This window comes from Methylobacterium currus (genome assembly GCF_003058325.1).
GTDB classification, from domain to species: Bacteria; Pseudomonadota; Alphaproteobacteria; order Rhizobiales; family Beijerinckiaceae; genus Methylobacterium; species Methylobacterium currus.
This window is the reverse complement of record NZ_CP028843.1, coordinates 4,705,001-4,762,671: the sequence shown is the minus strand read 5'-3', so window position 1 is coordinate 4,762,671 and position 57,671 is coordinate 4,705,001. Positions and strand designations below refer to the sequence as shown.

Below are 57,671 nucleotides of genomic sequence, written 5' to 3'. Positions count from 1 at the left end.
TTCCACGACGATCAGTCTCGCATCCGTACTGCTCATGCCCCCGAGAACATGCTGACGGTCCGCCACATCGCGGTGAACGTCGCAGCCCGCAAAAAGGGCAAGGATTCCATGCGCCTCGCCCTCAAAACCGCAGGCTGGGACGACGACTACCTCGTCAGGCTCGTCGCACCATGACCCTTCACCCGATTGCCCTGACCATGTGAGGGGCTGTTTGCGACCCTTCCCGGGCTCACGGAAGGTGCGCTTACCGGCAATCTGATCGGCCTAGGGCCTGTTGTCGCTTGAACTCTCTGCGAGGATGAGCGTTTCCCCGCTTTGAGCGAGGAGACACGATGCTGACGGACGCTCAGTGGGCCGAACTGGAACCGCTGGTGGAAGCCTGCCGGCCCAAAGGCAAGACGCCGCCCCAAGAGCTGCGCCGCACGATCTCAGCCATCCTCTGGCGGCATCACAACGGCGCCTCTTGGAGGGCCATTCCAGCCGAGTTGGGTCCCTGGTGGCAGGCCGCCCAGATCTTCATCCGCTGGGCGCGCGCCGGCGTCTGGGAGCGGCTGCTCGACCTCGTGCAGAGCCGCGGCGTCGCGCTGGGCATGGTGTTTCTCGACGGCACGAACATTCGAGCCCACCAGAAGGCGGCGGGCGCGGCCAAAAGGGGGGATCTGGAGCCGAGCGAGACCATCGTGAAGCTCTTGGCCGCTCGCGTGGCGGCTATGGCACCAAGGCCTGCGTGATCGCCGATGGACGGGGCCGCCCCGTCGGTTTCCGCCTCGCGCCCGGTCAGGCGCATGAACTGCCCCACGCCCTTCCGCTGCTCGATCAACTGCCCGGGGTGCCGAAGTGGGTGGTGGCCGACCGTGGCTTCTCCAGCCACGGCTTTCGCGAGGCGATCTGGACCGCCGGGGCCCGGCCCGCGATCCCGACCAAGAGCAACGAGGCCCCGCTCGCCTGTCCTGACTGGATCTACACCAATCGCAACATCGTCGAGCGACTGTGGGCGCGCCTCAAGGAATGGCGGGCCGTTGCCACACGCTACGAGAAGACTGCCGTCAGCTTCATGGGCGTCCTCTGCCTCGCCGCTACGCTCCTCTGGATCAAGTGACGACAGGCCCTAGAACGAGCGACACTAGCCGAAAACTGCCGGTCAGCTTCGGAGCGAACGAGGAAGTGTAGCGGACATTCGATGCGACCCACGTGAAGGCCTCGAAGTGACCCAAAGCAGGTACCACGAGTATCCGGTCCGAGTTTGACTGATGGATCATCCGAGTAGCCTATAGGGACCGAAAACTCCGCCCGCGCTAACGACATAATGACCTTAATTTTATGACCTTCAGGATCTTTTTACACAGTGCTTCATCGCTGCGGTTCATCCTGCAGGACGGCGTATGTTTGGTCTAAGCAGCCAACTGCAACTCGTACATGATGCTGAACGACCGGCATCACGTTCGGCTAGACCAGCAGTGGGTCGGATGCCCGCGTCAGCCTCGGACCAAAGGCCCTGAACGTTTGATCAAAATCAAGGTGCGATCACCTGCGCCTGTTAAGTCTAATCTCGGCGGCGCGAGCAGCCGACCTCATCGCAGACCAGCTTGCTCGTGATGAGGGGCATCCATCTCTAGCCCGGGAGGGCGCCATGACGCTGGCAATACTGGTCAAGGTGACGGGTCTCACCGCTCTCCTCGCCGTCGGCTCACTGTCCAACGCAAGCGCGCAGACATCAACGGGTCCCGTGAATCCTCCGGATCATAGCGCACAGACCGATCCGGGAGGGATGATGGGGCGGGGCATGATGGGCCACATGATGCACGGGATGAACAGGGGCATGATGGATGGCGGCCTCAGAATGCGGATGATGTTCGCCATCGTCGACACGGACGGAGATGGGGCCCTATCGTTCGATGAAGTGACGGCCATTCACAGGCGTATTTTCAATGCCGTCGACACGAACAAGGATGGAAAAGTGACCCCTGATGAGCTGCGGAAATTCTTCGGAGAATAGAGACCGCACTTATATCAAGCCATAAAGGACGATCGTGAGCAGAACGAGCAGGCGTTACTTCTTCGTCAGCCCAGCTCTGCCGCGGGCTAGCGCTGATGCAGGTCGGCGACGTCATGAGGCATGAGCGTGCCCGCGCGCCCCGGCGTCTTCCAAACGCCCACAGTCGGGATGGGCCTGCCGGACGAGGCCCAGGTCTAAGGCCGGCCGCAGATAGTTGACCACCATCGTGTCACTCGACTCAGAGTGCCCGGCACCACGAATGTAACCGGATGTCTTGACCTTCGCGCTGTGCTGGACGGCGAGAGTTCAGCTCAGCAGCCCCTGCCTACCATCCACGCCAATATCGCGCGCCCAGAGGTGACGCCGGCGGCCAGTCCAACGATGGAACGGTCCAGGCTGTGAAACAGCACGCTGTCTTGGGCGCCAATTGCGAATAGCACCAGTGACTTGCTGGCTGGATCGGCGTCGAAGCCCTCCGCCAATCGACAGTCGGGTGGACCTCTTGTGTCGTCATGATGCGCATGGACGACGGGGACGAGGCAGCCGACATGCCGGACGACGTCCGCCTGCTCCCCGCCTAACACGGCGAGACCACATTCGGTGAGCGCTGAGCATCGTCGTCAAGACCGTGTCGGCCAGGCAGGCGCGTCTCGGCTGTGAAAACGATGCCGTCTGGCCGATAATCGATCTCGGCGTGGCCGCCGAGCTCATCGGCCAGCGCCCGCTCGATCAAGCGCGAGCCGAAGCCCCGCCGCGTTGGGGGACAGACTGGCGGGCCATCGAATTCCCGCCAGGTCAGGTGCAATGTTTCGGGGTGGGACCCATCGATAATATTCCAGACGAGGCGGACATGGCCAACCTCGTTGCTCAGCGCCCCGTACTTGTGGGCGTTGGTCGCGAGTTCGTGGAAAGCCATAGAAAAGGCCAGCGCAAGCCTCGACGACAGGAAGACCTCCGGTCCCTTGATCCTGATGCGGCAGTCTCCCTCTGTTCGGAACGGAGCCAGAGCCGTCGTCGCCACATCGGCCAGAGACGTACTGTTCCAGCTCTGTCGCGTCAGCACGTCGCTTGCTGCGGCAAGGGATTGAATTCGCCCCTGGATCAGGTGGAGGGTCTCATCGGGGGACAGGTTCGAGCGAAATGTTTGGGCAACGATGGCCTGAACAGTGGCCAACGTGTTCTTCAGACGGTGGTTCAGCTCGTTCGCGAGCAGCGCCCGATGTGCTTCATCCTCCTTGCGGTCGGTCACGTCGAAGGCGATACCCGCGAGCCTCACAGGCACCCCGTCTAGAGCGCTGTGCGATCGTCCTGCAACGGCCAAGTTGTTTTGGGCGTTGGTTGGGTGGAGGAGCCAGCGATGACCTCACCCTTGTCCCTCGATCTGCGTGAGCGTGTGGTGTCCGCTGTCCTGGCGGGCGCGTCTTGCCGCCAGGCTGGCGAGCGGTTCGGTGTCAGCGCCGCCAGCGTCAGCCGCTGGCACGCCCGCCATCTCCGGGACGGCCACGTCCGGCCCAAGCCGATGGGCGGAGACCAGCGCTCGCAGATCATCGAGGCCCACGCCCCGCGGATCCTGAGGCTGTGCGAGGAGCGCGGCAACATCGTGCTGTCGGAACTGCGCGACGCCTTGGCCGAGCAGGGCGTCACCTCCAGCACCAGCAGCCTGTCGCGCTTCCTGGCCCGCCATCGCATCACCCGTAAAAAGGGGCTCTTCACGCCGCCGAGCAGGACCGACCGGACGTAGCGGAGGCGCGCCAGGCGTGGTTCGAGGGCCAGCTCGACCTCGATCCGGACCGTCTGGTGTTCATCGACGAGACCGCCGCTTCGACCCGGATGGCGCGTCGCTATGGCTGGGCTCCACGCGGCCAGCGCTGTCGCCTGCCAGTGCCGTGCGGGCACTACAAGACCACCACCGTCACGGCGGCACTGCGTACGAGCGGCCTGACGGCGACAGCCATCTTCGATGGAGCCACCAACGGCCGGCGCTTCCTGGACTACGTCACCGACACGCTGGTCCCGGTGCTCCGGCCAGGCGACACGGTGATCCTCGACAACCTTCAGGCCCACAAGGTGACGGGCGTGCGCGAGGCCATCGCGGCGGCTGGCGCGCGGGTGGTGTACCTCCCGCCCTACAGCCCGGAGTTCAACCCGATCGAGCAGGCCTTCGCCAAACTCAAAACCTTGCTGCGCACCGCAGCCGCGCGCACGGTCGAAGACCTGCATGCTGCGATCCGCCAAGCCTTTGCTGCCTTCACCCCAAAGGAGTGTCGCAACTACCTCAATGCAGCTGGATACCAGACAGACCGCTACGTTTCAGCCTGATCGGGCAATGCTATAGATCGTAGGACGGCCGGCCCCGTATCTTGAGCCAGCGCAGCTCACCGGCTGGGGTCACGATCCTATACTCGATATCATAGTTGCTATGGCCTGCGATGCAGTTCGCGATCGCCTCGTGCCGCCGGGCGCGGTCATCTTCGTAAATCGAGGCCTCGAACTTAGCGCGGTCCAGGGGTTCGTTGGGGTTGCGACCGAGCATAATCTTGAAGGTATCGGACGCGATGAACCGCATGTCCCTGAGGTCGAGGCTCCAGGAACCTAGGCGCCCGGCCTGAAGTACGAAGCGCAGGCTCTCCTCGCTCTCGGTCAAGTCGCGGGTTCGCCGCTCGACCTCCCGCTTCAGCGCCTCCCAGGTAGTCCCCTGATCATCGAGGCGTGCCTTTTCCGGCATTGTGTCGGATAAGGCCACGAAGGAAGCGACGGCCTCGCTCTGCGGCGAATGCGCCGGCGACGTATCGGGCGACGCGCGCTTTGTCATGAGGGGCTCCTCGTCACGGTGGTCAGGGCAGGTCGGGACGCGGGACCCTGCGCATGAGCTGCCAAGCGTCTGCACTGGGGTCCCGCACCCCCGAGCCATGTCCTCGGGACGCAGTGCTATTTCGTCGATCCGGGCCTTCTCAGCATGGTCGCGCTCTGTTGCGACCGCAGCCTGCCGACCGGATGCCCAAGGAATTGCCGATAGTAGGCAGCGGCCCCGTCGCGCCGATGCGCGGCCTCCTCGCAAGTTCGTGCCATTTCCGTCTTCGCCGGTTCTGCCTGCCGAATTGCGCACGTCGCTCCACGGGGCTCCTTCGCCAAGGCAGATCCTCACCGAGCAGCACAAACCCGGTCGGCAACCTGCAAACGCTGATGACGGGAACGGGGGCGAACACGCCACCAATCAATAACGCGATGGCAGTCGGAACTCTAAACCAGCGATGCGACGGCTCCAAGAGCCAATCAAGGGAGGGTCTCATCCATGCCGGAGGCTTTTGGACCGAAACTCTGATCCTCGCGTCCCATTGAGCAGCTATCGCGTCCATCCCTGCTCCGTTTGGCTCTGCGTGTTTTGCCTACCTCATCCCACTCACGAGCTCGATCCGCGTCCCGCGGCCAGCAATCGGATTTTCGACCAGAAAAACTTGAGCGCACCGGCCGCGAACACAAGGACTGCACTAGGGACCAAAGCTTCTCATTTAACTGGAGCCGATACGCCCAACAACATGGTCAATCTCATCAATGACGCTCACGAGGAGCTTTGCCTGCTTGTCCAAATCGGCGACTGCCCGGCCGCCCGGCATGTCCGTCGTCCACCAACGACCGTTATCGATGACGTCGACTAACCGGCCGAGGCGGGCGTGCTCACGTCTCAGGGTGTCGATGAAATCCTTGCCGCTCTGCATAGAATCTTCCCCCTTGAACGGCCGAGTCGAAATTTGCCCGCGGAGCGGACGGCCTCGATTGCGCATGCCCGGACGCTGACAAGAGAGTGAGCCATAGCTACAGCCTTCATCGCCTGCGACTCAGGCAGCCTGACACTGCAGAATGGCTACGTCCGGGCTGACGATAACTTCTCAACGCATGATATTTATTAGGGCGGCTCTGTAGGACCCCGATCGATGTCGTCATTTCGCCGCGGCGGCTGCCACCTCGTCGGTCTTGCACCGTAGACGACCTCCACAGCGCGCTCCCAGGCTTCGCGCTGGCTAGAGGTGAGTCTGGCGAGGTAGGGTTCAATCCATGAATTTGACTTGATAGTCGCAGTCATGATCAGCCCGCTTATTTGCGATCCACCTACGAATGGATCGACGCTGAAATCGCATACAATATGAGCTTCATGGGCCTCGCGTCGTTGAGCTAGATCAAAGCCAAGCGCATATTCCCAAGTACATTACGAGCTCGCGGCACGAACCGGCTTTCTATGAAGCACCCTCGGGATATGGCGACGCAATGCAGGATGGCTGGTCCGTAAGCTTGTCTGCTGCGAGGATACGGCGCCGCGCCCATAACCGGAAGTGCTCGAGTATAGCGAGCGCGCCAGCAGCGTGACTGCACCGTCACCGACATAAGACCATCAAAACTCGGATGAACGGGATCGCCTTCGTCGTGATCGTGTCGCGCGGCTGTGAGCACGTTCAGCATTGCCGAGTCGTTGTAGCCACGAAGTTCAAAGTGAAGGAGCCGAACGTCAGATAGATCGCATCGCACCTGATGGATGCGGCCGATCGCGGGGTGAGTACCATTGCACGCAGGAAAACGCCATGACGCAACAGCTCAGTACCGGCCGCTGGCTAGTTCCCACACTGCTCGGGTCAGTTGCAGCGCTTGGCGCATCGGCCCTCTACACGGCGGCGATGACCCGCCGCGCGGAGCGGCAGACGCCACCCATCGGCGCGTTCATAACCGTCGACGGTGTCCGCCTCCACTACCTGGAGCGTGGGCAGGGCGAGCCGCTGGTGCTCATCCACGGCAACGGCACCCTGATCCAGGACTTTCTGGTCAGCGGCATCGTCGATGATCTCGCCAAGCGCCACCGAGTCATCATCATCGATCGCCCCGGCTACGGCTACAGTGATCGTCCGCGCGGCCTCTGGACGCCGCGTGCGCACGCGACGCTCTTCCAGAAGGCGCTTCAACAGCTCGGAGTCACGCAGGCCGTCGTCCTCGGCCACTCATGGGGCGCGCTGGTCGCGGTCGCCCTTGCGCTTCAGGCGCCGCGGCTCGTGCGGAGCCTCGTGCTGGCGTCCGGCTACTACTATCCGACGCTGCGTGCCGACGTGATCCTCGCGTCACCGGTGGCGATCCCCGGCATCGGTGACCTGATGCGCTACACGGTGTCTCCGTTGGCCGGACGCTTCATGCTGGCAGCTATGATCAAGGGCCTGTTCGCGCCGGCCGCAATCCCCGAGCGCTTCGAGCGCACCTTTCCGAAGGCCATGATGCTGCGTCCGCTCCAGCTGCGCGCCTCAGCGGAAGATGCCGCGATGATGACGCCCGTCACGGTCGAGCTCCAACGGCACTACCGGGATCTCAAGTTGCCCGTCGTGATTATCACCGGTGGGGACGACCAGATCGCCGATGTCGACCGCCAGTCGCGGCGGCTCCACCACGACCTGCCCGGCAGCGAGCTCGTGGTCGTTCCCGGCATGGGTCACATGATCCATCATCTCGCCCCCGAACAAGTCATCGCCGCTGTGGAGCGCGCGTCGGAGCAGATTCGTCCGGCAGCCTGAGGGGGACGAGACGTTGCAGATCGAGACCTACTCCATGCGCGCGCGGGGCTTGGTAGATAGGAATTTAGATTACTATCCCGACGCCACATGGTCGAGAACAATCAGCGATGGTGGCGCCTTGCATTGAGAGGCAGCGCGAAATTCGTTCGCGGTCCACCTTCTAGGTCCTCTCGTTCCGTCATTGCGGGACAGCACTGCACGATCCGGAGAACTTCGGCCATGAGATCCAAAGCCAAACGCACGAGCGCTGCCGAGGACGTTCAGCTTGCGACCTGGGAGGACGATGGTGGGGCAGGGTTGTCGAAACCTCGCATGACGAGCCGTATTCCACCTTCGGCTCCGGCATCCTTGAATGGCGCAGTCGACGCCTCGGTAGGCGGCGTCCGTGGCCCGCCATCCTGCAAAAGATCGCACCATGCGCGACCAGACTAAAATTCATCCAGTCGAAAACCACGGACGGGTCACGAAATTATCAGTGATAGGCTATTACAGATTAATCAGAATCGATGAAAGCGGTCGGACCCACATTGAAATTATTTCTGACCTTCATTAGGCCTTCGATAGGAGAAAAATTAGAGAAAATCTTGATAATTCTGCGTATTGACTGAGTAAATGATCATGATATTGAGATAAGATAGCGCCGCAATCTGGTACGCGGTGTCTCTGGTCTACCACCGTGCTTTATATCCCTCGAAAATTGCGCCTGAACCTCTAAGAACCGCTGCTCAGCCGAGGCTCAAATTGGAATTTCAGACTCTCACAGCCTTAGACGCCAAGCCCGCTGCACTCACACGTGTCGTCAGCTCGGAGAAGTCGTCGTAGCCGGCTTCATGTGCTATGGCTGTGTACCGGCTTGAGCCGATGACTGCTTCGAAGATGCCGGCAGCCGCCTAATATCCGAGATGTGCGCAAACCAGAAGGTCCGCCTGCGGGTTGCGAGCTACTTTCCGCTTTCCACTCTCAGCAGCCCTTCGCACTGCCAAGCTGGTTGGACTTTGATCTAGGCCCTCTACCGGCAAACCCGAACCACTCATCAGCCCCGCCGGCAGCCGTCGAGCGGGACTTTCTTGTTCCCGGAACTGTGCGGCGATCCAGGCGAAGGGCTCGGCCTTGACCGGCGGCCGGTCGATGCACGCTGCCGCTCGAGATCGTGCCGGCCCGGCGCGAGGGTTGCGCGGTCACCCGCTCGTTCTCGTTCCGAATCACCGAGCGGACGGTGCTCGAGCAGGCGATGGCGGCGCACGCGACGCGGCTGGGCGAGAAGCTGCGGCGCGACGGGCTCGCCGTCTCAGCCGTCACGGTCTTCCATCACACCAGCGAGCACGACCGCGGCGACCCGATGCGCTCGGTCTCGACAGTGGTGCACCTGCCGGAGACGACGCACGACAGCCGCCACCTGATTTAGGCGGCGCTCCATGGCAGGGCGAAGACCTGGAAGGAGCAGGGGCCCGTGCCCTGGCGCTACAGCAAGGCCGGGCTGGTCACCACCGACCTCGTGCCGCTCGACGAGGCGCCCCGCTCGCTGTTCGACGCGCTCGACCGGGAGAAGTCCGGCAGGCTGATGGCGGCGATGGATACCTGCAACAGCCGGTTCGGCCGCGGCGCCGTGGTGCCGGCGCGCGCGGGTCTCGTCGGGAAGCGCACCTGGTCGACGAAGTTCGAGATGCGCTCGCCGCGGTTCACGACGCGGTTGAGCGAGGCACCTGCTGTCAGTGCAGCCGCCAGATGATGTCAGCGACCGTCACCGCTTTTCGACACTACCGCGGGCGCAGCCACATCCGGGCCGCCCCTGCCCAGACGATCGATTCGCCACCTGGAGAGTTCAGTCGCTCGCTTCGCCGAAAAAGCGAAGGAGTTCCTCGCTCAGGACATCCGGCCGCTCCTCGGGGATCCAGTGCCCGCACGCCTCCACGACGCCACCGCGCACGTCCGCGGCGACGCGGCGCAGAGAATCGATGCATTCCAGGCCGCGGCCGAAGCTCTTGTCGCCGCCGAGCGCCAGCACCGGCATCGTGAGCTTGCCGTCGCGGTCGAGCATCGCCCGGTTGTCCTCCGCATCCTGGGGCAAGGCGCGATAGAAGGCGAGCATCGCCCGGAAAGCCCCGAAGGTCGTGTAGGTGCGCAGGTACTCGCGCTGGTCGGCCTCCGGGATCGCGGTCGGCCTGTACCCGTAATTGTCGAACAGCCAGCGCACCACGAGGTCCTCGCGGCCGGCGCAGAGCGCCTCCGGCAGGTCGAGGGTGCGGAAGAAGGCATGGTGCCAGCGTCGGCCGCCCTGCGAGAAATCAGCGCCGTCGCCCGGGATGACCACGTCGAGGATGGCGAGGCGGCGCACGGCCTCCCGGTGCTGGGCGGCGAGCGAGAAGGCCACCGGTCCGCCCCAGTCGTGCCCGACCACGAAGAAGCGCTCGATGCCGAGGTGGTCGTGCACGAGTTGCCAGAGGTCGTGCGCGAGCGTCTTCTTGTCGTAGCCTGTGGCTGGCCGCGAGGAGTCGCCGAGCCCGCGCAGGTCCGGGGCGATCACCCGGTAGCGCTCGGTGAGGCGCGGCATGATGTGGCGCCACTCGTGAGACGTCTGCGGGATGCCGTGCACGAGGACGACGACGTCGCCTGCACCGGCATCGAGGTAGTGCAGGCTCGCGCCGTCGACGTCGGCGAAGCGGCTCGCGATCGGGGTCATGTTCGGGTCTCCGGGTGACAGGGCAGGGCGGGTTCGCCGGTGGGCGCCTCAGGACTGCTCCAGGCCTTCGGTCCGCTCGGTCGCCCGCCCGGCATCGACGGCCTGCATCGCGCCGGGCCGGGGGGCGCCAGACCCGCGGACCGGCTCCGCCATCACCCGAGCTTGCCCGTCGTCGCTTCGAGCAGCCCCCAGGCCTCGTCGCCGTAGCGCTTGCGCCATTCCTGGTAGAAGCCAGAGGAGACGAGGCGCTCCCGGAAGGCGGCGTTCTCGACCTCGAAGAACTGCAGGCCCAGCGTCTGCAGCTTCGACTGGAGCGTCGCGTTCATGTGCTCGACCTCGCGCCGCTGCACCAGGGCCTCCTCGTTGATGTTGCGCTCGAGGATATCGCGCAGGTTCGGCGGGATGCGCTCCCAAGCCTTGCGGTTGGCCAGCACCCAGAACCCGTCCCACATGTGGTTGGTGAGCGAGCAGTACTTCTGCACCTCGTACATCTTGTCGACGAGCAGCCCGATCAACGGCTGCTCCAGCCCGTCCGCGATCCTCGTCTGCATCGCCGAGTAGGTCTCGGCCCAGGGAATGGAGACCGGCGCCGCCCCGAAGGACTTGAACATCGAGGTCCAGAGCGGGGAGGGCGGTACCCGGATCTTGAAGCCGTTGAAGTCGTTCGGCGTGCGGATCGGCTTCGTGGACGAGGTGGTCTGCCGGAAGCCGTGGTTGTAGGATTTCTCCATGCAGACGAGGTTGGCCTTCTCGAAGGCGCCCCGGACGTGCCGGCCGAGCGGCCCGTCGAGGGCCTCCCAGACCTTGTCGTAGGTCGGGAAGGCGAAGCCGACGCCGCTGATCGAGGCGACCGGCACCAGCGTCGACATCAGCACTCCGGTCTGGGCGAAGAGCTCGAGGGCGCCCGAGCGCAGCTGGCTCAGCATGTCGGCATCCGAACCGAGCTGGTTCTTCGGAAACAGCTCGATGATCACCTTGCCGTCGGTCTCGCGCGCGACGCGGTCGCGCACGCGGCCCATGGCGACGTTGAGCGGGTGGTCCCCCGAGACGATGTTGCCGAATTTCAGCCGGAAATCCGGCTCGGCGGCGCGGGCGACGTACGGAGCGGCGAGGCAGGCGGCCCCGCTGGCGAGGAGGGTGCGACGGGTCGGACGCGACATGGCGGGATTCCTCGAAGGAGGGGACGGGAATCGGGGCGTGGTGTCGGGGAGCCGGTTCGCGCCGGGCGCTGCGTGTCGTCCACAGCGGCAGATGCGCCAGTGCATGCCATCGCGTCTCTCCCTGCTGCGGCCGTCCGGACCGTCGAGGATCCGAAATCACGGGCATTTCGCCCGGGCCGCTCTTGGTCATTGGATGGTGACACACCGCGTTCCGCCCGGGAACTGGACATCGATTCCGCTACCTATGAGGAAACCTCACAGCCCCAGGCTGGGCTTGCCGGGCGTCAGCGGAAGTCGGATGCTGCAGAACGGCAGCCGGGGGCGGGGCCGGCTGTGTGCAACAAAACGTCCAACGGCGATCTGGCGCGCCGCCTCGATTTTCATGTGCATCAGTCACTTAGGAGGCTCGGGCCGAACGCCTGAATCCCACCCGTTCCGCCAGACATTCGTCCGGAGCACGGATTTCGAATGCATTTTCGAAGAGGACAGGGTTCATGCCCAGCCTCTGCCCATGCTGACGGAACCGCTTCAGAATCGACCAATTGGAGCGCCAGACGGCGGAGCGACCAGAGCCGCCACCACTGCGCAGAAGCTCCCACCCAGTGGTGCACTCAGAAGGGCGGCCACCAAGCCGAGAGGGACCATAGCCGCACCTGTCGCGAGACCGCCGGCAATCGTCACGAACACAAACAGCAGCATGGATGCCACCTCCCTGTGGGGGGCCGATAGAGCTTGAAGCAGAGATAAACTTCTGCGACGCGCCGGACATGTGCCGCTCTCCCTGTGGCGTCGTCCGTAGCGGCGACAGCGGGCGAGGAGGACCAGTGAGCCTCCAGCGCAGCAGCGTCAGCTTGCCAGCCTTGACCGTACCAACCGGTCCGTGACGTGCTCACTCTTCGTTCTAAGCGACTGGGACCGAGGGCACCACGATGCCGGCTGGGAGACACCGGACCCGCCGAAGGCTCCTCCGCTGCCACGTCATGCCCCGTGGAACCCATCGCCGGGTCCTCCCTCCGCAGCCTCCGGTGACCTGCCCTTGCCCTACGATGCGCCATCACGGACGCTCTCGCCGACTTCCTATACCCTCGCGCCTTGGCATCGACACGTCGATGCCAAGGCGTCCGGCGCATCAGCGCCGACGCCCGTTCGGGCTTAGCCGGCGCCTTCGAACGGGTCCGTTCGAAGGCGCGGCGGTATTACAAGCCGAACGCCGCACCAGGAAACGCTCCCAGCGTATCTCCCATGGCTTCGTTCACGGGCGCCTGGACGACAGGGGCGATGCGTTTGACGATCCACCGCCAGCACGGCCCAGCGGCCTCGCCAGCTTCCCTTTCGTGGTGGTGCGGATGGCGCGCGCTCAAGGCCGAGACAAACAGGGCGCGATAGTCTCACCAAATCGCAAAATATATAAAATTGGAACGACTACCAGCTTCTATTCACAATTCAAGCGAGCAGAGTGGCAGTTACGTCTTTAGCGGACTCGGCATCGACGACTGACAACGCGATTCCCCTAGAGGATCGCTCGCGAAGCTGGTCAAGCGATATGTAGCAGCGGTTGTGCGTGTCGTAGAACCGATGAATAGCATATCTTAGAACAAGAATCGGCAGCGCCTTTTTCTGCGAAATAGGGGCATTTTGGGAAATGCGCGACTCAAGCACAGCCTTGCCTCTATGTGCCATGAAAGCATCTTATGTTTGTGTATAGCAACGCTCAAGGCTGAACGCAATTGGTTCATTTGATGGCTGCGCACTATGCACAATGATATAGCCCGATTCGTTGCGACCTGATGACTCGAATATCCACGGCGGCGCATGGTTAGGCCGGTTTCCATGAACCATCGAGATAAAACGGCAGCCGGTTTGGCGCGCCTCGAGAACCTCGGGCGGCCCGGAAGATCAACGGACCTGCCTCCGGGTCTGATGACGGTCTGCCTATCATCGCGGCACGTGGTATCGCGGCACGTGGTGGGGCCACGCCGTCCGACCCGGATCGCCAAGCCCCGGTTCAGGCCTTGATCTCGTCACGCCCGCCCGCTCGGGCCATCCTCGGCGCATGGCCCGACGGGCCCCGTCGGCCTATGACGGACGAGAGCGGAGATCCGGCGCAGCCGGGAAGGGGACATGCATGAGATTCGTGGCGCTGGCGGCCCTGTTGCTCGGGCTCGGCCCGGCTCTCGCCGGAGAGGATGTGGCCGGTCGGGATCTGGCGCTGCCGACACTCGATTACGCCAATACGCGCTATTCGGGGCTCGACCGGATCACCGCCGGAAATGTCGACCGACTGACAGTGGCCTGGACCTATTCGACCGGGGTGCTGCGCGGGCATGAGGGTGCGCCGCTCGTCGTCGGCCATATCATGGTCGTGCATACGCCGTTCCCCAACACCGTCACCGCCCTCGACCTCGATCAGGACGGCAAGATCCTGTGGCGCTACGCGCCGCGGCAGGAGGCCGGGGTGGTCGCGGTGATGTGCTGCGACACGGTCCATCGCGGCCTCGCCTATCAGGATGGCCGGATCTTCCTGCAGCTCGCCGATACGAACGTGGTCGCGCTCGAGCTTGCGACCGGCCGGGTGCTGTGGTCGGTGCGGAACGGCGATCCGGGCAAGGGAGAGACCAACACCGCGGCGGTGATGCCGGTGGGAAGCAAGCTGATCGTCGGGCTGTCGGGCGGCGAGTACGGGGCGCGCTGCCATGTCACCGCCTACGATCAGGCGACCGGGCGACGCCTGTGGCGCGCCTTCGCCACCGGCCCGGATGACGAGATGCTGGTCGATCCCGAGGCGACGACGGAGCTCGGCCGCCCAATCGGTCAAAATTCCTCGCTGAAGAGCTGGGATGGCGAGCAGTGGAGGACCGGCGGGGCCTGCGCCTGGGGTTGGTTCTCCTACGATCCGGAGCTGAACCTGATCTATTACGGCACCGGCAATCCGTCGACCTGGAACCCGGCCCAGCGCCCGGGCGACAACCGCTGGGCGATGGCGATCATCGCCCGCGACGCCGAGACGGGCATGGCACGCTGGGTCTACCAGATGACGCCCCACGACCAGTGGGACTTTGACGGCGTCAACGAGATGATCCTGACCGAGCAGGAGATCGACGGGCGCAGCCGCCGGCTCCTAACCCATTTCGACCGCAACGGCTTCGGCTACACCCTCGACCGGGAGACCGGCACGTTGCTGGTGGCGGAGAAATTCGATCCGAGCGTGAACTGGGCCAAGCGGATCGACCTCGACCGGGCCTCCCCGACCTATGGCCGCCCGGTGGTGGACGAGCGCTACGCCCCGGGGACGGCCGGAGAGGACGAGACCGTGACGGGCATCTGCCCCGGGGCGCTCGGGGCCAAGAACCAGCAGCCCGCCGCCTACTCGCCGCGCACCGGCCTGTTCTACGTGCCGACCAACCACATGTGCATGGATTACGAGCCGTTCCACGTCACCTACACGCCGGGCCAGCCCTATGTCGGCGCGACGCTGACGCTGCATCCGCCGCCGGGCACGGAGCGCACCGGCGCCTTCATCGCCTGGGACAATCGTTCCGGCCAGATCAAGTGGTCGATTCCCGAGCCGTTCTCGGTCTGGTCGGGGGCGCTCGCGACGGCCGGCGGCGTGGTGTTCTACGGCACCCTCGAAGGATACCTGAAGGCGGTCGATGCCGAGACCGGCCGTGAACTCTACCGCTTCAAGACGCCGTCGGGGATCGTCGGCAACGTCACCACCTACCTGCACAAGGGGCGGCAATACGTGGCGGTGCTGTCCGGCATCGGCGGCTGGGCCGGGATCGGGCTCGCGGCGGGACTCACCGACCCGGCCGAGGGCTCGGGCGCCGTCGGCGGCTATGCGGCACTGTCGCACTACACCGCCGCGGGCGGGCAGCTCACGGTGTTCGTCCTGCCGGACCGCTGACCAGGAGGCTCTTCGATGCGGGTGCCGATCGTGCTCCTGTGGTGGCTCGCGGCGCCGGCCGCCCTGGCGCAGACGCCGGGCGACCCCGCCATGGCCGCCTGCCTGCCCGGCCTCGTCGCCCGGGCGCGGGAGCAGGGGGTGACGCCGTCCCTGGCGGAGGCGCAGCTCTCCGGCCTCGCCGCCGATCCGGAGGTGCTGGCAGCGACCGGCAAGCAGGCGGAGTTCGAGAGGCCGGTCTGGGCCTATCTCGATTCGGCGGTGAGCGAGGAGGCGGTGACCGACGGCCGGGCGAAGCTCGCCACGGAGGCGAGCCTGCCGGCGATCGAGGCAGCCACCGGGGTCGACCGGCACGTGCTGGCGGCGATCTGGGGCATCGAATCGGGCTATGGCAGCGTCCTCGACGATCCCCGCAAGGTGCGCCCGGTCCTGCGCTCGCTCGCCACTCTGGCCTGCGCCGGAGGCCCGCGGGTCGCGACCTGGACCGAGGAGCTGGTCGCGGCCCTGCGCATCCTCGATCTCGGCCGCACCACGCCGGAGCGCCTGACCGGCTCCTGGGCCGGCGCGATGGGCCACACCCAGTTCATGCCGACGACCACCCTGCGCCACGCCCTCGACTTCGACGGCGACGGGCGGGCCGACATCTGGACATCGGCCCCGGACGCGCTCGCCTCGACGGCGCAGTATCTGCGGACCTTGGGGTGGCGCCCGGGCGAGGGCTGGGGCGGCGAGGTCTCGCTGCCGGCGGGCTTCGACTACCGACTCGCCGACGAGACGACGGCGCGGACGCTCGCGGAATGGCGCGGCTTCGGCGTCACGCCCGCCGGCCGGGCGATCGGGGCCGACACCGACACGGCCCGCCTGGTGCTGCCGGCCGGGGCCCGGGGGCCGGCCTTCCTGCTGCGGCCGAACTTCCAGGCGCTGCTCGGCTACAACACCGCCTTCTCCTACGCGCTGGCGGTGGCGCATCTCTCCGACCGGCTGCGGGGCGAGCCCGGCTTCGTGCAGGCCTGGCCCCGGGGCGACCGGCCGCTCGGCGCCGAGGAACGGCGAGAGATCCAGGCTGCCCTCGCGGCGAAGGGTCAACCGGTCGGCGAGGTCGACGGGCGGATCGGTCCGCGCAGCCGGGCGGCGATCCGGGCCTGGCAAGCGGCTGCCGGGCTGGTTCCGGACGGCTACGCCGATGCCGCGCTGCTCGACCGCCTGCGCGGCGGGCACTGATTCGGCGCCAACGCACGATTCGGGGACTCGGTACCACCGTGACCGACGCGAAGCGCCTGACTCCTGTGGAGAAAAGGTTGTCGACTCCTGAATCGGAGGGCCTCGGGCGTAACGCTTGACTCTCCGTCGGCCGATTCCGCCAAACTACGCCTGTCAGCTCGAATGAGGCTCGAAAGCGTAGATGTCGAAGGCGGCCGAAAGTCGAATCGTCGGGCGGATGCCGCCGGCCACGCGCTCAACGAGGCCGATTGCGAGGGCCGCTCGCGACAGGCCTAGGACCGGACGGTCGAGGCGATCGATGCGGTGAAGACCGGGATCGCGCAGGCTTGGCGCCACCCGCCTTCAGGGCGCGCCACGTGAGCCATTCCCTCATCCCGGGGCATGCCCCGGGTGAACGCCGCCAAACGACTCTCGCACGTGACTCTCGTAAGTGAGCCTCGCTTGAACCTCACGTCACGCGGCAGCGCTTAACCTCGCCTCACGGCGGTTCCACTCACCCGAACCCAGAAAGGATCGATCCGGCAAAAGAAAAAGGCCCCCGAAGCGACGCCCCGGAAGCCCTTCTCTTAGTGCCTGGCAGCCTGAGAGAATCAAATCCGGCACATTCTGTCAAGCGTGGCGCCGATTCGGCGAACCCTTTTCTGTTGCCTGACGACAGGCACAGCCATGTCCCAGACCTTACCGACGACGCCCTTCGGGCGGCGGCCTTTGTCGCTCGCCATGATGGCGGCGCAGGCGGCGGCGAAAGCCTGCCCGGAGGAGGCCGTCAGCCACAAATGGCGCACCTTCCGCCACCTGACCGAGGCCAAGCAGCGGCTCGGACTCGGGGACCGGGCGCTGGCCGTGCTCTCGGCCCTGCTCAGCTTCCATCCCGAGACTGCCCTGACGCCCGGGCCAGGCCTCGTGGTCTTCCCGTCGAACCGGGAATTGTCGGTGCGGGCGCACGGGCCGTCGCCGACGACGCTGCGGCGGGCGCTGTCCCAGCTCGTCGAGACCGGCCTGGTGATCCGGCGCGACAGCCCGAACGGCAAGCGCTACGCCCGGCGCGGCGAGGGCGGGCAGATCGAGCAGGCCTTCGGCTTCGACCTCTCGCCCCTGGTGGCGCGAGCGGCGGAGTTCGAGGCCCTGGCCGCCGAGGTGCGGGCGGCTGCCAAGGCGCGGGCTCTCCTGCGGGAAGAGATCTCGCTCCTGCGCCGGGACATCGGAAAGATCGTCGCCTTCGCCCGCGAAACGGGCCTGAGCGGCGCGTGGGACGGGATCGAGGCGCAGTTGCGGGGCGCCGGCGCAATGCCGCCGCGCTCGGCCGGCCATGCGGTCCTGGCCGAGACCGCCGAGGGGCTGCGGGCCTTGCGTGAAGCGGTGGATAAGTGCCTGGCGGAATCGATCGAATTCCCGAAAACGGGCGCCAGTGAGTCCCAGGCCGGCTGCCACCATCAGAGTTCAAAACCTGAGTCTTCTCAGAATCTTGAACTGGGCTTACGGGGAGACCGGACCGAGGCCGTGGAGGAACGGGCGAGCACCATCGTGCCGGCGAACCGGGCTCTGCCGCTGCGGCTGGTGCTCGAAGCCTGCCCCGAGATGGCACTTTACGCCCGGCACGGGATCGGCGGCTGGCGCGACTTCCTCGGAGCGGCCGCCGTGGCACGGGCGAGCCTCCGGATCGCGCCGCCGGCCTGGGATGCGGCGGTCGCAGCGATGGGGGAGGAGCAGGCGGCGGTCGTGGTCGCGGGCATCCTGCAGCGCGGGCCGGCCATCGCGGCACCGGGCGCCTATCTGCGCGACCTCGCCGGGAAGGCACGGGCTGGGGGGTTCTCGGTCTGGCCGATGGTGATGGCGCTGTGGCGGGTGCGACAGGGAATGACGGGTCGGGAATCGGATCAGACCCCTGTGCCAACACCGCTCCCCAGTTCGGCGCTGAATTCGCGCTTCAAGCCTGCGGCCCGTCATCCATGAAGGCACCGAACATGGATGGCTCTCACCGGAGAACGATCCCCCCATGGGGTACGATGCTGGGACCCTGGCGAGGACTGGCTCTCACCGCCGCATTGATGGTGACAGCCACGAACCCGCTGCCAGCTCAGGGCATCGGCCTGGATATCGCGGACCCGGTTCCTGAAGATCTGCTGCGCACGATCCGGCCCGCGGATGCTGAAGCAGCCTTCGGCGCAATAAGGATCGTCGACCGTCAGGGACGCTGGCGCGCATCAGGCATGCTGATCCTGCGCGTCGAAGCCGATTGCCGGACAGGCCTTTGCGTGACTGTCATCGCCCACGTGACAGCGGCCAAGCTGATTCCGGACGTGATGCTCGATGCGGACATCCCGGTCGAGTTCGCCGATGATCGCTCTCCGCTTCGAGGGACGATCGCCCGCCGGATCCGCATCGAGGGCGCAGGTGATCCGGGCACGCAACTCCGGCTTCGCGGGAGAATGTGGTTCGTCGAGCCTTGCGGCGGCGGCTTCCCATCCGATGAGGAGCGGGTGAGACGCCTTCCACCGCGGTCCTCACCGCGCTCGACCTTCGAGGAATTCAGACGCAGTTTGAGCGTGGACCCACGAGCACGGATCGGGAAGCCGGCGCGACACTCCCGGCCCCGTTTGACGCCCCGCGTTTCGGATCGGTCGAGACCGCTACCCCGCGGCCAGGACCAGCCCATCCGCCCGCGCCACGTAAGCCGTCAGGATCACGAAGACGAAGACCGTGAGCGCGTTCCAGGCCAGGTAGCGGCTGCGGTCGATCAGGGTGCGGGTCGTGACGGCGGCGGGCATGGACAGGGCTCCTCGGTGAGGGGCGAGCGGCGCCCGCAGGGTGGTTCGGCGGGGATACGTGAGGGCGGAAAACCGGTTGCGCGACCTCGGCCCTCCGGTTGCATTCAAGCCGGGCCATGGTCGGTCGTCAATGAACGGGCCTCCCAAAGTCCCGGCGACGGGGAGAAGGATCTTGCTTTCAGAGACTCTGCCGAAGAAATTTTTTCGCGATGTCCCGCGTCAGAGCCATGCATCTGACGATTTGGTTCTCCGACGCGCGTCCTCGGCCTCGGCCTGGAGCCCGCGCGGTGTGGCGCCGCGAATCGAAGCGTGACGGAACACCGGCGGGGCGGCGCCGTTGCCGCTGACGCAGGGACGCGCCTCGAGCGTCCCGAGACGAGCAAGGTCCATCCGCGATGCAGGCACCGATCCGCTTCGATCCTTCCCTGGAGAGCGTGCAGCCCGACGAAGAGGAGGTGCAGGCGGAGATGATCCGGGTCTTCGAGAAGATCCAGACGACGACGCTGAAGGATTACGGCCACGCGGTGCGCGGCGTCCACGCCAAGAGCCACGGCCTCCTGACCGGCCAGCTGACGGTGCTGCCGGATCTGCCCGCGCCGCTGGCGCAGGGCCTGTGCGCGGCGCCCGGCACCTACGACGTGGTGCTGCGGCTCTCGACCAATCCGGGCGACATTCTGGACGACAGCGTCTCGACCCCGCGCGGCCTCGCCGTGAAGGTGATCGGCGTGCCCGGCGAGCGGCTGCCGGGGGCGGAGGGCGACACCCAGGATTTCGTGATGGCGAACGCCCCCGCCTTCACGGCGCCCGACGCCAAGACGTTCCTGAGGAGCCTCAAGCTTCTGGCCGCCACCACCGACACGCCGCAGGTGTTCAAGAAGGTCTTCTCCGCCGCGCTCCGCGGCATCGAGAGCGCGATCGAGGCGGTGGGAGCCAAGAGCCCGACGCTGATCGGCCTCGGCGGCCATCCCGAGACGCATATCCTCGGCGAGACCTTCTACAGCCAGGCGGCCCTCCGCTGGGGCGATTACGTCGCCAAGGTCGCGGTGGCCCCGGTCTCGCCGGCCCTCACCGCGCTGACGGGCGCACCGCTCAACGTCAACGGCAAGCCGAACGGCCTGCGCGAGGCGGTGTCGGCGTTCTTCTCCGCTCATGAAGGCGTGTGGGAGTTGCGCGCCCAGCTCCTCACCGACCGCGAGACGATGCCGGTCGAGGACGCCTCGAAGCCCTGGCCGGAGGAGACGAGCCCCTATGTGCCAGTCGCCCGGATCGTGATTGCGCCCCAGGAGAGCTGGAGCGACGAGAAAGTGCGCCGCCTCGACGAAGGCCTCGCCTTCAGCCCGTGGCACGGGATCGCGGCGCACCGGCCCCTCGGCTCGGTGATGCGGGCGCGCCGCGCCGTCTATCCGCGTTCGGCCGGCTTCCGGGCCCGGCACAATGGCTGCCCGATCCACGAGCCCACTTGCCAAGCGCCCACTCGTCAAGAGCCCACCCGCGCCTGAGGAACCCCGTCATGGTCTTTCCCTCCCTGACCGCCGCCTACGGGGCCGTGCTGGCGCTCCTCTTCGCCGGGCTCTCCGGCTGGGTGATGGCCCGGCGCCTCTCCGCCAACGTGCTGCACGGCGACGGCGGCGACGCCGTGCTGCTGCACCGCGCCCGGTCGCAGGCCAACTTCGCCGAGTACGTGCCGTTCATCCTGCTCCTCGTCGGTCTGCTCGAGGCCCACGGGGCGAGCCGGGCCCTGGTCCACGGCCTCCTGATCGTGCTGCTGGTCGGCCGGGTGCTGCACCCGTTCGGCATGACTGCGCCGGCGAACTCCCCCCGGCAATTTGCCTGCCGGGGCGGCGGCATCCTGGCGACCTTCGGGGTTCTGATCGTGACGGCGGTCGGCCTGCTGCTTCGGTTGGCTTAGGCGGCCGGTGCGGCAGCGGCGAAGTCGAGCCGCACCACCGTGCCGGACCCGCCCGAATAGGTCAGCGTGCCGTCGAGCTGCGCCGCCAGCCCCTGGGCGATGCGTAGGCCCAGACTCCGGCTCGTCTCGGGATCGAACCCGGCCGGGATGCCGCGTCCGTCATCGGCGACGGTCAGCGCCATCCGGTCCGGCGCGGTCGTCTCCAGGCGGATGGTGATCGTCCCGCCGGCGCCCTCCGGGAAGGCGTGCTTGAGGGCGTTGGTCACCACCTCGACCACCAGGAGCGACAGGGTGGTGAGCCGGGTCAGGTCGAATCGCACCGGCGGGACCTCGACGAGGCAGACGATGGTGCGGGCGCCCGTCGCGTCGAGGAGGTCGGCGCACAGCTCCTGCAGGTACTGGCCGACCGGCAGGCTGATCCGGTCCGGATCGTAGAGCCGGCGGTGGATGCGGGAGATCGTCTCGAGACGCACCCGCGCCTCGTCGAGGGCGGCCAAGGCCGCCTGCGGATCGGTGCCGACCCGGCGCTTCTGCAGGGTCAGCAGGGCGGCGACGAACTGCATGTTGTTCGCCACCCGGTGCTGCAGCTCCTGGAACATCGTGCGCTGCTGCTCGTAGAGCCCGGCCGTCACGGCGCGCTCATGGCGCAGCCGCGCGCTCGCCGTGTGCATGATGTGGATCAGCGCGATGTCGACGGCGACGATGAAGACGTAGAAGGCCAAAGCCAGCGCGGATTGCGCCGAGACGACGAAGCCGGTGGTCGGCGGCAGGAAGAAGTACCAGGCGGAGAGCCCGCTCAAGGTGGCGCAGGTGATGCCGGCGCGCAGGCCGCAGAAGAACGTGGTGAGGATGACCGCCGGGAAGAAGGTCAGGTAGGGAAAGCCCGGCGGCAGCACGTCGTCGACGGCGAGCCGCAGGCCGAGCGCGGCCGCGGTGGCGCCGAGCGCCACGAGGTCGCCGAGCCAGACCTGGGCGCGCAGGCGCTCGGTGGCCTGGATCACGCTCCAGAACGGGCTGCGGCGCGCCGTCGGGACAACGGAGGCGGGGGCGGTCGTCGTCTCAACCGTTGACAGTGTGATGGCTCCTCGATCGAGGACCAAACTAATCCGATTCGTGCCCCGCGCGCCCCGAAACCCCGCGGAACCGCAGCCTCGGCGTCCGATCTCCCGTCACCGTGACTTCGCTGCCGCGGTCGCGGCGAGCAGCAGCGCGCCCACGCCGAGGGCGAGGCCGAGGCCGAGGCCGGTGCTGAGGCGTCGGGCGGAGGGCACGCCGTGCCGGTCGCGCCAGCCGCCGCTCGTGGAGCGGCGATCGTCGAGGGGGGCGCGGAGCGCGCCGTGGGTCACGGGCGCCGGGCTCGCCCGGTCGAGGGCGCGGTGGATCGCGATGCCCATCAGGTGCTCGGTCGGGCCCGGCGCGAGGGCGTAGGCCGCTTGCGCCGCCCGGGCCGGCCAGCCGACCGCGACCTCGTCGTGGGGATGGCGTGCCACGTGCACGAAGGTCTCGGCCACGTCCTCGGGCGCGTAGACGAGGGGACCGGCATCGATCCGCTTGCCCGACACGTTGGCGCCGTGGTCGAGCCCGGGCGTGTCGATCATCGCCGGGAAGACCGAGCAGACATGGATGTGCCGGTGCCGGCGCAGTTCCTGGCGCAGGGACGCCGTGAAGCCGCGCAGGCCGAACTTGCTCGCCGTGTAGGCCGCCGCGAACGGCGCCGGCGCCCAGCCGCCGAGCGAGATGTTGGTGATGAGCGTGCCGTGGCCCTGCGCCAGGAAGACCGGCAGGGCCGCGTAGGCGCCGTGCATGCCGCCGAGCAGGTTCACGGCGATCGTCAGGCGGTGGAGGTCGAGGGGGGCGTCCTGGTAGGGACCGAACACGCCGGTGCCGGCATTGTTGATCCAGACGTCGATGGCGCCGAAGATCCGCACGGCCTCGTCCGCCAGCGCCTGCACCGCCTGCGGGTCGGTCACGTCCGTCGGCACGACGACGGCCTTCCCGCCGACGCGCCGGCAGGCCTCCGCCACCTCCTCCAGGGCGTCGCGGCGGCGCGCCGCCAGCACCAGCCGGGCGCCCCGCCGGCCGAAGGCCAGGGCAGCGGCGCGGCCGATGCCGCTCGACGCGCCGGTGAGCACCACGACGGCGTTGCGCAGGTCGGTCATGCGGGCCTCCTTGCCGGGGGACCAGCCCCGCAGGCGCAACCGGGAGGCCCGCCGGAGGTTCCGCCGGCTTCTAGCCCCGCCGGATCGGCGCGCCGCTGCCGGCCTCCGCCGTGACCGCACCACCCTCGACGATCACCCGGCCGCGGCACAGGACCGTCTCGGGCCAGCCGGTCACGTGACGGCCGGCATACGGCGTGAAGCCGGTACGGTCCTCGACCATCGCGTCCGAGAGGGTCACGCGCCTGTTCGGATCCCAGAGGCAGAGGTCGGCATCCATCCCGACCGCCACCGAGCCCTTGTCGGCGAGGCCGTAGATCCGGGCCGGCGCCGTCGCGGTGATCTCGACGAACTTGCGCAGGCCGAGGCGGCCCCCCGACACCATCGCGTCGAAGAGGAGCGGCAGACGCATCTGCAGGCCCGGCATGCCGTTGGCGATCTCCTTGAAGGTCGCGCCCGGGCCCGCCTTGAGCTTGCCGGTCTCGTCGTAGCGGTAGGGCGCGTGGTCCGAGGAGACGGTCTGGAGGTCGCCGAGATCGAGGGCGCGCCACAGCGCCTCCTGGTCGCGGGCCTCGCGCAGGGGCGGGGAGCACATCCATTTCGCTCCCTCCAGCCCCGGCCGGTCGAGGTCGGATTCGGTGAGGAAGAGGTATTGCGGGCAGGTCTCGGCATAGACCTTGGCGCCTTCGCCGCGGGCCCGGCGCAGGATCGCGGCGCCTTCCTCCGTCGAGACGTGGAAGATCATCACCGGCTGGTTGAGGAACTGCGAGAACCGCACCACCCGCTCGAATGCTTCCGATTCCGACAGGCGCGGATGGCTCGCGGCATGGTATTTCGGCGCCGTCTTGCCCTCCTTGAGCAATTGCCGGCTCGCGAAGGCGATCAGCCCGTGGTTCTCGGCGTGGACGCAGACGAGCGCGTTCGCCTCCTTGGCCGCCGCCATCAGGTCGAGCAGCGCCTCGTCGGCGAGCCGCAGGCGGTCATAGGTCATGAACGCCTTGAGCGAGGTATGCCCGGCGCGCACCAGCGCCGGGATGTCCTGCCCCAGCGCCTTCTCGGTCGCGTCGGCGATGATGAGGTGGAAGGCGTAGTCGATCACCGCGCCGGCCCGGGCCAGGGCCGCGTAATCCTCGGCCACCTTCGACAGGTCCATGCCGACATGCTGGGCCGCGAAGGCGATGACGCTGGTCGTGCCGCCGAGCGCCGCCGAGCGGGTGGCGCTCTCCCAGGTATCGGCATTCATCAGGCCGGAGGCCGAGAGCTGCTCGATATGGGCGTGGCTGTCGACCCCGCCCGGCAACACAAGCTTCCCCGTGGCGTCGATCTCGCGCCGGCCGGGGGCGAGACCGACGCCGATCGCCGCGATTCGTCCGTCGCGGAGGCCGAGATCGGCGGAGAAGACGTCGCTCGCGGTCGCGACGGTGCCGCCGCGGATCACGGTGTCGAAGGCGGGCTCACTCATACAAACGCTCCTCGTCCGAAACTTGCTAGTCTGAAGGCCTGACACATCAGGAGACCGCCATGACGGCCGGCCGACGCATCCTCGTCATCAACCCGAACTCGAACGACGTCGTCACGCGCGGCCTCGACGCGGCGCTGACACCGCTCGCGCGGCCCGGCATCGCCATCGAGTGCCGTACCCTGGCGGAGGGGCCGTTCGGCATCCAGTCGCAGGCCGATGTCGAGCGGGTGGCGCTGCCGCTGCGCGACCTCGTGCGGCGGGACTCTGCCGATGCCTACGTCATCGCCTGCTACTCCGATCCGGGCCTCCATGTCTGCCGCGAGGCGACCGACCGGCCGGTGCTCGGCATCGCCGAATGCGGGATCCTCACCGCGCTCGCCCGGGCCGACCGGTTCGGCGTCATCGCGGTGGCGAGCGGCTCGATCCCGCGCCACCTGCGGGCTCTGCGCCAGATGGGCGTGAGCGACCGGCTGGCCGGCGAGCGGGCCCTCGAGATGAGTGTGGCCGAGACGGCGAGCGGCCCGGACACGCTGGCCCGGATGATCGCCGTCGGCCGCGACCTGCGCGACCGGGACGGGGCCGGGGTCATCGTCATGGGCTGCGCCGGCATGGCCGCGCACCGGCGCGGCCTCGAGCAGGAGCTCGGCATCCCGGTCGTCGACCCGGTCCAGGCCGCGGTCGCGATGGCGATCGGGATCGTGGCGGTCGCCTGACGTCAATCGGGCAGCACCACGCCGGTCTGGGCGGTGATGCGGCCGTAATGCTCGATGCGGCGGTGGCGGGCGAAGTCGAAGATCGTCTCCTTGCCGAACCGGGTCTCGTCGAGGTCGCACGGGTACACGATCACCCCGTCGGCCTCGCCGGCGAGTTCCGCCACGATCTTCCCGTTCGGGTCGACGATCAGGGTGCCGCCGGTGAGGTGGTGCCCGTCCTCGTCCCCGGCCTTGGCCACGGCCACCACCCAGGTGGCGTTCTGGTAGGCGCCGGCCTGGACCGAGAGGCGATGATGAAACAGCCGCTCCTCGATGCCCTCGGCGTTGCGCTGGCTGTTGACCGAGGGGGTGTTGAAGCCGAGCACCACCATCTCGACGCCCTGCAGCCCCATCACCCGGTAGGTCTCGGGCCAGCGCCGGTCGTTGCAGATGCACATGCCGAGGATGCCGTCGAGCATCCGCCAGACCGGGAAGCCGAGATCGCCCGGCTCGAAGTAGCGCTTCTCGAGGTGCTGGTGGGTGCGCTCGGGGTCGAACGCGTCGTGGCCGGGCAGGTGCACCTTGCGGTACCGGCCGACGATGGTGCCGTCGCGGTCAACCAGGATCGAGGTGTTGAAGTGCCGGCCCTCCGGCGTCAGCTCGGCATAGCCGAAGGACATCGCCATGCCGAGCTCGCGCGCCCGGGCGAAGAGCGGCGCGGTGGCCGGGCCGGGCATCTCGCGCTCGAACCAGTGATCGGCCTCGGCCCGGTCCTCGTGGTACCAGCGCGGGAAGAAGGTGGTGAGCGCCAGCTCCGGATAGACGATCAGGTCGGCATCCTGGCGTTTGGCCTCGTCCATCAGGGCGATCATCCGGGCGACGACGCTATCGCGGTCCTCGGCCTTCTGGATCGGACCGAGCTGGGCGGCGGCGGTGCGGATCACGCGCATGAGGAAAATCCTGTAAGTGTCTGTGATGGAAGAGATCTGGTCGCGGGATCTACCTCACCTGCCGTCTCAGGATGAGGGCGCAGGTGTGACGGATGCACCGCCGGGGCGCCGGCCTCACGCCGCCGGCTCCGCCGCGAGCCCCCGCGGCGCACCCGGCCGGAAATGCGGGATCGCCGCCAGCAAGTCCCGCGTGTAGGCGGTGCGCGGCGCCCGGAAGAGGTCGCGGCTGACGCCCTCCTCGACCACCCGGCCGCCCTGGAGCACGAGGGTGCGCTCGCACATCATCCGCACCACGTTGAGGTCGTGGCTCACGAACAGGAAGGCGAGGCCGTCCTCCCGCCGCAGGTCGTCGAGGAGGCGCAGGACCCCGGCCTGGACCGAGACGTCGAGAGCCGCCGTCGGCTCGTCGAGCACCAGGAGCCTTGGGCGCACGGCGATCGCCCGGGCGATGCCGATGCGGGCCTTCTGGCCGCCGGACAGCTGGTGCGGGAAGCGATCGAGGAGGGCGGCGGGCAGGCCCGCCCGCTCGGCGCTCTCGATCACCCGCAGGCGCAGGGCCTCGCCGCGCAAGGCCGTCAGGCGCCTCACCGGATGAGCGATGCAGTCGAAGGCCGAGAAGCGCGGGTTGAGGCTGTCGGTCGGGTCCTGGAACACGATCTGGATCGCGCGCCGGTGGGGCGAGCGGTGGAAGTCGCGGGCCGGGATCGTGCCGATCGATTCGCCGTCGAACAGGATCTGCCCCTCGCTCGCATCGATGAGGCGGCAGATCATCCGCGACGTGGTGCTCTTGCCCGACCCCGATTCGCCGACGAGGCCAAGGCTCTCGCCCTCGCGAAGCGAGAACGACACGTCCTCCACCGCCATGGCGCCGCCGAACGCCTTGCCCAGCCTCTGCACCTCGAGGAGCGGCGGCGCGCCGGGGGCGGGGCCTGGACGCGGCACCGCCGGCGGACGGGTGCCCTCCGGCACGAGGTCGGCGAGCGTCGAGGTCGGGGTCGGCGAGGCGGCGACGAGGCGCCGCGTGTAGGGGTGGCGGGGCGCGGAGAACAGCGTCCCGGGCTCGCCCTCCTCGACGAGGCGGCCCTGCTCCATCACGGCGATGCGGCCGCAATACTGGGCCGCGAGGCCGAGATCGTGGGTGATCAGGATCATCGCCATGCCGCGCTCGGCGGTGAGCCGGGCGACGAGGTCCATCACGGTCTTCTGGGTGGTCACGTCGAGGCCGGTGGTCGGCTCGTCGGCGATCAGCAGGGCCGGGCGGCAGGCGAGCGCCAGCGCGATCATCACCCGCTGGCACATGCCGCCGGAGAGTTCGTGCGGATAGGCGTCGAGGCGCCTGCCCGCGTCGCGGATGCGCACCGCCTCCAGGCTCTCCAGCGCCCGCTCCCGCGCCTGGGCCCGCGACGCGCCACCCGCCACCAGCACGTCGGCGAGCTGGCGGCCGATGGTGCGGATCGGGTTGAGGGCGGCGCGGGGATTCTGGAAGATCATGCCGATGGCCGACCCGTGCGCCGCCCGCAGGTCCGCCGCCGAGAGCCGGGTGACCTCCTGGCCGCGGAAGCGGATCCGCCCGCCGGTGATGCGCCCGGCCCGGTCGAGGAGGCGCGCCGCCGCGAAGGCGGTGACGGACTTGCCGGAGCCGGATTCGCCGACGAGTCCCAGGCTCTCGCCGGGCTCGACCGCGAGGGTGACGCCGCGCAGGGCCTCGACCGGGCCGCGGCGGGTCGCGAAGGCGACCGCCAGGTCCTCGATGGAGAGGAGGGGGGAAGGCTGCATCAGGTCCGCATCCGGGGATCGAGGATGTCCCGCAGGCCGTCGCCGAGCAGGTTGAAGCAGAGCACCGCCAGCATCAGGGCGAGGCCCGGGAAGGCGACGAGCCACCACTTGCCGGTGGTGATGAAGCGCGCGCCTTCCGCGACGAGGATCCCCCATTCCGGCGTCGGCGGGCGCACACCGAGGCCGATGAAGGACAGGCCCGCGGCGTTGAGGATCGCCCAGCCGAGGTTGAGCGAGATCTGCACCGCCATGGCGGGCAGGACGTTGGGGAGCAGGAAGCGCAGGACCACCGCGAGGTGACCCTCGCCCCCGGCCCGCGCCGCCTCGACGTAGCCGGCGTCGCGCCGCACGTTCACCTCGGCCCGGGCGAAGCGGATGTAGAACGGCAGGTTGATGATGGCCGTCGCGACGACGATGTTCTCGACCCGGTTGCCGAGGGCCGCCACCAGGGCCATCGCCAGCACGAAGAGCGGGAAGGCCATCAGCACGTCGACGAGGCGCCCGACCACCCGGTCGAGCCGCCCGCCGGCATAGCCGCTCACCCCCCCGATCACCGCGCCGAGGGCGAAGGACAGGCTCACCGCCGAGAGCGCGATGGCGAGGTCGAGCCGCGTCGCCGCGATGATGCGGCTGAGCACGTCGCGGCCGAGCTGGTCGGTGCCGGCCCAATGCGCGGCGCTCGGCGGCTGGAGCGCCACCGACACGTCGGAGGCGATCGCGTCGTAGGGGGTGAGCCAGGGGCTGAGGACGCCCACGAGGCACAGCAGCGTCGCGCCGGCGGCGGCGACAGCCGTCAGCGGATTCTCGCGCAGGACGTGAGCCGCATGCCGCAAGGTGCTGGGCGGCTGGGCAAAAGGAGGAGCGACGGCGTTCATGGGATCCCTCGCATCCGGTCACTCGATGGAGACGCGCGGGTCGGCGAGGCCGTAGAGCACGTCGACCGTGAGGTTCACGACGACGAACAGGCTCGCCATCAGGAGCACGAAGCCCTGGACCGGCGCATAGTCGGAGGCCAGCAGCGCATCGAGCGCGTAGGAGGCCACGCCAGGCCAGGAAAATACCTTTTCGACCAGAACGTTGGCGCCGAGCATGGTGGAGAACACGATGCCCGCGATGGTGAGCACCGGCAGGATCGCGTTGCGGAGCGCATAGGTCACGATGACCCGCCGGCGCGGCAGGCCGAGGGACCGGGCGGTGCGGATGAAGTCGCTGCCGAGCACGCTCAGCATCGCCGCCCGGGTGATGCGGGCGAGCGGTGCGAGCACGAACAACGCCATGGTCAGCGCCGGCAGCACCAATTGCCCGGCCGCGGCGCGCCAGCCCTCGACATCGCCGACGAGCAGGAAGTCGATCAGCAGGAAGCCGGTGATGTCCGGCGGGCTCGCCGCGAAGACGTCGATGCGGCCGGTGGGATCGGGCGCGACGCCGAGGAGATAGTAGAAGACGTAGATCAGGAGCAGTCCCGACACGAAGGTCGGCACGCAGACCCCGAGGGCGCAGAGGAAGCGCACGGCGTGGTCCACCACCGAGCCCGGCCGGAGCGCCGCCGCGATGCCGAGGGGAATCGCCAGCAGGAGCGCGATGGCGAGCGCCGTCAGGGTCAGTTCGAGCGAGGCCGGCAGGCGCTGGCGCAGATCCGTCAGCACCGGCTGGCCGGTCGTCATCGAGCGGCCGAGCTGGCCATGCGCCACGTCGCCGAGATAGCGCACCAGCTGCTCGGGCACCGGCTTGTCGAGACCCATTTGGCGGCGGATCTCCTCGATCTCCGCCTTGCCGGCATTCGGCCCGGAGGCGAAGAACACCGCCGGGTCGCCGGGCAGCACCCGCATCAGCAGGAAGGTGAAGACCAGGACGCCGAGCAGGGCCGGCAGCGAGGACAGGAAGCGGCGCCCGGTGCGCCGGGCGATGCCGCTGGCGGAGGCCATCCGCGACCTACTTCTCTGCGATTTTGCGCGACAGGTCGCGGTAATCGACCTGGCGGTGGAACTGGTAGGTGTAGCCCTCGACCGACTGCGCCATCACGGCATCCTGGTTCGGCTGCCAGATCGGGATCTGCGGCATCAGGGCGAGGTGGCGCCGGTTCAGGGCCCGGGCGTCGTCGTCGTATTTGCCCGGGTCGCGCTCGAACCGGGCCTTGGCGGCGAGCTCGTTGATTTCGGGATCGTCGATCGAGCTGTAGTTCCAGCGCTGGTTGCCGGTGTAGAAGTTGCGGTAGAAATAGTCCGGCGAGGGCAGCCAGGCGACGATGCCTTCGGTGAAGAACGGCAGCTTCTTCTCGCTGACCTGGGTCGACATCTGCGCATCGGGCAGCTTCTGGATCTCGACCTTGACGCCGATCTTCTCCAGCGACTCGCGGATCAGCGCGGCCATCGGCTCGGCGGTGGCGGCCTGGCCGACATTGAAGCTGAAGGTGGTCGAGAACCCGTCCGGCAGGCCGGCCTTGGCGAGCAAGGCCTTGGCCTTCGGCAGATCGAGGGTCACCGGCTGGGCGACGGGGAAGACGGGTTGGGGATCGCCCTCGCCCCAGGTCGCCCCGAAGAGCGGCTTGCCGCGGCCGAACAGGGCGGCCTTGAACATCGCGTCGTAGGGCAGGGCGTAGGCGAGCGCCTGGCGCACCTCGACCTTGTCGAAGGGCGGCAGCTTCGTGTTGAAGGAGATCAGCGTCAGCGCGTTGAATTGCGGCGTGGCGATCACCTTCAGCTTGCCGCGCTCCTTCAGTGCGAGCGCGTCGTTGGCCTGGAGGTCGATGACGATGTCGGCGTCGCCCTTCTCGACGAGATTCGCGCGGGTCGCCGGATCGGGGATGGTCTGGGCGATGATGCGCTTGAAGCCGGCGGGCTTGTCCGGCGCGGCGCCGGTCCAGTCGGCGTTGCGCTTCAGCACCACCTGCTCGCCGGGCTTGAACACGTCGACGCTGTAGGCGCCGCTGCCGACGGCGTGGTCCTTCAGCCAGGCTTGCGCCCAGGGATCCTCCGGCGTCGCGTGCGCCTTGGCGGCCTTGGAGTTGATGACGATGGCGTAGACGGTGGCGAGGTTCGGCAGCGCCAGCCGGTCGGGCTTCGGCAGCGTGACCTTGAAGGTGTGGGGATCGACCACGGTGAACTGGTCGGGGCTGGTCAGCGAGCCGGTCAGGAGCTGCGGCCCGGCGAGGGACTTCGCCGAGACGGCGCGGTCGAGCGACCACTTCACGTCCTCGGCCGTGACCACGGTGCCGTCCTGGAACTTGGCATCCTTGCGCAGGTAAAACGTGAGGGTGAGGCCGTCGGGGCTGACCTCGTAGCGCTCGGCGAGCTCGCCGCGGACCGACTCGAGGTCGAAGACCCAATTGTCGCCGAGCTTCTTGCGGCCGAAGGTGACGAGGCGGTCATAGGTCGAGAGGCTGATCGCGAAGGCCTCGCGGGTGGTGCCCGGCATGGTCGGGTCGAGGGTGTTGACCGCGGCCCCCGTGACGTAGCGCAGGGTCTCGGCCCGGCTCTGGGCCCTAGCCGGCGCCGCCCCCACCACGAGGGCGACGATGAGGGCGCCCAGGAGGCTGCCGGAGTGGCCGCCCATCCGCATGTCGGTCTTCGTCACGCCCGTCCCTTCCTGCATCCCTGATCGGCCGGCCGTCTTGCAAGGGCCGTTCCAGCAGGGGCCATTCCAGCCCAGGGATGGGCTTGGGGGCAAGAGCGAACGTGCGGGGGTCAGCGCAGCACCGCCTGCGGCACGTCGTAGGCCCGGAACTCGGCCCAGTGCCGGTCGAGGTCGGCGGTGAACAGCCCGCGGGTGAGGCCGGAGACGAGGCGGGGCACGGCGGTCGTCATGGCGTTGATCGACGAGCCCGACGGCCCGTGGCTGACCGTGGAGGCGATGCCGAACAGGTGGATGTCCCTGATCCAGGGCGTCAGGCCGGGCTCGCGCTCGGCGAAGGCGTAGTCGTCGCCGAGATACGGATAGGCGGCGAGGCGATCGTCGCGCTCCTCCGGCGGCGGGGCGTAGCGGTCGCCCCAGGTGGCGATGTTGTGGGCAAACGCTAACAATTCGGGCCGCGCGGCGTAGTCGACCGTGATTCCGGTGGCGGCGATGACGCAATCGGCGGCGGTCTCGCCCCTCGGCGTGTCGAGCCGGATGACGCCGTCCCGCATCCGCGCGCCGGTGACGGGCGCGCCGGGGAGGAAGCGAAAGTTCGGATGCCGGGCGCAGCGGTCCCAGGTCGCCTGCGGGAAACCCTCGCGCAGGCCCATCACGGCGCTCATGAAGCGCCAGCGCCAGGCATCGTCGAGGTCGCCGAGATGGCGCAGGAAGCCCGCGAAGGTGAGCCAGCGATAGGGCTGCACCACCTGCGCCTCCGCCCGCCGGCAGAGCAGGGTGACCTCGGCGGCGCCGGCTTCCAAGGCGGTCGCCGCATTGTCGAAGGCCGAGGCGCCGGCGCCGATCACCGCGACGCGCTTGTCCGCGAGACTTGCGAAATCGATCGCGTCGTCGGTGCGGGCAACCCGCCCGGTCGGCAGGCCGGCCAGCACCTCCGGCAGGGCCCAAGCCCCGGCGCCCTCCTGGCCGGTGGCGAGCACCACCTTGCGGGCGTAGCGCAGCGTGCCGCCCGCGTCGGTGACGGCCAACAATCCATCCGCCGGCGCGATGCCGGTGACGGCGACGCCGTTCTCGACCGGCACGCCGGTCGCAGCGCGCACGAAGGCGAGATAGGCGGCCCAGTCCTCCCGGGCGATCAGGTCGAGGGTGTTCCAAGCGGCCTGCCCGTAGCGGGCCTCGTGCCAGGACTGGTAGGTGAGCGCCGGCAGGCCGAGATCCGGGCCGGTGAAGTCCTTCGGGCTGCGCAGCGTGCGCATGCGCGCATAGGTGAGCCAGGGTCCCTCCAGGCCCTCCGGCGCCCGGTCGAGCACCAGGATGTTGGTCACCTGTGCCCGCATCAGCCCGAAGGCGATGGCGAGGCCGGATTGTCCGGCCCCGACCACGATCACGTCGTGGGCGGGTTTTCCGTCCGGGCCGGTGCGGGGGGCGAGCCAGGACGCGCGGGGATGGGCCGTGCGGGCGATCTCGTCGCGGACGCGGACGAGGAGAGCGTCGAGGGACATGGCGGATCCGTCAGGCCGAGAGCCAGCCGCCCTCCACCGGTAGGGCCGCGCCGGTGGTGAAGGAGGAGGCGTCGCTGGCGAGGTAGAGGATGGCCCGGGCGACCTCCTCGGGCTGCCCGAGGCGCTTGAGGGCGTGCCTTGCCTCGGAGGCGGCGCGGGCGGCGTCCGGGTCGGCGGCGCGGCGGAAGCTGCGGGCGAGGAGCGGCGTCTCGATCGCGCCGGGCACCACGGCGTTGACCCGGATGCGGTCGGCGGCGAAATCGAGCGCCATGGTGCGGGTGAGGCTGAGCACCGCCCCCTTGGCGGCGATGTAGGCGCTGTTGCCGCGCCCGCCGGCCAAGGCCAGCTGCGAGGCGACCGTGACGATCGCGCCGCCGCCCCGGTCCCGCATCGAGGGCACCGCTTGCCCGGCCCAGAGCCAGGTTCCGCCGACATGGGCGCGGAACACCGCGTCCCAATCCGCGGGCGAGGTGGTTTCGACGGTGCCGCCGACGGAGAAGCCCGCCGCCGTCACCAGCACGTCGATGCCGCCGAAGGCCGCGATGACCGCGCCCGCATCGGCCGCGACCGCGGCGGGATCGCCGACATCCGCGATGCGGGCGAGGCCGCCGATCCCGGCCGCCACCGCCTCCGCCGCCGGGCCGTCCCGGTCGATCACCGCCACCCGGGCGCCGGCCTCGGACAAGAGCCGCGCCGTCGCGGCGCCGATGCCGGAGCCGCCCCCCGTCACCACCGCGACCTTGCCGTCGAGCCTCACGGGCGATCCTCCTTCATGCGTGTCTGCCAGGCCAGGAACGCGTCGGCCGACGCTTCCAGGCCGTGCGCCGCCTCCCAGCCGAGATCGTCGCGCAGCCGGCCGGTGGCGAGCGGCGGCCGGTCGCGGTCGCCGTGCAGCGAGATCGTCGGGGTCTCGCCCGGCGCGGCGAGGCGGCAGACGAAGCCGGGCCGGACCAGGCCGCGATTCACCAAGTCCCGATTCCCGGCCAGCCGCTCGCCCCAGGCCAGGACCGGCCAGGTCGCGGGGCTCGACACGTTGTAGAGGGAAAAGCGCAGGCGCTCCGCCGCGATCAGCCGCGCCACGGCCTCGGCGGCGTCGGGAGCGTAGAGCCAGTCGCGCCGGCCCGGCCGCGGCAGCAGCGCGGGGGTGCCGGCCTCGGCGGCGGCCCAGATCTGCGCCTGCGGGCTCAACGTGTCGCGCAAGGACGTGTCGCGCTCGAACGGGCCGAACACCGCGCTCAGGCGCACGCTCACCCCGTCGAGGCCCCAATGGCCGCAGAGCCGCGCCAGCACGGCTTCCGAGGCGAACTTGGTGACGGCGTAGAGGCTCTCCGGCCGCGCCGGCAGGTCCTCGGACAGGATCTCACCGTGCGCCGCCCCGTAGGCCGCCGCCGAGGACAGGTTCACCACCCGGCGCACCCCGGCCCGGCGGCAGGCCTCGAGGATCGGCACCAGGGCGGCGAGGTTGACGGCGAGGATCGGGCCGGGATCCGCCGCCTCGCGGGCGGCATCCGCCGTCACCGCGGCGGCGATCACCACCGCGTCGGTGCCGGGCCGGATGCTCGCTGCGAGGGAGCCCGGGTCGGTGACGTCGCCGAGGTCGAGGGAGAGGGGGCCGGGCCGGGCCGCGAGCATCCGCAGCAGGTGGGGCGGGGGCGGGGCCCGGTCCAGGAGCCGCACGGCGATCCTGCGCCCGAGCAGGGCATCGGCGAGGTTCAGCCCGACGAAGCCGGCGCCGCCCAAGATGACGACGCTCATGCTGACGGCATCGGCATCGGCGCGCCCGGGTCGTGGCGATGGGAAGGTGTCGGCACGCGCTGTCCTCGCGATCGATCCGCCGCGCTTCATGCACGAAGCGGGCCGGCAGCCGGCGGAAAGCGCCATGGAACGCGAGTGCGCATCCGCGCGCAACCTCTGCGGTCGCCGGTCGAGTGGGTGCGAGGCCGGCGCGGGGAAACGTCCCGTCCAAGACCTGTTGCCGGGCGATCTGGTTTCCGCCGCGGCGACGCGCCGTCGCCACGAGCCGGACGGAGCCTGGATGAGTCGTCCGCCGGGCTGTCATGAAACCATCACCGGCCCCGGCCAAGAGGTTTCCCGAAACGGCCGGCGTGAAACAATCGCAGCCCGCGCGATGCGGGGCTTTTGGCGGAGCCTTTCCTGCCTCGGGCTGCCCCAAGCTGGTCACGAACGGTCCGATTCTCGTATACGTTGCGGCTTGGGGACGGAACGCGGCGTGAAGCCGGCGTCGGCATGGCCGCGTCGCGGAGTGGGGGAACGAGACATGGTGCAAGACGCGGCCGCACAGGCCGGCCCCGGCCACGCTGGTCCCGGAGCCGCGGATCTGCCGGCGGCACGGCCGGATTCGGGCCTCGGCGCGCTCGCCCTCGTCGCTTCGTTCCACCAGATCCCCTGCGAGCCGGCGCAGGTCCGCCACGATCTGGGCCTCGGCCAGACCGTGATGAGCGGCGTCGACATCGTGCGCGGCGCCCGCCGGCTCGGCCTCAAGGGCCGCCTGCTGCAGAACCAGAAGCCGGCCCGGCTCGACACCATCCCGCTCCCGGCGATCCTGGAGGTCGAGGACGGGCGCTTCGTCGTCCTCGGCCGCCGCTTCGAGGACGGCAAGCTCCGGATCATCGATCCGGTCGCCCGCACCGCCGAGCACGTCGAGGCCGAGGCCTTCCTGGCCCGCTGGACCGGCACCATCGTGCTCATCGCGCGCCGGGCCAATCTCCAGACGGCGCTCCACAATTTCGGCCTGACCTGGTTCGTGCCGTCGATCTGGCGCTACCGCAAGCCGCTCACCACGGTGCTGGTCGCCTCGCTCTTCATCCAGCTCTGCGCCCTCATCACCCCGATCTTCTTCCAGATCACCATCGACAAGGTGCTGGTCCATCGCGGCTACTCGACCCTGACGCTGGTCGCGGTCGGCCTCGTGGTGCTCGGCCTGTTCCACGTCGTGCTGCAATACTTGCGCGGCTACATCCTCACCCACACCGCGAGTCGCATCGACGTCGAGCTCGGCGCGCGCCTGTTCGACCACCTGATGCGCCTGCCGCTCGGCTATTTCGAGACCCGGCCCGCCGGCCAGACCGTCGCCCGCGTGCGCGAGCTGGAGACGGTGCGCAACTTCTTGACCGGACAGGCGCTCACCTCGGCGATCGACATCCCGTTCACGCTGCTCTTCCTCGCCATCCTGTACTTCTACTCGCCGCTGCTGGCGCTGATCGTCACCCTGTCGATCCCCTGCTACATCCTGGTGGCGGTGCTGCTGCGGCCGATCCTGCGCGACAAGACCCTGGAGCGCTTCAACCGCTCGGCCCTGTCGAGCCAGTTCCTGATCGAGTCGGTGGTCGGCATCCACACCGTCAAGGCGCTCGCCGTCGAGCCGACCCTCAAGAGCCAGTGGGAGGAGCGGCTCGCCGCCTACGTCAAGACCTCGTTCGTCGCCGGCCTCGTCGCCAGCATCGGCCAGAACGCGATCCAGTACATCTCCAAGGTCACGACCGCGCTGGTTCTGTTCTTCGGCGCCTACGCGGTGATGAACGGCGAATTGACCGTCGGCAGCCTGATCGCGTTCAACATGATCATGGGCCAGGTCACGGCGCCGATCCTGCGTCTGTCGCAGCTCTGGCAGGACTTCCAGCAGGTCAAGGTGTCGCTCGAGCGCCTCGGCGACGTGCTCAACTGCCCGCCGGAAACCCGCGCGCTGGCCCAGGCCCATCTGCCGCCGGCCAAGGGCCAGGTCACGGTGCGGGGCGTGTCGTTCCGCTACCAGCCCGGAACGCCGGAGGTGCTGAAGGATGTCAGCCTCGACATCCCCGCCGGTCAGGTCATCGGCATCGTCGGCCCCTCGGGCTCGGGCAAATCGACCTTCACCAAGCTCCTGCAGCGCCTCTACGTGCCCGAGAAGGGCCAGGTGCTGGTCGACGGCGTCGACATCGCCCAGGTCGACCCGGCCTGGCTGCGGCGCCAGATCGGCGTCGTGCTCCAGGAAAACCTCCTGTTCAACAAGACGGTGTTCGAGAACATCGCGCTCGCCAATCCGGGCCTGTCGCGGGCGCAGGTCATGCAGGTGGCGCGGCTGGCCGGCGCCGACGAGTTCATCAGCCGGCTGCCGCTCGGCTACGACACCCCGATCGAGGAGCGCGGCGCCAACCTCTCGGGCGGGCAGCGCCAGCGGCTCGCCATCGCGCGGGCGCTCGCCACCAACCCGCGCATCCTGATCCTGGACGAGGCGACCTCGGCCCTCGACTACGAGAGCGAGCGGATCATTCAGGAGAACATGAAGCACATCGTGCGCGGCCGCACCGTCATCATCATCGCGCACCGGCTGGCGGCGGTGCGGATCTGCGACCGCATCATCGCGCTTCAGGAGGGGCGCATCGTCGAGGACGGCACCCACCGCGAGCTGGTCGAGCGGCCGGCCTCGCTCTACGGCCGCCTCTGGCGCCTGCAATCCGACCACGGTTCAGCCCAGGGAGAGGCCGCGTGAGCGCGAACCCGCAACCCACCTCCCTGCCGGTGCCGCGGCGCACGCCCCCGCCGCCGGCCCGCTTCAGCCCGCGCGGTCTCTCCGAGCGGGTGCGGCGCCTCGCCGACGACCGCTCCGACCAGGAATTCCTGCCGGCCCATCTCGAGATCCTCGACACCCCGCCCTCGCCCTACGCGGTGGTGTTCACCTGGGTGATGTGCCTGATGTTCGGGGCGGCGCTCGTCTGGAGCATCTTCGCCCAGATCGACATCCACGCCGTCGCGACCGCGCGCATCCAGCCCTCCGGGCGCTCGAAGGTCGTGCAGCCCTTCGACACCGGCAAGGTCCAGACCATCGCGGTCGAGAACGGCAGCCGGGTCCAGGCCGGCGACGTGCTCCTGACCCTGGAGCCGACCGAGGCCGAGGCCGACCTGTCCTCGCGCCAGGGCGACCTCGCCGCGCTAGAGGCCCAGATCGCACGCCGCCGCGCCACGATCGAGGCGGTGGAGAAGAACCAGTCCGCCGCCAGGGTCGACTTCCCGGGCGCGGTGCCGCCGGCGATCCGCGCCCGCGAGGAGGGCGCGATGCTGGCCGAGATCGGCCAGTACGTCACCACCCGCGAGGCGTTCGAGGCGCAGCTCGCCGAGAAGGTCGCGACGCAGGAGCGCTTCAGCGCCAGCATCGCCGCCCGCCTGCGGCTCCAGGCGGTGCTCAAGGAGCGCGCCGACATGCGCGAGACCCTGGTGGCCAAGGCTGCCGGCACCCGGGCGGCGGTGATCGACGCCGTGCAGCAGGTCGAGCAGGTCGCGGCCGATCTCGCGTATGACCGCGGACAGCTGACGGAGGCCAAGGCCGCCGCGACCTCGCTGCAGCGGCGCATCACCCAGCTCACCAGCGAGACCGTGGCGCGCCAGTATCAGGCGCTGACGGAAGCGGCCCAGAAGCGCGACGCCCTGGTGCAGGACGTGGTGAAGGCCACGCTCAAGCGCGAGCGCACCCAGCTCAAGGCGCCGATCTCCGGCACGGTGCAGCAGCTCGCCGTGACGACGCTGGGCCAGGTGGTCACCGCCGGCCAGCCGCTGATGGTGGTGGTGCCGACCGACGGGCCGATCGAGGTCGAGGCCCAGGTCCAGAACAAGGATATCGGCTTCGTCCTGCCCGATCAGGAGGCGGTGGTGAAGATCGACGCCTTCCCGTTCACCCGCTACGGCTCGATCGACGGCAAGGTGGTGCGGGTGTCGCGCGACGCGGTCGACGACCGCGAGGCAGGCGGCGGCAGCGACGCCCTGTCGGTGGCGCGCAGCCAGGGCGTGAACCCGGTGACCGGGATGCCGAAGACCCAGAACCTGATCTTCCCGGTGACGGTGGCTCTCGCCAGGACCACCATCATGGCCGACGGCAAGGAGGTGGCGCTCACCCCCGGCATGACCGCGACGGTGGAGATCCGCACCGGCCGCCGCCGGGTGATCGACTACCTGCTCTCGCCGGTGCGCGAGACCACCGCGACGGCGGGGCACGAGCGGTGAGGCGATGGTGAGCGCGGGCGGGTAAGCCGCCGCGACGGAGAGGAATGCCCTCCATCGTCATCCCCGGCTCCGCTTTCGCCGCCTCGGAATGACGCGGAGGGTTATGGATCCGGCTGGAGCCGGTCCAACAGACGGTCAGCCCAGATCCGCCCCCTGCGTGTTGACGTAGAGCGCGTAGAGCGAGCGGGTCGAGGCCATCAGCAGGCGGTTGCGGTCGTGGCCGCCGAAGCAGAGATTGGCGCAGCGCTCCGGCAGGCGGATGCGGCCGATCATCTTCGCCTCGGGCGACAGCACCACGACGCCGTCCTCGGCCTCGCCCATGCCCCAGCCGCACCAGAGATTCCCGTCGCGGTCGGCCCGGAAGCCGTCGGCGGTGCCCTTGCCGCAATCGAAGAACACCCGGCCCTCGCCGGAGAGGCCCGTGCCGTCGGGCGTCACGTCGTAGGCGCGGATCAGGCGGTTCGGCTCGGCCCGCGCCTCGATCACGTAGAGGATGCGCTCGTCGGGAGAGAAGCACAGCCCGTTCGGACCTTTCAGGCCGCGGGCGACCGCCTGGACGGCTCCGCTGGCCGGATCGATCCGGTAGATCGTGCCGGGCAGCTCGGGCGCGGCCATGGCTTCGAGCGGGTTCGGGCCGAAGGCCGGATCGGTGAACCAGACCGAGCCGTCGGAGCAGCAGACGACGTCGTTCGGCGAGTTGAGCGGCTTGCCCTCGAACCGGTCGGCCAGGACCGTGATGCGGCCGTCATGCTCGGTGCGGGTCACCCGCCGGGTGCGGTGCTCGCAGGTGAGGAGCCGGCCCTGGCGGTCGCGGGCATTGCCGTTGGCGTAATCGGCGGGGCGGCGGAAGACCGTGACCGCGCCGGTCTCCTCGTCCCATTTCAGGATGCGGTCGTTCGAGACGTCGCTGAACAGCAGCATCCGCATGTCGCCGAACCAGACCGGTCCTTCCGCCCAGCGGAAGCCGGTGGCCAGGCGCTCGATGCTGGCCAAGCCGATGCGGTACTTGGCGAAGCGCGGGTCGAGAACCTCCACGGCCGGATCGGGCAGCCTTTGCGCCGGCTCCCAGGCCCGCGCCGCGCTCGCCACGACCGTGGCGGCGCCCGCCGCCAGAAAGGCCCTGCGGTCGACACTCATGCTGTCCTCCCCTGTGGCGGCGCTTCAAGCGCTCGCCGTAAGTTTTTGATTTTGGAACGATTTCGATGACGATGCGCCCGGAGCTGTGGCCCGGGCGCGTCCCGGATCGTCAGGTGATCGGCGCCGGGTTGAACAGCGTCAGGTCGTTGTACAGCCCCCAATGGTCCGACCACGGCTTCTTGGTGCCGCTCGCCACGTCGAGGATCAGGCGAAACAGCTCCCAGCCGGTCTCCTCGATCGTCGCCTCCCCGGTGGCAATCCTACCCGCGTCGAGGTCGATCAGGTCGGACCAGCGCTGCGCCAGCTCGGTCCGGGTCGCGACCTTGATCACCGGCGCCTCGGCGAGGCCATAGGGCGTGCCGCGGCCGGTCGAGAAGACCTGGAGGGTGATGCCGGAGGCGAGCTGGAGGGTGCCGCAGACGAAGTCGCTCGCCGGGGTCGCGGCGAAGATCAGGCCCTTCTGGCGCACCCGCTCGCCCGGCGCGAGCACGCCGCGGATTGCGCTGGTGCCGGACTTCGCCACCGAGCCGAGCGCCTTCTCGACGATGTTGTTGAGCCCGCCCTTCTTGTTGCCGGGAGACGGGTTGGCGCTGCGGTCGGCCCCGCCTTGAGCAAGGTAGTCGTCGTACCACGCCATCTCGCGCACGAGGGCCCGCGCCACCTCCTCGGTCTCGGCCCGGGGGGTGAGGAGGTGGATCGCGTCGCGCACCTCCGTCACTTCCGAGAACATCACCGTGGCGCCGGCCCGCACCAAAAGGTCGGCGGCGAAGCCCAGCGCCGGGTTGGCGGTGACGCCCGAGAAGGCGTCGCTGCCGCCGCATTGCAGGCCGACCACGAGGTCCGAGGCCGGGCAGGTCTCCCGCTCGCGCTTGTTCAGCACGGCGAGACGGGCTTCCGCCATCGCCATGATGCTGTCGAGCATCATCCCGAAGCCTTCGTGGCGCTCGTCCTGGAGCCGCACCACGCCGTCCTGTTGCCCGTCCGGCAGCAGCCGCTCGGAGACCAGCTTCTCGCAGCCGAGGCCGACCACCATCACCTCGCCGCCGAAATTCGGGTTCTGGGCCAGGCTCTGGAGGGTGCGGATCGGGATCACCGCCTGCGGCGCGTTGATGGCGACGCCACAGCCATAGGCGTGGGTCAGCCCGATCACGTCGTCGACGTTGGGGTAGCGCGGCAGCAGCTCTGTCTTGATCCGCCGGATCGCCACCTCGAGGGTGCCGGCGACGCATTGCACGCTGGTCGAGATCGCCAGGATGTTGCGGGTGCCGACCGAGCCGTCCGGATTGCGAAAACCCTCGAAGGTGTAGCCGTCGAGCGGCGGCAGCGGCGCCGGCACGCGGGTGGCGAGCGGCAGCGCGTCGAGGTCCGGCGCCGTCGGGGTGCGGACCCGCGATTCCTCGACCCAGGCCCCCCGCGGGACGTTCTGCAGCGCGGTGCCGATCACCTCGCCGTAGCGGCGGATCTCGGCCCCCTCTGGGATGTCCGCGAGCGCCACCTTGTGGCCCTGGGGCACGAATTCCTGGAGCACGAGGCCGTCGGGAAAGGCGGTGCCGGCCGGCAGCCCGAAGGCGTTGACCACGATCGCGACGTTGTCGGTCTCGTGGAGGCGGATGCTACGGGGTGGGTCACCCCGCTTCGCGGGGCCCGTCTCGGGGCCAAGTCTCTCGGTCGCCCCATGGCCCTCGGTCGTCCGCGGCTCGTCCAGCATCGGCTCCCTCCCGGTATGGCCGGCGTCGTCGAGCGCCGGTTCTCGAACGGAAACGACGGTGCCGCCCTCACGGACGACACCGCCTGCACGTCTTTGAGCTTACTCCGCGGCCAGAGCCTGGGCCGGGCTGATCCGGACCGGGCTGATCCGGGCGACGAGGGCCTGGAGCTCCGCCTGCTCGGCGGTGGTGAGGTCGGTGAGCGGGTGGCGCACCGGGCCGGAATCGCGCCCGACCGCCCGCATGCCGGCCTTGATGATCGAGACGGCGTAGCCCTTGCGGCGGTTGCGGATCTCGATGAGGGGCAGGATGAAGTCGCGCAGGCCCTGCGCCACGGCGTCCCGGTCGCGCCGGCGCACGGCGGCGTAGAAGTCGAGAGCGAAGCCCGGCACGAAGTTGAAAACCGCCGAGGAATAGGTGGTCACGCCCATCTCGAGATAGGGCAGGGCGAAGGTCTCGGCGGTGGGCAGGCCGCCGATATAGGTCAGCCGGTCGCCGAGCCGCGAATAGATCCGGGTCATCAGCTCGATGTCGCCGATGCCGTCCTTGTAGCCGACGAGGTTCGGTAAGCGGTCGCAGAGCCGCGCCAGGGCGTCGGGGCCGATCACCGCGTTGTCGCGGTTGTAGACGATCACGCCGAGACCGGTCGCGCGGCACACAGCCTCGATATGGGCCGAGAGGCCGTCCTGCTCGGAGCCGACGAGGTAGGGCGGCAGCAGGAGCAGGCCGTCGGCACCGGCCTTCTCGGCGGCTTGCGCCATCTCGCAGGCGATGGCGGTGCCGTAGCCGGCGCCGGCCAGCACCGGCACGCGGCCGTTGGTCTCGGCCACCGCGACGCCGACCACGCGGGCGACCTCGGCCGGGGTGAGGGAGAAGAACTCGCCGGTGCCGCCCGCCGCGAACAGGCCGGCGACGTCGTAGCCGCACAGCCAGTCGAGGTTGCTGCGGTACTGCGCCTCGTCGATGGCGAAATCGGCGGTGAAGGGAGTCACCGGGAAGGAGAGCAGGCCGGCGCCGAGGCGCTGGGCGACGTCGACGGGCGAGAGCGCGGTGGCCATCGGGGGTGTTTCCTCATCAAAAGGCTCGGGGGCTGTCCCCGCTGGTCCCGAGGTCTAGACCCCTGCATCATGCCCTTCCAGCACCATGTCGGCATGGTTCAATCCAATTCCGGCATCGATGCCGCGAGTTCGGCCAGGACCGGGATCAGCGGGTTGTCGTTGCCGCGGCGCCAGACCAGGAACAGCTCCACCGGCCGGCGGGGCGCCGGGATCAGGGGGCGGAGCGTCACGCCGGCGACCCGGAGCGAGGCCGCCGATTCCGGCACCAAGGCGAGGCCGAGGCCGGAGCGCACCAGCGACAGGATGGTGTGGATCTGCGCCAGGTGCTGGACCGCCCGGGGGGCGAGATCGGATTCGGCGAAGTAGTCGCCGACGAGGTCATGAAAGTAGCGCGCCTCGTCGGGGGCGTAGGCGATCAGCGGCTCGGCCGCGACGGCCTGCGCCGTCACGCCACGGCCCGCCGCCAGGGGGTGATCGTCGGGAAGCGCCGCCACCAGGGTCTCGCGGGCGATGCGCAACGAGCCGTCGGCCGCCGGCGGCAGGGGCGGGCGCATCAGGCCGAGATCGATGCCTTGCGCGCCCAAGGCCTCGGCCTGGGCGGCGCTGACCATCTCCTTCAGGTGGATGTCGGCCTCCGGCAGGCGGAGGCGCGCCGCCCGCACGAGGTCGGGCAGCGTGCGGTAGGCGGCCGCCGCCGTGAAGCCGAGGGTGACGCTGCCGGCCTGGCCCGCCGCCACCCGGCGGGCCGTCGCCGCCGCCTCGTCCGACAGGCGCAGGATCCGGCGCGCCTCGACCAGGAAGCGGCGGCCGGCGGGGGTCAGGCGCACGGCGCGGCTGGTGCGGTTGAGGAGCGCCACGTCGAGGACGCGCTCCAGCACCTGGATCTGCCGGCTCACCGGCGGCTGGGTCAGGTGCAGCCGCTCGGCGGCGCGGCCGAAATGCAGCTCCTCGGCCACCGCTACGAAGCAGCGCAGTTGGCTCAGCTCGAACATTCAGGGTACTCCGCGCCGGCGGGATGAAAACCGGACGCTTGCACGTTTCCAATCCTGGGCTCGGGCGATTCTCCGGCCGTGATCCGCGAGAAAAGGTTGCCGATGTCCTCGCCGCTCCACCTCGTCCGGCACGCCGTCCCGTTCGCCGCCTACCCGTACCGGGGCGAGGGGATGGCGTGCAATCTCTGCGGCGGCACCGAGACCCTGACCGTGGCCGAGACCGACCGGCGGCTGAAGCGGCTGCGCTCCGTCGCCTGCACGGAATGCGGGCTGATCCGCACCGACCCGATGCCGACCGCCGCCGAGCTCGACGCCTATTACGCCTCGGCCTATCGCGCCGCCTACCAGTTCGCCCTCGGCCGGCGCCCGCCGCGCCACCACCTCCACCGTTCGCGGCGCGAGGCGGGGTTCCGGGCCGGTCTCCTCGAGCCGGCCCTGCGGCCCGGCGCCCGGGTGCTCGATTTCGGTTCCGGCTCGGGCGAGTTCCTGGCCGCGGCGCGGGAGCGGGGCTGCACCGTCACGGGCGTCGAGCCCGGACGCGCCTACGCGGCTTTCGCCCGCGCCGAGCACGGCGCCCGGGTGCTCGACCGCCTCGACGACCTGGCGTGCGAGGAGGTCTTCGACGTCGTCACGGTCCACCACGTGCTGGAGCACCTGCGCGATCCCGTCGATACCCTGGCGCGGCTCGCCGGCCGGCTCGCACCCGGGGGCGTGCTCTACGCCGCGGTGCCCAACATGGCGGCGACGGGCAAGCCGCCGCACGAGCGCTTCCACTTCGCGCATGTCCACGGCTTCGTGCGCCAGACCCTCGACCGCGCCGCCCGCCGCGCCGGGCTGGCGCCGCATCCGGATTTCCGGCGCGAGGACACGACGGTGGTGTACCGGCATGCCGGTTCGTCCGATGCGCCGATCCTCGCCGTGCCCGGCCTGGCGCAGGACCTCGCCGCCGCCCTCGCGCCGGTGCGGCCCGGCGCCTATCTCGCCTCGGGCGCCTGGCTGCGCCCGATGGTCCGCCGCAACGCGAAGGCGATCCGGGACACGTTCGCGGGGCGGTGAGACCGCTCCGGGATCGACGGGCCGGGACAGGAGCGTCCCGCTGCCCCCGGGACAGCCCGGCCGCGGGACCATGATCCTCGCCGGCACGGTCCCGACACCCATCCGCCGCGTCGTTGCGGATATGCCACGAGCACTAACATCCACCGCACAATGCAGGATTCCGCCTTCGCAGGCCGACCGGGCATGATAGGAAAACATGAAGCGAAACAACAACTTAGTATCATTCTAAAGAACGGCGTCACCCCGGGCGGCTTGCTCTCCCAGGGCCGGTGAGCCGTTGCCCGAAGGTCCCGCCATGCCTCCCCATCCCCGCGTCTCCCGCCGCCGCGTCGCCGCTCTCGCCGGCGGCGTCTCCCTGATCGGCCTCGCCGTTGCGGCGCAGAGCGCGGCCGGGCAGGAGGCGACGCCGCCCCGGCAGGGGGCGGCGGCCGGCGGCGCGATCCAGCTCGAGACGATCGACGTCGCAGGCAATGGGGCGTCCAGCGGCGCGCCCGCCGGCGCGACGGTGGCGGCGGCCCGCCCGAAGGAGGATCCGCGCGGCCCGATCGACGGCTACGTCGCCAAGCGCACGCTGACCTCGACCAAGACCGACACCCCGCTGATCGAGACGCCGCAATCGATCACCGTGATCGGGCGCGAGCAGCTCGACGCCCTCAAGCCGCAGCAGGTGGCTGAGGCGATCAGCTACTCGGCCGGCGTCTTCGGCAACGTCTTCGGGCCGGATCCGCGGGTCGACTTCTTCCTGATCCGCGGCTTCACGGCGAACGACACCGGCCTGTACCGGGACGGGCTGCAGCTCTTCAACTACGGCTTTGCCGCCTACAAGGTCGACACGTTCGGCCTCGAGCGCATCGACGTGCTGCGCGGGCCGGCCGCGGTGCTGTTCGGCCAGGGCGGGCCCGGCGGCCTCGTCAACCTGATCAGCAAGAAGCCGCCCTTCGAGCCGCTCAACTACGTCGAGGTCGGCGGCGGCTCGTTCGGCCAGAAATACCTCGCCTTCGATTTCGGCGGCCCGGCCGACAAGGAGGGCCATTGGTTCTACCGCCTGACCGGCATCGGCCGGCAGGGCGGCACCCAGGTCGACGGGCTCGACGAGAATCGCGGCTACATCGCCCCGACCTTCACCTACAAGCCGGACGGCGCCACCACCTTCACCCTTCTGTCGAGCTTCCAGTACGACGATACCGGCCGCCTCAACGCGTTCCTGCCGTATTACGGCACGGTGCGGCCGACGGTACTCGGCCTGCGCATCCCGCAGAACTACAACGTCTCCGATCCGTTCAACAATACGTACCGGCGCAGCCAAGCCAGTGTTGGCTACGAGTTCGAGCACGTCTTCGACGACACCTGGACCTTTCGGCAAAATCTGCGCTACGCCTTCAGCGAGTCGCTCGACGACGCATTCCTGGGCGGATTGTTCGGGCTCAACGGGTTCGGCTATGCCGACGCGAACCAGACCCAGATCGCGCGCTACCGCTTCCGCGCCTCGTCCCGGGCGCGGCTGTTCAACGTCGACAACCAGGCGGTGGCCCGGTTCGACGACGGCCTGTTCAAGCACACTTTCCTGATGGGCCTCGATTACAAGAACTTCCAGCTCAACGACAACAACGCCACCGGCGGCTTCGTCGGCCCGACGGTCGCGAACTTCAACATCATCACGCCGAATTACGGCAGCCCGAGCGTCCCGGTCGCGCCGTACCTCGTCAATTACGACGTGTTCCAGCAGCTCGGCGTCTATTTCCAGGACCAGATCAAGCTCACGCCGGAGCTGACCCTGGTCGTGTCCGGCCGCGGCGACTTCACCTCGAACGAGGTGAACAACCGGCTCGCCGATACGGTGACGCGCCAGTCGGCCAATGCCTATACGCAGCGTTACGGGCTGATCTACAACTTCGACTTCGGCCTGGCGCCTTACATCAGCTACGCGACCTTCTTCAACCCGCAGGTCGGCACCAACGCCTTCAGCCAACCGTTCCGGCCGACCACCGGCGACCAGTACGAGGCCGGCGTCAAGTACGAGATCCCGGGCGCCAACGCCTTCCTGACCCTCGCCGCCTTCGACCTGGCGCTGGCCAATACCCTGACGGCCGACCCGACCAACACCCTCAACCAGCTCCAGCTCGGCGAGACCCGCTCGCGCGGCTTCGAGGCCCAGTTGGTGGCCAACATCACCAAGGACTTCAACGTCGTCGCGTCGTTCACGAGCTACAACCTCGAGATCACCAAGGGCGATATCGGCACGATCGGCCGGACGCCGACCAATACCCCTGAGACCCTCGCCTCGGTCTTCGCCGACTACACCATCCCGACCGGCGACTGGGCCGGCTTCGGCTTCGGCGCCGGGGTGCGGTATGTCGGCCGCTCCTTCGCCGACGTGAACAACACCCTGACGGTGCCGGAGCGGGCGCTGTTCGACGCCGTGATCCATTACAGCCGCGACAACTGGCGCTTCGCCATCAATGCCGCGAACCTCGCCGACAAGCGCTTCGTCTCGTCGTGCCAGTCGGTCACCGCCTGCTTCTACGGCGAGCAGCGCCGCATCACCGCGAGCCTGAGCTACAAGTGGTGAGGCGTGAGGCGGGGAGCGTGCTCCCCGCCCGTCACCCGGCGAGCGCCTCCGCCGGGATCATCCCGAGGACGTGGCGCGGAAAGCCGGAGAGGGCGACTGCGCCGCGCTCGTAGACCTGGAACACCCGCAGGCTCCCGTCCCGGAGGGCATCGAGGGGCAGCTGGATCTCGAAGCCGGCATTCAGTGCGTCGGAGTCCCGCAGGTGCACCGCCACGTCCTGCCGGGTGACGCTCTCGGCGATCATGAACCGGCGCCGTCCCCGTGCGCCCCATCGGGCGATCCAGGCGAGCGGCCGGCCGCGCCCCGGGGCGAAGCACCAGCCGGCGACCGTGACGGGAGTGCCGAGGAGGGTCGAGGCCTCCCCGACCGTGACGGCATCGAGGTTCAGGCGGCTACGCACCGGCGGGATCCAGGCCAGGCGCAGGGCCGGCGGCGGCTCGGCCGTGACCAGGCAGGCGCGGGCGGTGGGCGCGACGAAGAGCGTGGTACCGGTCTCGTAGAGATCCGCCCCGCTCTCGTCGCCGATCAGGGCGCTGACCCGGTAAGGGCCGGGCGGGATATCGCGGACTTGCGCCTCGATGCCGATCCACGCCGTCCCGTCCTCGTCGCGCCACTGCGCCCGGGCCCAGGCCGTGCCCTCGTCGCCCGTGAGGACGAGGAAGGACGGCCCGCGCCGCGCGCCCTCCGGCACCTGCACGGCGAGACGGGTGCGGCCGCCCTGGCGCGCCACCGGCACGCCCTCGATGATCGGCAGCCCATGGCTCGCGAGGCGCGCGGGCTCCGCGCTCCGGCGCAACGCGCGCTCCGGCACCGTCAGGCCGGTCCGCCACGGCGTGACGGGGCCCGGCGCGGAAACGTCCGGGGCGGTGAAGCGCGCGACCTCGTGGGCCACCGCGACGTGGTCGGGAAAGACCTGGAGGAGGTCGACCGTATGCAGGCCCGCGGGCAGGTCCGCAATGCGGATCTGCACCGCGAAGCCGGCCTGCTCGGCCCGGCCGGTGCCGAACCGGCCGGCGAGCTCGGGGCGGCGCTCGGGGAGGGCGGTGACGTAGCGCGTGGCGACGCCTGAGCGCAGCCGCAGCCAGGTCTGGGTGGGCCGGCCGGCCTCCGGGCGCCAGATCCAGCCGCGCAGCGAGAGGCTGTCGCAGGCCGCGCAGGCGCCGATCCGGCCGGGCAGCCGCTGCCCGTCGACGACGAGGTCGGCGATCTCCCAGGACAGGCCGGGGTCGCTCGGCGCCAGCACCCGCTCGGGCAGGCCGGCGACCGCCAGCGGCAGGGCGTCGGTGACGGCGCTGGTCTCCTCCGCCCCGTCCCAGACGATCGCCGGGTCGGTCCAGTCCGGATGGTTGAGGCGAAAGCCGAGGTCGAGGGCCGAAAGGGTGAAGGGCGCGGGCGCCTCGTCCGGCGCGGCGTGCGGGGCGGGCCGCGCCGCGATCAGCTCGCGGTAGAGCGCCGCCATGCTGGTGGCGTGCCCGACCATGCCGGGTAAGGTCTTCCTCGCGATCGCGGCGCGCAAGGCGGCGACGAGGGCGGGATCGTGCCTCAGGCGCCGCAGGGCCTGGCGGACGGCGCCGGACTCGCCGGGCGGAACCTTCAGGCCGTCGACGCCGTCGGTGACCCGCTCGCCCGGCGCACCGAGATCGGTGACGATCGGAATCAGGCCGGCCCGCCACGCCTCGGTCAGCGAGATCATGTAGGTCTCGGGCCACAGCGAGAGGTGGAGCGACACGTCGCAGCCGGCGAGCAGGGCCGGCACCTCCTCGCGGGTGTAGCCGCCGCGCAGCGTCAGCCGCTCCCCCGCCTGGGCCTCGAAGGCGGCGACGAGGTAGCTCGCGACGTAGCCGAGCACCTCGAAGACGTAGCCCTCGCCCTGCGTGATGCGCACGAGTTCGAGCAGCGTCCGGGCGCCCTTGTGGTCGACGACGTTGCCGAGCACCGCGACCCGCATCGGGACGCGCGGGCCGGGTGCGCTTGTCGCGGGAGCGACGGGCCCCGGCGGCGACGGCAGGCGGGCCGGTTCCGCATCCACCATCTCGATGACCGCGACCCGGGCGGTCACCTCGGGGTAGAAGGCCCGGACGTAGTCGGCGGTGGCCGGCGTGCTGGTCACGAGGGCGTCGATGCTGCCGAGCATCCGCGCCACGAACCCGTCGCGCCGGGCCTTCGCGCCCGCGGGCAGCCCCTCGGCGGTGGCGAGGCAGCCGTCGCACTGTCCCTCGCCCCGGTTCACCACGTCGCAGAACACGCCGTGCTGGTTCATCAGGGTGTAGCGGTGGCAGATCAGGAAGAAGTCGTGCAGCTGGGCCACCACCGGCACGCCGTGGGCCCGGGCGATCGCCGGCAGGCTCAAGGGCAGGCCGAGCAGGTGGTGGACATGGACGAGGTCGATGCGGCGCTCGACCAGGATGCGCTCGACCAGGGCCTCGATCTCGGAACTCGCGAGCAGCCGTTCCGCCGGCGGGATCGGCAGCGCCTCCGAGGCCTCGCCCTCGTCGAGGCGCATCACCCAGGCATCCTCCTCGAAGGAGGGATAGAGGAACAGGGTCTCGAACCCGTCGATCGCCCCGGCGAGCTGCTCCTGATAGAACTCCACCCCCCCGCCCGGGCGCCGTCCGGCCCGGTTATGCGCGACGAAGAGCAGGCGGGGCTTGGCGGCGACCGGTGGGGCGTCCTCCGCGATGCTGCCGGACGACTCGACGGCCGGCAGGCGCGGAACGGTCCCGCGCTCCCTGACCGCCCGCACGATCACGTCGACCCGGTGGTCGTAGAGGTGCTCGCCGCGGGTGCGCGCCCGGGCCCGCTCGGCCATGGCGATGCGCCCCGCGGGATCGGCCAGCAGGGCGGCGATCGTCGGGACGGCGTCGTCTTCCGCGCAGGCGCGGATCTCGCGCCCGGCCTCGTAGTAGTCGAAGGTCTCAGGGTGCGCGCCGACCACGAGCTGCGCGCCGCCGGCCAGCGCAACCTCGAACAGCCGCGGCGGCGGCGTCGTGCCCGACGGCGTCTCGTCGGCGCCCGCGGTGAAGATCCTGGGCAGGGTCAGCACCACCCGGCTGGCATTGGCGAGCCGGGCGAAATCCTCGTTGCCGCAGCGCCAGTCGACGACCAGATCGTCGCGCACCAGCACCGCTTGCGGCAGGTAGGCATTGGCCGGCAGCGCGATCTTCACCTTCAGGCCGCGGGGAAAGGCCGACAGGATCCGGTTGAGCGTCGCGACACGGTTCGGCCAGGCCGTCCCGACGAACAGGAGGTCGTAGCGGTAGGCCGCGTCGTCCGGCCGGAGGCTAAGGTCCTGGAACAGGGTCGTGGCCGCGAGCGGCAGGTGCCGGGCGCCGGCTCCGTAGCGCGGAAGCGAGCCGCGGTCGTTGGTGAAGACGAGGTCGAAGCACCCCGAGAGCCGGGCATTCGCCGCGCTCAGGTAGGGATCCTCGGTGGTCCAGAGCGCGCTGGTGCCGGCCAGCGCGCAGAGGCGGCGCAGGAGTGCGTGGTGGCGGCTCGCGCCCCCGAGGGCGAGGACGAGGTCGAACCGCCCGCCCCTTGCCAATTCCCCCTGCGCCAGCGCCACCGCGTCGGCATGGGTCGCCCGGACCACCCGCCCGACGGCGGGGTGGCGCCGCAGGGCATCGGCGACCGCGAGGGCGATGTAGGCGTTGCTGGTCCGTGGCTCGGTGTCGAGCAGGAGCACCGAGAGAGGCGCGCAGTGGGGCAAAGCGGTTCCCATGGAACTTCCGGTCACGCGGCCATCACCGCCAGGATGGTCTCGGCCCTATGACGGTAGGTGTGGGCGTCGAGCGCCCGGGCGCGGGCACGCTCGGCCATCGCCTCGAAAACGGCGGGCTCGCGGTGGGAGCGGGCGATGGCGTCGGCGATCTCGTGGACGTCGTCGAACAGCAGGATTTCCCGACCCTCCTCGAAATAGTCCAGGATTTCGAGGCCGGCGGCGAAGCAGAGCTGCGGCACGCCGGCGAGCGCGGCCTCGAAGACCCGCGGCCCCGGCGTCGAGGCCGGCAACTGGCAGCGCCGGTTGGCGATGTCGAGGTCGCGGCCGACCGCGAGGGTGAAGCGCGCCTCGCTCGCCCGGTCGGCCATCGCGGCGGGACTCATGCGGATGTTCTCGGCGAAGGGCAGGGCGGCCGGCCAGCCCGCGCCGCGCACCTCGACCCGGAGCCCCGACAGGCTGCCTTGCGCCCGCTCCAGCAGCGCGACCCGGTTGGGGAAGGCGGCGCCGCAGAAGAACAGGTCGAGGATCCGCCCGGCCATCGGCCGCACCGGCCGGTCATGGGTCCGGCGGCAAGCGGCCAGCGGCAGGTGCGAGACCGACGGGTGCCGGTAATGGGGCACGGCCCAGCGGTCGTTGGTGAAGATGTGATCGGCTAGCGCCTCAGCCTTGGGCGCGTAATCGAACTCGTAGGGGTCGTCGTGGAGCCAGAAGGCGAGGCGGGCCCCCGCCCGCCGGGCGCTCCGCGCCAGCCCCCGCAGGGAGGCGGCATCGACCGCGACGCTGCCCAAAGCCACGACGAGGCTCGGGCGAAAGCCCGCGATGGCCTCCCCGGCGAGGTCGAGCGGGCTCGCCCGCACGGCGCTCGCGCCGAGCACGTCCGCGAAGCCGTCGCGGAGCGCGTCGCGGATCGACGCGTTGTGGTTCACCGCGTCCGGGCTCGTGCTCGCCACGAGGACCTTCGCGGGAGACGAGCCTTTCAGGAGCATGCGGACCGGTGCGGGGAGGGGGCTGACAATCAGGGGGCCGACGAGGGCGAAACGGGGATGGGGGATGCCGAACACGGAAAGCCGCCGAGATCAAGGCGTCGCATGCGGCGGAATCCGTATCGTCCCGGTCGCTCGCCCGGTCGTTCGGGGAAGACGTCGGGGAACCCGCCTCACCCTTGAGCACTCTTCCACGGGTCTGCGGCGGCGCGCCCGCCCATGATCCGCCCCCGACGATCGGCGACAGGTCGCCTCGCGCGTGATAGGATGTGAGGACCATGGTTGCCCGCACGCCTCCGCCGCGCCACCCTTCCGTATCCGGCGCCTCACGAGGCCGAGCCGGCTCAGCCCCGCCCGCCGCCCGCGGCCTTGCCCCGTCCCATGCCCCTTGCTCCCTCGCATGAGCGCCCTGCCGCCGGCCCTGGATTACCGGAGCCTCTTCGAGTCAGCGCCCCATCCCTATCTGGTCCTTGATCCGGAGGGCCACGTCGTAGCGGCGAATCAGGCCTATCGCCGGACCCGTCGCGACGACGAGGAGTGCGGCCCGGACGACCTCGTCGGCCGGCATCTCCGAGAGCTGTGCCCGGGCGAGGACGCCCCGTTGCAGGCCTCGATCGCCCGCGCGGTCGCGACCGGCCGGCCCGACACGGTGGCGGAAGGCGGCGCCTGGAGCGTCACTCACATCCCGGTGCGCGATGCCGCCGGCACGGTCGGCGTGGTGCTGCACCACAGGACCGGCCCGGCGGCCCCGCCGGCTTCCGGGGCCGTCGCCTTGCAGGGCGCCTCGTCGCAGGAAACCTTGGCCCTGCAGGAGGCGCATCAGCGGCAGGAGCAGATCTTTCAGCAGATGCCCGGCTTCGTCGCGGTGCTGCGCGGACCCGCCCACGTCTTCGAATACGTCAACGACGCCTACGTGACGATCGCCGGCGAGCGCGACTTCGTCGGCCACACCGTGCGCGAGGCCTTTCCCGAGCTGGTCGACCAGGGCTTCTACGAGCTTCTCGACACGGTCTACCGCACCGGCCGGCCCTTCGCCGCCCGTGCCATGCCGATCCTCCTCGCCGGCGACGAGGCCGAGCGCGCCATCGACCTCCTGTACCAGCCGCTGCGGGACGGGACGGGGTCGGTCACCGGCATCTTCGTCGGCGGCTACGACGTCACCGAGCAGGTCCGCTCGCAAGCGGCCCTGCGCGACAGCGAGGACCGCTACCGTACCCTGCTCGAGAGCATCGATGTCGGGTTCTGCATCCTCGAGATGAAGTTCGACGGCGCGGGCCGCGCCGTCGATTACCGGATCGCCGAGGCCAACCCGGCCTTCGCCCGCCAGACCGGGGCCGACGTCGCGGGGTTGTGGGTGAGCGAGTTCGCCCCCGATCTCGAGCGGCACTGGTTCGATACCTATGGCCGCGTCGCGCTGACCGGCGAGCCGATCCATTTCGAGAACCAGGCCGACGTATTCGGGCGCTGGTTCGACGTGCGGGCCTTGCGGGTCGGCGACCCGGCGCTGGCCAGGGTCGCGGTGTTCTTCAGCGACATCTCGGACCGCAAGCGCATGGAGGAGGCGCTGCGGGTGCTCAACGCCTCGCTGGAGGAGCAGGTCGCCCAGCGTACCGCCGAGCGCGACCAGATCTGGCAGGCCTCGACCGACCTGTTCTGCGTCGCCACCCTCGACGGGTACTTCGTCAGCCTCAACCCGGCCTGGACCGCGCTCCTCGGCTGGAGCGAGGGCGAGCTCCTGGCCCGCCCGTTCCTCGACTTCGTGCATCCGGATGACGGGCCGGCGACGGTCGCGGCGGCCGCGGACCTGGCGCGGGGCAAGCCGCTGCCGACCTTCGAGAACCGCTACCGGCACCGGGACGGCTCGCATCGCTGGCTGTCCTGGAACGCCGTGCCGCGGGACGGGCGCATCTACGCCACGGTGCGCGACGTCACGGCGCTCAAGGCGCAATCCGCCGCCCTGGCCCAGGCCGAGGAGGCGTTGCGCCAGTCGCAGAAGATGGAGGCGGTGGGCCAGCTGACCGGGGGCGTGGCGCACGACTTCAACAACCTGCTCACCATCATCCGCTCGTCGGTGGATTTCCTGCGCCGGCCCGAGCTGCCGGAGGCGCGCAAGGCGCGCTACCTCGACGCGGTCTCCGACACGGTCGACCGCGCCGCCAAGCTCACCGGCCAGCTCCTCGCCTTCGCCCGCCGCCAGGCCCTGTCGCCGGCGGTGTTCGATGTCGGCGAGAAGGTGCGGGGCGTGGCCGACATGCTCGACACGGTCACGGGCGCCCGGGTGCGGGTGGTGGTGGCGGTGCCGGACGAGCCGTGCTTCGTGCGCGCCGACCTCAGCCAGTTCGAGACGGCACTCATCAACATGGCGGTCAATGCCCGCGACGCCATGGAGGCCGAGGGCACGCTCACCCTGAGCCTGACCGGCAGCGTCCCGATGCCGCCGATCCGGGGCCATGCCGGCTCGCAGAACGCCTTCGCGGCGGTCTCGCTGACCGATACCGGGCCGGGCGTGTCGCCGGACCTGATCGGCCGCATCTTCGAGCCGTTCTTCACCACCAAGGAGGTCGGCAAGGGCACGGGCTTGGGCTTGAGCCAGGTCTTCGGCTTCGCCAAGCAATCGGGCGGCGACGTCGACGTGACGAGCCGGCCGGACGGCGGCGCCACCTTCACCCTCTATCTGCCGGAAGCCCCGGCCATCGCCGATCCCGGCGCCGGGAGCGCCACCGGCGCCTCGGCCTCGCCGATGGGCGCCGGCGAGAGCGTGCTCGTGGTCGAGGACAACATCGAGGTCGGCCGCTTCTGCACCCAGATCCTGCAGGATCTCGGCTACCGCACCACCTGGGCGACCCATGCCGAGGAGGCGCTCGACCGGCTCGGCGCCGACGGGGCCGGGTTCGACGTGGTCTTCTCCGACGTGGTGATGCCCGGCATGGGTGGCCTCGCGCTCGCCCACGAGCTGCGCCGTCGCCTGCCGCGCCTGCCGGTGGTGCTCGCCTCGGGCTATAGCCACGTGCTCGCCCAGGACGACGCCCACGGCTTCGAGCTTCTGCACAAGCCGTACTCGGCCGAGCAGCTCGGGCAGATCCTGCGCCGGGTCACCGGGCCGGGATCGGCGCGCCGGGCGCGGTGACGAGGGGAGCCGCCGATGGAGCCCGACAGCATCGTCCTTTCCGGCAACGGCGTCGTGCCGAACAACCCGGTCCTGCCGGTGCTGCACGATCGCGGCGTCGCCGCGGGAGCCGCCGATCGGGCCGCCGCCCTCGAAACCCTCTTCTCGCGCAACGGCTGGCCGGCACAATGGCGCGACGGCGTGTTCGCGTATCACCACTACCACTCGACCGCCCACGCGGTGCTGGGCGTCGCCGGGGGCCGCGCCCGTCTGATCCTCGGCGGCGAGGGCGGCCGGGAGATCACGGTTGAGGCGACGTGCTGGTGCTGCCGGTCGGCACCGGCCATTGCCGGCTGTCGGCGAGCCCGGACTTCCTGGTCGTCGGCGCCTATCCGCCAGGCCAGAGCTTCGACCTGTGCCGCGCAGCCCCGGACGCCGCCGCGCTCGCCCGGATGGCACGTCTCGGCTTTCCCGACAGCGACCCGGACGGGCCCGGCGGGCCGCTCACCCGGCTGTGGCGCCGATCCTGAGACCGATGCAGCCTCAGGCACCGCGCAGGTTCCATAAGATACCTTATGCGAATCAGAGGGTCTGGGACAGGCATCGCCTCCCGCGCGACCCCTCCCTCCACGGCGCCGCGTCCCGCAGTGATGCCGGCGCTCGCCACCCGGCTGCGGCGAGCGTGCCGAGAACGACCGTGCCGAGGACGAGGCGCCGCGCCCCGTTCCTCGATCTACCCGAGCGCCTGATTGGCGAGGGTGAAGATCCGGGCCGGTCCCGTCGCGGGCGGCTGGCCGCGGGTCATCGTCACCGAGAGGTCGACCTGGGCGAGCCCGCATGCCTGCGCGAAGGCGACGAGCGGCCCGTCGCGTTCCGGCGTATCGAGGCGCAGGAACGCGCCGGCCTGGGCGCGCACATGCGGGCTGGCGAGCGCGACGGCGGAGCCTGCATCGGCGGCGACGACCGGGCCGAGGATGTGGCCGCGGCCGAAGGGCCGGCAGACGGAGTAGCCGGCGATCCGGCCGTGCTCTTCCAGGACGACGATCCGCCCGGCCCGGCGCAGGGCGTCGAGCATCCGGCTGCGGTCGCCGCCCGACGCCTCGCGGTCCAGGGCGGCGATGGCGGGCCAGTCGACCTCCACGACGGGGCGCACCCGCTTGTCGTCGACCGTGGCAGCGGCATCCGCAATGCCCTGGTACTGCGTGTTGGTGCCGGTGACGCGAAAGCCCTCGGATTCGTAGAGCCTCCGGCCCGCCTCCGTGGCGGTGAGCCGGATGGTGCGAGGACCGGCGGCGGAGAAGAGTTCGCGCATCAGCCGCCGGCCCGTGCCCCTGGCCTGCTGCCGGGGCGAGACGATCACCATGCCGATGGTGGCGAGCCCGTCGCCGAAGGGCCACCACATCGCCGAGCCTGTCACCCGGCCCGCCTCGTCGCAGGCGACGAGGCCCTGGCCGACCGCCAGCATCAGGCGCCAGTCCTCCGCCCGATGCGGCCAGCGCACCTCGACCGAGAGACCGTGCAGAGCCGCGAGATCGGCCTCGGTCATCGGCCGGATCCTCGGTGCGGCGTCGGTCTGGGTGATCTCGGCGGGGTTCGTCATCGCGTCGGGTCTCCTGCCGTGGACTGGAAAAACGGGACAGTCATAGGCCACCCCTGTGGAGCGCCTTCAGCTCCCGATACTCGTCGATGCTGCAGGCCGAGCCCTCGTGGTGGAGGCCCGACCGCTTGACGGCCGCCGAAGGGCGCAGCCTCCATCGGGACCGTGCCGGAGGTGGTCCGGGACGCCCCCCGCCGGCCGCGGCTCGATCACGGCGCGACGACCGTCGTCACAGGCCGAGCAGGCCCGGCAGGCCGCGTATGTCCTTGATCTCGTGATAGCCGTAATAGGGGTTGGCCGGCTCGTGGCCGCGGTTGACCCACACCTTGTGGGTGATGCGCAGGTCGTGTGCGGTCATCAGGTCGTAGCGGAAGCTCGACGAGCAGTGCAGGATGTCCTCGGGGCCGCAGCCGAGCTGGTCGAGCATGTACTCGAAGGCCTGCATCCGCGGCTTGTAGGCCTGGGC

44 protein-coding genes and 1 pseudogene (2 of these 45 running past the window's edge) are annotated in these 57,671 nt (G+C 69.7%); 18 read left to right on the top strand and 27 right to left on the bottom strand.

Annotation, left to right across the window (positions count from 1 at the left end; genetic code table 11):
• The 3 genes from DA075_RS22025 to DA075_RS22015 form a co-directional block, all read left to right on the top strand.
• Positions 1-174, top strand: the final stretch of a protein-coding gene (locus DA075_RS22025; protein ID WP_167456062.1) for an ISAs1 family transposase. 984 nt of this gene lie to the left of the window's left edge; the window shows 174 of its 1,158 coding nt (coding positions 985-1,158); its start codon lies beyond the left edge, outside the window; it ends in the stop codon at positions 172-174.
• Between the two features lie 158 nt (positions 175-332).
• Positions 333-1,099, top strand: a protein-coding gene (locus tag DA075_RS22020; RefSeq protein WP_099952440.1) for an IS5 family transposase whose coding sequence is annotated in 2 segments (ribosomal slippage) — positions 333-648 and positions 648-1,099 — 768 coding nt in all. Because the reading frame shifts where the segments join, the coding sequence is not laid out codon by codon here.
• A gap of 531 nt (positions 1,100-1,630) precedes the next feature.
• A complete protein-coding gene (locus tag DA075_RS22015) occupies positions 1,631-1,996 on the top strand; it encodes an EF-hand domain-containing protein (RefSeq protein WP_099955045.1) in 366 nt (121 codons plus the stop codon).
• Between the two features lie 577 nt (positions 1,997-2,573).
• On the opposite strand, the gene DA075_RS22010 is transcribed toward DA075_RS22015, so the two are convergent.
• Positions 2,574-3,245 (bottom strand): sensor histidine kinase, encoded by a 672-nt coding sequence (locus DA075_RS22010; protein WP_164712439.1) that lies wholly within the window; start codon positions 3,243-3,245, stop codon positions 2,574-2,576.
• Positions 3,246-3,353: 108 nt separating this feature from the next.
• On the opposite strand from DA075_RS22010, the gene DA075_RS22005 reads away from it, so the two are divergent.
• Positions 3,354-4,315 (top strand): IS630 family transposase gene (locus tag DA075_RS22005; protein WP_099955043.1). Its coding sequence is split into 2 segments (ribosomal slippage): positions 3,354-3,699 and positions 3,699-4,315, totalling 963 coding nucleotides; the frame shifts between segments, so codons are not numbered across the junction.
• Between the two features lie 10 nt (positions 4,316-4,325).
• Here the strand turns inward: DA075_RS22005 and DA075_RS36695 are convergent.
• A complete protein-coding gene (locus DA075_RS36695; protein WP_164712437.1) occupies positions 4,326-4,808 on the bottom strand; it encodes a PAS domain-containing protein in 483 nt (160 codons plus the stop codon).
• Positions 4,809-5,505: 697 nt separating this feature from the next.
• A complete protein-coding gene (locus DA075_RS21995; protein ID WP_099955041.1) occupies positions 5,506-5,712 on the bottom strand; it encodes a hypothetical protein in 207 nt (68 codons plus the stop codon).
• Between the two features lie 858 nt (positions 5,713-6,570).
• Here DA075_RS21995 and DA075_RS21990 point away from each other — a divergent pair.
• Both DA075_RS21990 and DA075_RS21985 read left to right on the top strand, forming a co-directional pair.
• The gene (locus DA075_RS21990; protein ID WP_099955040.1) at positions 6,571-7,542 is read left to right on the top strand and encodes an alpha/beta fold hydrolase; all 972 of its coding nucleotides are present in this window, start codon (positions 6,571-6,573) and stop codon (positions 7,540-7,542) included.
• Between the two features lie 1,123 nt (positions 7,543-8,665).
• Positions 8,666-9,271 (top strand): annotated as a pseudogene (locus DA075_RS21985) (DUF4113 domain-containing protein); the annotation flags it as partial.
• Positions 9,272-9,364: 93 nt separating this feature from the next.
• On the opposite strand, the gene DA075_RS21980 reads toward DA075_RS21985, so the two are convergent.
• The 3 genes from DA075_RS21980 to DA075_RS38610 form a co-directional block, all read right to left on the bottom strand.
• A complete protein-coding gene (locus DA075_RS21980) occupies positions 9,365-10,222 on the bottom strand; it encodes an alpha/beta fold hydrolase (RefSeq protein WP_099955039.1) in 858 nt (285 codons plus the stop codon).
• Between the two features lie 152 nt (positions 10,223-10,374).
• Positions 10,375-11,382 (bottom strand): TRAP transporter substrate-binding protein, encoded by a 1,008-nt coding sequence (locus tag DA075_RS21975; protein WP_099955038.1) that lies wholly within the window; start codon positions 11,380-11,382, stop codon positions 10,375-10,377.
• Positions 11,383-12,825: 1,443 nt separating this feature from the next.
• Complete coding sequence (locus DA075_RS38610) at positions 12,826-13,062, bottom strand: polyhydroxyalkanoate synthesis regulator DNA-binding domain-containing protein (protein ID WP_099955037.1); 237 nt, start codon at positions 13,060-13,062, stop codon at positions 12,826-12,828.
• A 445-nt stretch (positions 13,063-13,507) separates the two neighbouring features.
• Here DA075_RS38610 and DA075_RS21965 point away from each other — a divergent pair, with 445 nt between their 5' ends.
• The 3 genes from DA075_RS21965 to repC all read left to right on the top strand — a co-directional run bounded on the left by DA075_RS21965 (position 13,508) and on the right by repC (position 18,457).
• On the top strand, positions 13,508-15,286 hold the full coding sequence (locus tag DA075_RS21965; RefSeq protein WP_099955036.1) for a methanol/ethanol family PQQ-dependent dehydrogenase: 1,779 nt from the start codon (positions 13,508-13,510) through the stop codon (positions 15,284-15,286).
• Positions 15,287-15,301: 15 nt separating this feature from the next.
• The gene (locus tag DA075_RS21960; RefSeq protein WP_099955035.1) at positions 15,302-16,504 is read left to right on the top strand and encodes a lytic murein transglycosylase; all 1,203 of its coding nucleotides are present in this window, start codon (positions 15,302-15,304) and stop codon (positions 16,502-16,504) included.
• Between the two features lie 666 nt (positions 16,505-17,170).
• Positions 17,171-18,457: a plasmid replication protein RepC gene (gene repC / locus DA075_RS21950; protein ID WP_099955033.1), complete on the top strand. Its 1,287-nt coding sequence runs from the start codon at positions 17,171-17,173 to the stop codon at positions 18,455-18,457.
• A gap of 251 nt (positions 18,458-18,708) precedes the next feature.
• On the opposite strand, the gene DA075_RS21945 is transcribed toward repC, so the two are convergent.
• Positions 18,709-18,915: a hypothetical protein gene (locus tag DA075_RS21945; protein WP_099955032.1), complete on the bottom strand. Its 207-nt coding sequence runs from the start codon at positions 18,913-18,915 to the stop codon at positions 18,709-18,711.
• 219 nt (positions 18,916-19,134) lie between these two features.
• Positions 19,135-19,272 (bottom strand): hypothetical protein, encoded by a 138-nt coding sequence (locus tag DA075_RS36690; RefSeq protein ID WP_164712434.1) that lies wholly within the window; start codon positions 19,270-19,272, stop codon positions 19,135-19,137.
• Positions 19,273-19,667: 395 nt separating this feature from the next.
• Here DA075_RS36690 and DA075_RS21940 point away from each other — a divergent pair, with 395 nt between their 5' ends.
• Together DA075_RS21940 and DA075_RS21935 are read left to right on the top strand one after the other, a co-directional pair.
• Positions 19,668-20,771 (top strand): catalase family protein, encoded by a 1,104-nt coding sequence (locus tag DA075_RS21940; protein WP_099955031.1) that lies wholly within the window; start codon positions 19,668-19,670, stop codon positions 20,769-20,771.
• 11 nt (positions 20,772-20,782) lie between these two features.
• The gene (locus DA075_RS21935) at positions 20,783-21,181 is read left to right on the top strand and encodes an MAPEG family protein (RefSeq protein WP_099955030.1); all 399 of its coding nucleotides are present in this window, start codon (positions 20,783-20,785) and stop codon (positions 21,179-21,181) included.
• Here DA075_RS21935 and DA075_RS21930 read toward each other — a convergent pair.
• The 3 genes from DA075_RS21930 to hydA all read right to left on the bottom strand — a co-directional run bounded on the left by DA075_RS21930 (position 21,178) and on the right by hydA (position 24,799).
• Positions 21,178-22,182 carry a sensor histidine kinase gene (locus DA075_RS21930; RefSeq protein ID WP_099955029.1) on the bottom strand — a complete coding sequence of 335 codons (1,005 nt, stop codon included), beginning with the start codon at positions 22,180-22,182 and terminating at the stop codon, positions 21,178-21,180. The two genes, DA075_RS21935 and DA075_RS21930, sit on opposite strands and share 4 nt — an antisense overlap.
• A gap of 168 nt (positions 22,183-22,350) precedes the next feature.
• The gene (locus DA075_RS21925; protein WP_099955028.1) at positions 22,351-23,340 is read right to left on the bottom strand and encodes an SDR family oxidoreductase; all 990 of its coding nucleotides are present in this window, start codon (positions 23,338-23,340) and stop codon (positions 22,351-22,353) included.
• 70 nt (positions 23,341-23,410) lie between these two features.
• The gene (hydA, locus tag DA075_RS21920) at positions 23,411-24,799 is read right to left on the bottom strand and encodes a dihydropyrimidinase (protein ID WP_099955027.1); all 1,389 of its coding nucleotides are present in this window, start codon (positions 24,797-24,799) and stop codon (positions 23,411-23,413) included.
• Positions 24,800-24,858: 59 nt separating this feature from the next.
• On the opposite strand from hydA, the gene DA075_RS21915 reads away from it, so the two are divergent.
• Positions 24,859-25,512, top strand: a complete 654-nt coding sequence (locus DA075_RS21915; protein ID WP_099955026.1) for an aspartate/glutamate racemase family protein — start codon at positions 24,859-24,861, stop codon at positions 25,510-25,512.
• A 2-nt stretch (positions 25,513-25,514) separates the two neighbouring features.
• Here the strand turns inward: DA075_RS21915 and DA075_RS21910 are convergent, their stop codons facing one another.
• From DA075_RS21910 to DA075_RS21875, 8 genes are all read right to left on the bottom strand, one after another.
• Positions 25,515-26,441 (bottom strand): N-carbamoyl-D-amino-acid hydrolase, encoded by a 927-nt coding sequence (locus DA075_RS21910; protein WP_099955025.1) that lies wholly within the window; start codon positions 26,439-26,441, stop codon positions 25,515-25,517.
• A gap of 114 nt (positions 26,442-26,555) precedes the next feature.
• On the bottom strand, positions 26,556-28,217 hold the full coding sequence (gene nikE / locus DA075_RS21905; protein ID WP_099955024.1) for a nickel ABC transporter ATP-binding protein NikE: 1,662 nt from the start codon (positions 28,215-28,217) through the stop codon (positions 26,556-26,558).
• On the bottom strand, positions 28,217-29,092 hold the full coding sequence (locus tag DA075_RS21900; RefSeq protein ID WP_099955023.1) for an ABC transporter permease: 876 nt from the start codon (positions 29,090-29,092) through the stop codon (positions 28,217-28,219). Before DA075_RS21900 ends, nikE begins: the two co-directional genes overlap by 1 nt.
• 18 nt (positions 29,093-29,110) lie before the next feature.
• Positions 29,111-30,142 (bottom strand): ABC transporter permease, encoded by a 1,032-nt coding sequence (locus DA075_RS21895; protein WP_099955022.1) that lies wholly within the window; start codon positions 30,140-30,142, stop codon positions 29,111-29,113.
• A gap of 7 nt (positions 30,143-30,149) precedes the next feature.
• Entirely contained in the window at positions 30,150-31,775 is a 1,626-nt protein-coding gene (locus DA075_RS21890; protein WP_099956729.1) for an ABC transporter substrate-binding protein, read from the bottom strand.
• Between the two features lie 125 nt (positions 31,776-31,900).
• The gene (locus tag DA075_RS21885; protein ID WP_099955021.1) at positions 31,901-33,289 is read right to left on the bottom strand and encodes an NAD(P)-binding domain-containing protein; all 1,389 of its coding nucleotides are present in this window, start codon (positions 33,287-33,289) and stop codon (positions 31,901-31,903) included.
• A gap of 10 nt (positions 33,290-33,299) precedes the next feature.
• Positions 33,300-34,046 (bottom strand): SDR family oxidoreductase, encoded by a 747-nt coding sequence (locus DA075_RS21880; protein ID WP_099955020.1) that lies wholly within the window; start codon positions 34,044-34,046, stop codon positions 33,300-33,302.
• A complete protein-coding gene (locus DA075_RS21875; RefSeq protein WP_099955019.1) occupies positions 34,043-35,044 on the bottom strand; it encodes an NAD-dependent epimerase/dehydratase family protein in 1,002 nt (333 codons plus the stop codon). Before DA075_RS21875 ends, DA075_RS21880 begins: the two co-directional genes overlap by 4 nt.
• Positions 35,045-35,567: 523 nt before the next feature.
• Here DA075_RS21875 and DA075_RS21870 point away from each other — a divergent pair.
• Together DA075_RS21870 and DA075_RS21865 are read left to right on the top strand one after the other, a co-directional pair.
• Positions 35,568-37,778 carry a type I secretion system permease/ATPase gene (locus tag DA075_RS21870; protein WP_099955018.1) on the top strand — a complete coding sequence of 737 codons (2,211 nt, stop codon included), beginning with the start codon at positions 35,568-35,570 and terminating at the stop codon, positions 37,776-37,778.
• Positions 37,775-39,283 carry an HlyD family type I secretion periplasmic adaptor subunit gene (locus DA075_RS21865; RefSeq protein ID WP_244936276.1) on the top strand — a complete coding sequence of 503 codons (1,509 nt, stop codon included), beginning with the start codon at positions 37,775-37,777 and terminating at the stop codon, positions 39,281-39,283. The genes DA075_RS21870 and DA075_RS21865 overlap by 4 nt, the downstream gene beginning before the upstream one ends.
• A 135-nt stretch (positions 39,284-39,418) precedes the next feature.
• Here DA075_RS21865 and DA075_RS21860 read toward each other — a convergent pair whose 3' ends face one another.
• The 4 genes from DA075_RS21860 to DA075_RS21845 form a co-directional block, all read right to left on the bottom strand.
• The gene (locus tag DA075_RS21860; RefSeq protein ID WP_099955017.1) at positions 39,419-40,420 is read right to left on the bottom strand and encodes an SMP-30/gluconolactonase/LRE family protein; all 1,002 of its coding nucleotides are present in this window, start codon (positions 40,418-40,420) and stop codon (positions 39,419-39,421) included.
• 109 nt (positions 40,421-40,529) lie between these two features.
• Positions 40,530-42,128, bottom strand: a complete 1,599-nt coding sequence (garD, locus tag DA075_RS21855) for a galactarate dehydratase (protein WP_244936275.1) — start codon at positions 42,126-42,128, stop codon at positions 40,530-40,532.
• 99 nt (positions 42,129-42,227) lie between these two features.
• Complete coding sequence (kdgD, locus tag DA075_RS21850; RefSeq protein ID WP_099955016.1) at positions 42,228-43,184, bottom strand: 5-dehydro-4-deoxyglucarate dehydratase; 957 nt, start codon at positions 43,182-43,184, stop codon at positions 42,228-42,230.
• Between the two features lie 98 nt (positions 43,185-43,282).
• Entirely contained in the window at positions 43,283-44,176 is an 894-nt protein-coding gene (locus tag DA075_RS21845; RefSeq protein ID WP_099955015.1) for a LysR family transcriptional regulator, read from the bottom strand.
• A gap of 102 nt (positions 44,177-44,278) precedes the next feature.
• Here DA075_RS21845 and DA075_RS21840 point away from each other — a divergent pair, with 102 nt between their 5' ends.
• Together DA075_RS21840 and DA075_RS21835 are read left to right on the top strand one after the other, a co-directional pair.
• On the top strand, positions 44,279-45,232 hold the full coding sequence (locus tag DA075_RS21840; protein ID WP_099955014.1) for a class I SAM-dependent methyltransferase: 954 nt from the start codon (positions 44,279-44,281) through the stop codon (positions 45,230-45,232).
• Between the two features lie 295 nt (positions 45,233-45,527).
• Positions 45,528-47,801, top strand: coding sequence for a TonB-dependent siderophore receptor (locus tag DA075_RS21835; RefSeq protein ID WP_099955013.1), 2,274 nt, complete (start codon positions 45,528-45,530; stop codon positions 47,799-47,801).
• A 31-nt stretch (positions 47,802-47,832) separates the two neighbouring features.
• Here DA075_RS21835 and DA075_RS21830 read toward each other — a convergent pair whose 3' ends face one another.
• Together DA075_RS21830 and DA075_RS21825 are read right to left on the bottom strand one after the other, a co-directional pair.
• Positions 47,833-51,519 carry a glycosyltransferase family protein gene (locus DA075_RS21830; protein WP_099955012.1) on the bottom strand — a complete coding sequence of 1,229 codons (3,687 nt, stop codon included), beginning with the start codon at positions 51,517-51,519 and terminating at the stop codon, positions 47,833-47,835.
• 11 nt (positions 51,520-51,530) lie between these two features.
• Positions 51,531-52,469, bottom strand: coding sequence for a CgeB family protein (locus tag DA075_RS21825; protein ID WP_232387543.1), 939 nt, complete (start codon positions 52,467-52,469; stop codon positions 51,531-51,533).
• A gap of 433 nt (positions 52,470-52,902) precedes the next feature.
• Between DA075_RS21825 and DA075_RS21820 the strand changes: the two genes are divergently transcribed.
• Positions 52,903-55,629 carry a PAS domain-containing hybrid sensor histidine kinase/response regulator gene (locus tag DA075_RS21820; RefSeq protein WP_099955010.1) on the top strand — a complete coding sequence of 909 codons (2,727 nt, stop codon included), beginning with the start codon at positions 52,903-52,905 and terminating at the stop codon, positions 55,627-55,629.
• Positions 55,630-55,925: 296 nt separating this feature from the next.
• Positions 55,926-56,138 carry a cupin domain-containing protein gene (locus DA075_RS37630; RefSeq protein ID WP_244936273.1) on the top strand — a complete coding sequence of 71 codons (213 nt, stop codon included), beginning with the start codon at positions 55,926-55,928 and terminating at the stop codon, positions 56,136-56,138.
• 203 nt (positions 56,139-56,341) lie between these two features.
• Here the strand turns inward: DA075_RS37630 and DA075_RS21810 are convergent, their stop codons facing one another.
• Positions 56,342-57,208 carry a GNAT family N-acetyltransferase gene (locus DA075_RS21810; protein ID WP_099955009.1) on the bottom strand — a complete coding sequence of 289 codons (867 nt, stop codon included), beginning with the start codon at positions 57,206-57,208 and terminating at the stop codon, positions 56,342-56,344.
• A gap of 226 nt (positions 57,209-57,434) precedes the next feature.
• On the bottom strand, positions 57,435-57,671 hold the 3' end of the coding sequence (locus DA075_RS21805) for a haloacid dehalogenase type II (protein ID WP_099955008.1). The gene runs 432 nt beyond the window's last position; only the last 237 of its 669 coding nucleotides appear in the window; its start codon lies off the right edge, out of view; its stop codon occupies positions 57,435-57,437.

What these genes read in the sequence shown, in the direction of transcription:
- DA075_RS21820 (WP_099955010.1), top strand. Translation starts at nt 52,903, where the DNA reads ATGAGCGCCCTGCCGCCGGCCCTGGATTACCGGAGCCTCTTCGAGTCA.
- DA075_RS21835 (WP_099955013.1), top strand. Translation starts at nt 45,528, where the DNA reads ATGCCTCCCCATCCCCGCGTCTCCCGCCGCCGCGTCGCCGCTCTCGCC.
- repC (WP_099955033.1), top strand. Translation starts at nt 17,171, where the DNA reads ATGTCCCAGACCTTACCGACGACGCCCTTCGGGCGGCGGCCTTTGTCG.
- DA075_RS21900 (WP_099955023.1), bottom strand. Translation starts at nt 29,092, where the DNA reads ATGAACGCCGTCGCTCCTCCTTTTGCCCAGCCGCCCAGCACCTTGCGG.
- kdgD (WP_099955016.1), bottom strand. Translation starts at nt 43,184, where the DNA reads ATGGCCACCGCGCTCTCGCCCGTCGACGTCGCCCAGCGCCTCGGCGCC.
- DA075_RS21980 (WP_099955039.1), bottom strand. Translation starts at nt 10,222, where the DNA reads ATGACCCCGATCGCGAGCCGCTTCGCCGACGTCGACGGCGCGAGCCTG.
- nikE (WP_099955024.1), bottom strand. Translation starts at nt 28,217, where the DNA reads ATGCAGCCTTCCCCCCTCCTCTCCATCGAGGACCTGGCGGTCGCCTTC.
- DA075_RS21830 (WP_099955012.1), bottom strand. Translation starts at nt 51,519, where the DNA reads ATGGGAACCGCTTTGCCCCACTGCGCGCCTCTCTCGGTGCTCCTGCTC.
- DA075_RS36695 (WP_164712437.1), bottom strand. Translation starts at nt 4,808, where the DNA reads ATGACAAAGCGCGCGTCGCCCGATACGTCGCCGGCGCATTCGCCGCAG.
- DA075_RS21840 (WP_099955014.1), top strand. Translation starts at nt 44,279, where the DNA reads ATGTCCTCGCCGCTCCACCTCGTCCGGCACGCCGTCCCGTTCGCCGCC.
- DA075_RS21845 (WP_099955015.1), bottom strand. Translation starts at nt 44,176, where the DNA reads ATGTTCGAGCTGAGCCAACTGCGCTGCTTCGTAGCGGTGGCCGAGGAG.
- DA075_RS21995 (WP_099955041.1), bottom strand. Translation starts at nt 5,712, where the DNA reads ATGCAGAGCGGCAAGGATTTCATCGACACCCTGAGACGTGAGCACGCC.
- DA075_RS22015 (WP_099955045.1), top strand. Translation starts at nt 1,631, where the DNA reads ATGACGCTGGCAATACTGGTCAAGGTGACGGGTCTCACCGCTCTCCTC.
- DA075_RS21870 (WP_099955018.1), top strand. Translation starts at nt 35,568, where the DNA reads ATGGTGCAAGACGCGGCCGCACAGGCCGGCCCCGGCCACGCTGGTCCC.
- DA075_RS21910 (WP_099955025.1), bottom strand. Translation starts at nt 26,441, where the DNA reads ATGCGCGTGATCCGCACCGCCGCCGCCCAGCTCGGTCCGATCCAGAAG.
- DA075_RS21885 (WP_099955021.1), bottom strand. Translation starts at nt 33,289, where the DNA reads ATGTCCCTCGACGCTCTCCTCGTCCGCGTCCGCGACGAGATCGCCCGC.
- DA075_RS21975 (WP_099955038.1), bottom strand. Translation starts at nt 11,382, where the DNA reads ATGTCGCGTCCGACCCGTCGCACCCTCCTCGCCAGCGGGGCCGCCTGC.
- DA075_RS36690 (WP_164712434.1), bottom strand. Translation starts at nt 19,272, where the DNA reads ATGCCCGCCGCCGTCACGACCCGCACCCTGATCGACCGCAGCCGCTAC.
- DA075_RS21895 (WP_099955022.1), bottom strand. Translation starts at nt 30,142, where the DNA reads ATGGCCTCCGCCAGCGGCATCGCCCGGCGCACCGGGCGCCGCTTCCTG.
- garD (WP_244936275.1), bottom strand. Translation starts at nt 42,128, where the DNA reads ATGCTGGACGAGCCGCGGACGACCGAGGGCCATGGGGCGACCGAGAGA.
- DA075_RS21935 (WP_099955030.1), top strand. Translation starts at nt 20,783, where the DNA reads ATGGTCTTTCCCTCCCTGACCGCCGCCTACGGGGCCGTGCTGGCGCTC.
- DA075_RS21915 (WP_099955026.1), top strand. Translation starts at nt 24,859, where the DNA reads ATGACGGCCGGCCGACGCATCCTCGTCATCAACCCGAACTCGAACGAC.
- DA075_RS38610 (WP_099955037.1), bottom strand. Translation starts at nt 13,062, where the DNA reads ATGGCACATAGAGGCAAGGCTGTGCTTGAGTCGCGCATTTCCCAAAAT.
- DA075_RS21965 (WP_099955036.1), top strand. Translation starts at nt 13,508, where the DNA reads ATGAGATTCGTGGCGCTGGCGGCCCTGTTGCTCGGGCTCGGCCCGGCT.
- DA075_RS21860 (WP_099955017.1), bottom strand. Translation starts at nt 40,420, where the DNA reads ATGAGTGTCGACCGCAGGGCCTTTCTGGCGGCGGGCGCCGCCACGGTC.
- DA075_RS21890 (WP_099956729.1), bottom strand. Translation starts at nt 31,775, where the DNA reads ATGCGGATGGGCGGCCACTCCGGCAGCCTCCTGGGCGCCCTCATCGTC.
- hydA (WP_099955027.1), bottom strand. Translation starts at nt 24,799, where the DNA reads ATGAGTGAGCCCGCCTTCGACACCGTGATCCGCGGCGGCACCGTCGCG.
- DA075_RS21810 (WP_099955009.1), bottom strand. Translation starts at nt 57,208, where the DNA reads ATGACGAACCCCGCCGAGATCACCCAGACCGACGCCGCACCGAGGATC.
- DA075_RS21940 (WP_099955031.1), top strand. Translation starts at nt 19,668, where the DNA reads ATGCAGGCACCGATCCGCTTCGATCCTTCCCTGGAGAGCGTGCAGCCC.
- DA075_RS21990 (WP_099955040.1), top strand. Translation starts at nt 6,571, where the DNA reads ATGACGCAACAGCTCAGTACCGGCCGCTGGCTAGTTCCCACACTGCTC.
- DA075_RS21875 (WP_099955019.1), bottom strand. Translation starts at nt 35,044, where the DNA reads ATGAGCGTCGTCATCTTGGGCGGCGCCGGCTTCGTCGGGCTGAACCTC.
- DA075_RS21960 (WP_099955035.1), top strand. Translation starts at nt 15,302, where the DNA reads ATGCGGGTGCCGATCGTGCTCCTGTGGTGGCTCGCGGCGCCGGCCGCC.
- DA075_RS21925 (WP_099955028.1), bottom strand. Translation starts at nt 23,340, where the DNA reads ATGACCGACCTGCGCAACGCCGTCGTGGTGCTCACCGGCGCGTCGAGC.